Source organism: Acanthopleuribacter pedis (assembly GCF_017377855.1).
In the GTDB taxonomy this organism is placed as follows: Bacteria; Acidobacteriota; Holophagae; order Acanthopleuribacterales; family Acanthopleuribacteraceae; genus Acanthopleuribacter; species Acanthopleuribacter pedis.
The window spans coordinates 1-57,671 of sequence record NZ_JAFREP010000024.1; the positions used below are offsets into that span (position 1 = coordinate 1).

Here is a 57,671-nt window from a genome sequence, read left to right on the forward strand (position 1 = left end):
ACGAATGAAACCCGGCGATTTCTGTTTTGGCTCGATTCTTAGCTTTCCCAAAGCAACCTCCTGAACCTTTTCCAGGAAGTGTAGCCGTCTCGACGCTTTGCGTCTGAACCCTCGTTGGTAGGCTTACCTTTTACCAAACCATTTCGCTCCAGATCTTAAGCCAAAATCCCTCGCCCTTATCACGCTGCTTAGGTTTTAGCCAAACCTCCGGGGCACCAACGGCCGGGAGAAGTGCGCACCGCATCCAACAGGTGCAGTGGTGCGCGATCCCGGCCCGCTTTTTCCAAACCATTTCACGCCCGATTTTTGCCAAAAAATCCCGCGCTTCCGCACGACCTAGGTTTAACCCATTTCGTAGAATAGGAGGGTGCCCCGATCAAGGGGCACGCGCGCCAAGGGGTCAACCGCGGCGCCTTCATACATCAACTTGGAATGACGCGAGTCTGCATGGACCAAGGTGTTCCAGTTACTCGCGATCCCATCTTCAAAGGTCGAGGTGTAGGCGGAGAGGAGCAGATGAATATCAGGTGGTGTCCCAAAACGCATTCTGTTGGCCAGATGGGTCACCCCATGTTCCGAACAAATCTCGAGGCCAAAGGTCATGTCGCTATGCTGAAAAAGCGGCCATTCCTTGCCCGGCAAAAAGAGGGTCGATTGCCGTTGATCGTGTCTGCCAACATCTGCTAAACCGTTCGCAAAAGATGGAATTTGTTTGCTGTACTTATGGATTAAGGCGCCGCGTTTGAGTACATAAGCCGTATTTCTCGCAAAACGCAGGTCCTGCACATTCGGGGTTTGTTGTTGGACATAGGCTAACTCACTGTCTCGATCACCTAAATATTCCTCTAAATCTGGACGACTGGTTCCCAAGGGATCCGGCATATTCATCGCCGCCATCTCCGGGGTGTAGGCCGGCAGCACCCTTACCGGGGTTTCCCAGGCACGGTCGACATAGCCCTGAGGATTTCGTGGTGACGCGCTTCGTTCTTCTTCCTCCCGGCGCGCCGCACGCCTGGGCATGCGTACCCTGGTTTTAAACCAACCAACGGTTCCCGGTACCATCAACCAGCGTTTGTATTTGACACTGAGTGCCGTTAAGCGCTGTAGCACATCTTCTTTGGCATCCTCGTCCATAAAGTGTTCATCCCGAGATTTGGTGAACAGAAATTCCGGCGCGGCGAACAGGCAGGTCGCATCCATTTGGGTACCTTGCTCCTCGGCTTTGGCAAGCGCCGCCTCAAGCGCGGCCAAGGAGGCCGGGACATCATCGAAGCCATAAGTATCGACTTCCCACAAAGCGATATAAAAGGTCATACACGCTCCTTATTCTTTTTTTCCTTTTTTTCCAATGGGTCCCTATACAAAATCATCGTCATTGAAGGACTCGCCGCCGTCCCCGGCTTCTGAACCCGACAGCGAACCCACCAAGCCGAGATCGTCGTCGCCTGCTTCTCGCCGGGCCCTTTGGTAGGTGGTCAACGCCTCGTAATAGTCGAACAAGGCCGCTGTTTGTAGTTCCTGGGTGAAGCGGCGCTTGGCAACCAAAAATTCCGCGGCATCCGGCGATTGAGGGACATCGGCGCGCCATTCGTGCAGCGTATTCTTCACCTTGTGGCGGCCAAAGGCTTTTAGGTTTTCACCACGCATCTGTTTGGCCAGGCAATCGGGTCCGTTGGTTAAAGAAATCGCGTCGATGCCATGGGAATTCATGCGGCCGAGTTCACTTCGTTCCGCCAAAGCCAAGGTTTTCACGGTGCGTTGGGGGTATTGCTGTTTGATCAAATTCCCAATGGTTGCCAAACCGGAACCCGAGTAGGTATAGTCCAGCACCAAAAGGTTGTGACCACCTGTTTTCTGGATTTTCTGTTGTAGGTAGCGAACAAAATCAGAGGTGGCAACACGATCTCTTTGCACGCCGCTCACATTAAGCGCAACCATATTGGTTAAACCCCGAGATTTAAAGTACCACTTAACGACCTTCATGCTGTGACCCACCATCACGTAAAACCAAGCGGCGGGCGGGTAATCGCGGGTCACCCTTGAAAGCAAATCGTTTAATTGACTTTCAACCCCTTGGAAGCTTTTGCGGTGAAAGCCGGCCACGGCCGCATTGCGCACACCATCCTCGTCATACGGATGGTAAGCGTAAATCGGCAAGACTTCGCGTGAGCCCGGACGTTGAAACATAACCAGCCCGTCGTGATCGGTCGGCGGGACCGGATGTACCTCGGTTGACAAAACGCCCTGGCGGAAAACAGCATAAGTTCCTGTCATAACAATCTCCTGTTGGTTGGTGCCAACCCACGCGGGTAGGACCTGAAACAACAGGCCTTGGGTCGGGAATGGGCGCCCCCTAAGGCCGCCGATACCAACCCCAAATAGCAGGAGTTGTGCCGAGTTTGGCGAGGCGTTCGACCTCGTCGCCGAATAAACACAAACCCCTACAAAGCAACCACTTGAACATAAAGAACATCGTTTCAACAAGGACACCAAGCCCGCCCGTGCACGGTTCACGACGGTCTTGTGCAACCTGTCGAGTTTCAGGTAGTACCCGCGAGAGTGACACCCCGCGGTCGGCTTTGAACGCACCTGCTCGCGCGAACCAGCCGCCCCATGCCGCACCCGGAAGCGGAAGGATGCGCTACGGCTTCAGCGGGCAATCAGCTCAATCACCACCCGGTTCGATTCGGTATCGCCCCAATACGCGTAAACCTCGTACCTTGCAGCCTCGGCCGGAAGCGCCACCAAATTGGCCAAGTTCGGATTAAAGTAACCACCCACGGCCTGCCCCGGCTGAATACGCGCGGCAAAATCGTGATCGCTCGGCGGCTTCGCCAAGGATCCGGCGCTCACCGGCCGCATCGCGCCCTCGACAACCCGACCCGTGGCGAGGTTTTTCGCGGCGAAGGTGGTCGCGGTGCCGATCCTGAGAAGCGGTTTCATGTGCTTCAAGGGGAATTAGGTGAACCGTAACAAATTCAGGCCAAATTTATGTGAGGAAACCAGAATTTGATCGTCGCGCATCCGGCGAAAATACACCCAGCACAGCAAGTCCGATCCGCAACCAAATTAGCCTAAGGTCATGGCGTCACCAAGGTTCATCATTCACTTACCGCCTCAGCCTCGGAAATCACGGGGAAACGCAGGGTCACCAAGGTCCCTTTGCCGATCCCTTCGCTTTTTACATCGATCTTTCCCGCCATCTCGTTCACGACATTGGCGCAGTAGTGCAGGCCGAACCCGGATCGCCCGGCTTTGGTACTCACCCCATAGGCAAAAATACGCACCAAGTTGCCCGCTTCAATACCAATCCCGTTGTCTTCTACGGTAATTTTGACCTCGCCGCCGACCCTGGCCGAGGAAACGGTGATGCGACCCGGCCCCTTCTGTTCATCGGTGGTCACCGCCTCTTCCGCGTTGCGCAACAAGCACAGCAGCACCCGCATGAAGCGCGCCTTATTGAGTTCGACCAGCGGCAAATCCGCCTCCTGGTTGGTGATCACCTGAATGTTGCGCGCCTCGAAGGAAACCAACCCGATCTGGAGCGCTTCGCTAATCAGCACATTGGCATCGCTGGGCCGGCTGTGCCCGCGCAACTCCGCGTATTTGCTTTGTTCCTTGAGAATGGCGCGGGTTTCGTTGACGTGGTTCAACACCTGGGTGCCGTCGTCCAGCAGGGCTTGATCCCGCTGCGCCAGCTTGGCGGCAATTTTATCGAGCGCTTCGATGAGGTTGGCCGCGCGCGGGTCCTCCGCGAAGAACGCGGGCAAATCGTGTTGGTGTTCCGCCATCAAGGCATTCACTTTTTTCAGCAGCTCGAGCCCTTTGTTGTTTTGCACGATTTCGCCAATCAGGTGCACGGCGGTCGTGATGCTGTTCATGCGGTTGCCCACGTTGTGCAACACGTCGGTCGCCATTTCCGACATGCCGGCCAGGTGGGCGGCTTCCAACAATTCCTCCTGGGCCGCAACCAAACCCCGGGTGCGCTGCGCGACCTTGCTCTCCAAATCGCGATGGGCTTCCAACAGTGCCAAGTGGGTTTTGACGCGCGCCAGCAGCTCGTTTTTGGCGACCGGTTTTACCAGGAAATCGTTGGCGCCGGTTGCGTAACCGTCGATCAGATCGTCCTCGCGGCTTTTGGCGGTGAGGAACAAAATCGGCAGATCGTCCAGCGAGTAACGGGTCCGCAACTCGCGGCAGACCTGGTAACCGGTCAGACGGGGCATCATCACGTCGAGCAGCACCATATCAAAAGGTTCCTCCTCATCGATAATCGCCAGTGCCTCGTAACCGTCGGCGGCCTCGCGCAGCGTGTAGCCGGTTATGAGCAAATGGTTGGCCAACACGCGGCGGTTAACCGGGTCGTCGTCGACGATCAACAGGCGATAACCGTTGGCTTCGACGGCGGGTCCGGGTTCGCCGTCGCCCGCATCCTTGTCGCCGGCCTCGGGCTGTTCCATCAAAGCGGAAACAGGGATGATTTCGGTAACCGCGTCTTCCGCCTTGGGCAGGATCACGTAAAAGGTGGTGCCTTTACCCAGCTCGGACTCAAGCCAAATTTCCCCATTCTGGAGCTTCAACAACTCGCGGGTGACCGCCAACCCCAAACCGGTACCGCCGTACTCACGGGTGGTGGAGCCGTCGGCCTGCTGGAACATTTGAAACACGGCGCCCTGTAGATCCGGCGCAATGCCGATCCCCGTATCGGTGACGGCGATCAAAATACGTTCGTCTTGTTCTTCCGCGCGCACTTCAATACGACCCTGGTGGGTAAATTTCACCGCATTGCCCACCAAGTTATGCAGCACTTGCTCCAACCGGTTTTCGTCGGCCAGGACCGCGGGTAAATCGCGTGGGACCCGGTTGGTAAGGGTCACCTTTTTGCTGCCGAGCTGAGGACGGGACAAGGCCAGCACCACCGTGGTCAGCGCGTGTAAATCCACGGCGGCGGGGTGCATCACCATCTGTCCATTTTTGAGCAAGCTGAAGTTGAGGATGTCGTTAATCAGGTGGGAGAGGCGTTTGCCGGAAGACACGATCAGGTTGAGATCGGTATTGGCCGCTTGGGGTAAGGGGCCGTGGAATCCGTCTTTGAGGCTTTCCGCCAAACCAATCATCCCATTCAGCGGGGTGCGCAGTTCATGGGATGTATTGGCCAAAAACTCGTCTTTCATCCGGTCGACCTGGCGCAGGCGGTTGGCGACGTTGCGTTCGTTTTCCGCCATGGCCTCGGCCTGACTCGCGAGTTGGCGTTGCTGGCGCGCGATTTGTTGTTCCCGCGCCAAACGCTGCGATTGCACCCTTAAATAAATCCCAACCACGGCGAGGATCAGCAAGGTATAGATCGATTTGGCCCACCAACTCAGCCAAGGTGGGGGTTTGACGATCAGGTTCAGCGCGGCCCCGCGCTCACTCCAGGTCCCGTCGACGTTGGTGGCCTGCACCCGCAAGGTATAGTCGCCCGCCGGGAGGTTGGTATAGGTGGCGCGACGGTTGGCCGCATCCGTTTCCAGCCAGTTGGGGCTGTAGCCTTCGAGCCGGTAACGGTAACGAATGTTTTCCGGGATGGTGAAATCCAGCGCCGAAAACGCCAGGGTCACCATGTTGCGCGTGTGATCCAGTGTGACCGCCTCGGCACCCTGCAGCGCCGCACCCGGCGGCGACACAAAGGATTCGTGCTGGAGTTGCACCGGTTGGTTGGCGATGAGCATTTCGGTAAAAACGGCTTGCGGTTGGAAATGGCTGTCGACAATCGCCTCGGAACGGAAGCGGGTGATGCCGTTGACCCCGCCAAAATAAAGGAACCCTTTGCTGTCGCGCAGATAACTGCCCACGTTGAATTCATCTTCCTGGAGGCCGTCCTGGACGTAGTAATTGCGGAAGCTAAGCTGTTGCGTATCCACCCGGCAAAGTCCCTTGTTGGTGGAAAGCCAAAGGACATCCGGCTCACCTGGCAAAACGCCGTAAACGGTTTCGTTGGGCAAACCTTCCTTGGTGCCCCAGCTGCGCCAGGAATCGGTATCGGGGTTGTAACGGCTCAGGCCGGCATCGAGCGTTCCCACCCACAAGGTACCGCCGGGTTCCTGGTAAAGGCTAATCACGGCCGCGCCGCGTAGGGCGTCGCGCCGTTTGGGATCGGGCTCGAAACGCCGCACATGCCCGGTGTCAATGTTGAGCAGGTTCACACCCGCGCCAATGGTACCGACCCAAAGGTAGCCGGGCGTCATTTCCGCGAGGGAGGCGACCCGATCGATGCCCAGGCTGTTGGGGTTAGCCGCTTCGTGTTTGTAAATCTGGAAATTGTTGGTCTCGGGCAGGAAGCGCGAGAGGCCGCCGTCGAAGGAAGTCACCCAATTCGTACCGCGCGAATCGCGCAACAGCTTCACCAACATGCTCCCGGCGAGGGCGGTGGGATCGTCGGGGTCAGGTTCGTAATTTTCAATCACCTTCTCCGTTTGCAGATCTATCACCTGAACGCCGCCACCCCCCGTGGCCAGCCAGGCCGTGCCCTTGGAAAACATCACGTAGGAATTGCGGAACGGGTTCAGCCCGTGGGGATTCCCCAGTTCCCCACTGAGGTGGCGAACTTTGCCGGTTTCCGGGTTGTAAATATCGACGCCGCCGTTTTCCAGGCCGATCCATATTTCACCGTTGGGCGCCTCGGCCATCCCCCAGCAGGTTGGGTCCGACAAACTGTCGGGCACGGTCAGAATGTGGCGGATGTGGCCGAAGCGTTCTAGATGGGGGATATAGCGGTTGAGCCCGCCGCCCATGGTGCCCACCCAAATGTTGCCGGCATCATCCTGTTCCAAGCCCCAAACGTTGTCGCTGCTGAGCCCGCCGGGGTCGGCCACATTGTGACGAAACTGGGTAAAGCGATCCGTTTCAGGATGGTAGAGGTTGAGCCCCTGGCTGCTGCCCACCCAAAACCGTTGCTGATCGTCTAAAAGAAAGGCGCGCACCACGTCGAAACTTAAGGAATGGGGATCGTTCGGGTCGTTGCGATACCGGGTAAAAGTTTCGCCGTCGTCGTTTAATCGGTTGAGGCCGTCCTCGGTGCCGATCCAGAGTCGGCCGCGTGCGTCGAGGCCGAGGGCCCACACGGTGTCATCGGATAAGCCGCCGGGTAATTCGGGTTGGGCGCGGAATAAATGGAACTGAAGGGTCTCGGGATGAAAGCGCACCAAACCCCTGCCGCCCCCGATCCAAATCGAACCGCTTGGATCCTGCACAAAACGGTTGCCGGCCATAGGTTTTTGCTCGGGCGCATTTTGGTAAACCACGGGAACCGGGGCAAAAGTTTCCTGATCGCGGTCCATCAGGAACATGCCGCCCTCGCGCGTCATCACCCAAAAGCGGCCGGTCGCGTCTTCGAACACCCCGGTCACCCAGTTCGACAGCAACGCCTTTCCCTTTTCCGAGTCCCGGCTGTAAACGGTAAACGAATCGGTGGCGGGATGGTAGCGGTTGAGGCCGGCGCGGGCGGCGGTAATCCACAAGGTACCGCGGCGGTCCTCGTAAAGGCTGCCAATATAGGAGCCGGAGATCGAACCTGCTTGATCGGAATCGTGGCGATAAATGGTGAACTGGTTGCCGTCGTAGCGATTCAGGCCGTCCTCGGTGCCAACCCAAAGATATCCTTGGTGGTCTTGGAGCACGCAGGAAACCCCGCCCTGGGACAAGCCGCTGTCGCGAGGAAGGGGTCGAAAGCGCAGGCTGTCGCCAAGCACCGGGGCGATGCAAAAAACCAGGGCGGGCAAGAAGGCCGCGCCGAAGCGACGCCAAACCGAAACCGTCAAGATAACTCCTCGTGTATCTTCATTTTCGGCTGTTTCCAGGTGAACTTAAGTTCCCGCGGCGCCCCAGTTTAGCCCGCGACGCACGGGGAAAAAGTGAGCATTCCACGAGGACGGCGCCGGGAGGGTTAACGGGGAAACTGGGGTGGCGGTTGCTGCACCGGCGGCCCGCCCTGGTGGGCATGGTCGACATAACCCGCCGCGGGTTTGGGTACCTTTTGAATGCAAGCCGCGGAACAGGCAAAAACCAAAAGCGGCAACACATCGGTGGCGATCCTCAGCGAGAGCCATCGCTGCAGCGGGCCTTCCGCGGCAAAAGGGCCGCGGCAAACACTGCACACGGGTGGGTACAAGGCTGGGATATCGCAAGGAAGGCGGGGAAACATCGGCCGGTATTTGGCGTTCCCAAACAGGGCGCGGGTACTCACCGTGCCGCGGCGTAAGTTCGCGCAACGGGTGATTTCGTAGGGGAACCAATGGAGCCGGTAAGAAGTGTAGGGCGTGAATGTTTCCAACGCGGTCATATCGCCGATTTCCGGCGGAATGCAAACCAGACTGCTCCCGTAAACGACGAACTCTTTCACCCGTTTCAAGCCGGCGATGCTTTTGGGCAGGGTGACGATTTGGCTGCGATCCGCCTCGCTCAATTCACGAAAGGGCGCAAAACATTCGCGACCGTCCGCGACGGCTTCGTCAACCAATTTGCACAAGGTTCGCCAGGCCGGGGATTGGGTGTCTTGTTGGGGCTCGTGCAGGCGGAGGTTACGGGGAAACCGCCTGCCGTTAATGGGTGCTACACAGGTGCAGGGTTTTGGGTCCACTCAGCTTCCTTCGTCTTCGTCGCGCTCCGGTAGTTTTTGTTCCTTTGCATATTTAGATAGGAAGCCGCGTACGGCTTTTCGGTCAAAGGCCGTGGGATCGAAGTCTTCACCCAAACACCATTCAACTTGCTCGTAATCCTCATGGTCGGGTTGGTCCAGCAAAGGCAACAGATCACAGTACCGGTAAATGCCACCGCTGTCCTCGGGCGGGCAGGCCCCCTTCCCCGCGAGTAACTTGGGTGCTTGCAGCGCACCGGTAATCTTGCGGGAGGCTGTTACCTCGATCAAGTGGATCCACGAATCACCGAAATCATATTCGTAAACGGCCTTGCACCCCTTGCGCGGCAACAGATCAAAAATGGAGAAGTAATCCTCATCGATGGCGTTCAGCTCGATCAGCAAATCGCCATAGGGCATATACAGGTCTTTGTTTTTCTTAAATAAGTGAAGGTGGCAATTTTCCCAACCCATCGCGATTTGAATCAGTTCATGAAAACAAGAAAGCCGAATGCGGCCGTCAACCTCGAGCTCGCGCCAAATTTCAGGGTAACTGTGTTCGAGGGTAATTTTCAAAGTCAATAAACGGCTCACGGCCACCTCCCAGCGTTTCACGGAAAAGCCTAAGCGATGGTGGGCCGTTTTAACAGAACAAATGAGGCCATGGCTACAACAACCCTGTCGCCAACGCGTACACAGGTGAAACCGGACCAGATACAACGAACGGGACCCTTGGTTCCGCCATTGCAACCGAACCAAAAGACAACCTTCTTTCTTTCTGCACTTTACATAAAATTAGCCGCACCGAGACGCAACCCCGCCTATTTTGGGGACCACAACGGCCCAAACACCTCAAATCTATTATTAACAGCTATTTAAGAAATAAAATGGGTCACCTAATTAAAACGCACCTTTGGCACGAATGTTGGTATTAGTTTAAGTAGGAATCATGCATGCTCGCTCATTTTCTTGAGAAAAAGACCCACGGGCTCATGATCGCGACCGATTCCCCGAACCACCAACCAGGAGAAAACCATGCCTAGCCGAATCCTTGCTATCCCATCAGCGAACCCAGGTTCCTTCGTCCCGCAAATCGACCGAAGCTCCCCCTTTTGCTGGGCCGCGACCAGTACGGCGGTGCGCGCCTATTACCACGTCATGGAACCCGTCAGCAATCCCGAACAATGGGGCCGCAACCTTTGGGCCGCGGATCCAACCTCATTCCAAACCACTTCTGACGGCGTCCGGGTCGGAAACATGACCAAAGCGCTGGGCAACGCCTTCGCCAGGGAGCTTAAAAGAAGAGTGGGTGATTTCAACGAGCACACCTTCAAGGGTCTGATCACCCAAGAACTGGCGGCGGGTAAACCGGTCATTGCCGGATTGAAGAAGCATGGAACCAGAACCGGCCACGCCATTCTTCTCTATGGTTTCAACGATGATACCGTTTATTATTCCTGCTCCGCGCAAGGAAACAAAACCGCCACGTTCAATGAACTGTATAACAACCTTGCGGGAAAATTCTATTTGACCTACCTGTACTTGACCAAACAACCGCCCTTTGAATGCTTCACACCGCCCTCCTCGCCCTCCTCCGTTTGTTCAAACGACTCTTTGTTCTCCTGTTTCCCGGAGGATGAGAACGGGCCGACCGCAAACGAAATTCCCTGGTATGGCAACTGCGCCATCATGTGATGCCACCGAGGCACACCTTTAGCGTGCTTGCCAAACAGAAGGCAGATCGCAGGTTGCCGAAACCGAACCCACGCGGTTTCGGCCGGAAATGGTAACGTCCGCTAGTCCCTGGGCAGAGCGCGAGTTGAGAGAATCGACGCCGCGAGCGTTACGCTCAGAATGTGATAAATCGATTGGGCCGCCTTCCACGGAAACGGCAGGTACCACCACACCACATCGCCCATGTCGATCAGCACCGTACCGGCGAGGCCCACGACCACCAGCAGCAAAAAACCACGGCGAACCCTGTCTGGTTGCGCCAAGAACAGCACCAGCCAAAGAAGTGCCGCCACGGTAAGTTTCAAGACCAATCCTTTAACCAAAACCCAGGGCTCATGGAGGGCGCGCCCATCGCGAGCGGTAACGTGAATCATGGCGACCGGCCCTTTTTCGTAAAGTTCCGCTTTGGTTGCCGCGTCGTGGTGTTCGCCGGGAAGGTAGTAGGTCCCGGAAACCGGAAAATAACGGGCCATGGCTTCACCCGCGGCGACATCATCCGTCGTCTGTTGCCAGGCATAGTAGGGCAAGGGACTCACACCCCAGTAAAGCATACCGAAGAGGTACATGGCCAAACCGGCCGAGATAATGCTAACAAGGGCACGTTTCATGGATACCTCACTTTGTTCTTGCGATCCGTTCGGAACGCCGCTTTACAAGAGATGGTTACGGGGCCTATTGTAGAATCGGCACGCAGAACAAGACAATAGGTACAAATTGAGACAATGCGTAACACAAATGGGACAATCATTCGCTTAGAAGACATGCGGCTTTTTGCCACGGTCGCGCGGGCCGGCGGGTTTTCCGCCGCCGGCCGCCTGCTCGACATGCCGAAACAAACCGTGAGCCGTCGCATCGCCGCCTTGGAACAAGCGCTGGGGGTAACCCTTTTGCACCGCACCACGCGATCGCTGCAACTGACCCAGGTCGGGCAAACCTATGCCAAGCAATGCGAGCAAATCGCCGCCATCGCCGAGGAGGCCAACAGGCAGGTGCGCGATGCCGTCGCGGAACCGCGCGGTTGTTTGCGGGTGTCCTGTGACCAAATTGTGGGCGAATTCCTGCTGGCAGATTTGGCCGCCGTGTATTTAGGCGCTTTCCCCGAGGTGAGCCTAACCGCAAGGGTCACCCGCGAAAAAATCGACCTGCGCGAGGCGGGCGTGGATCTGGCAATTCGTGTCGGCCGCATGGCGGTCGAGGCACCCGACTTGACGGTCCGTAAACTGGGACCGGCGGCGATCCAGTTCCTGGCCGCGCCCCACTACCTGGCCCAACGGGGCGAACCCCAAACCCCGCAAGCGTTGGCCGAACACGACTGCATCGTCCCCGGCGACAGCGCGCGCTGGCCATTCGCCGGCCCGGACGGCCCTTTTTACCAAGAAGTCACCGGCCGCTTCCAGGTCAACGACAGCCACACGGCCTACCGCGCGGCCCTGGCCGGACTCGGCATTTGCGTCGCCCCCGCCTTCGTCTGCGAGGCCGATCTCGCCGCGGGCAAACTCAAGGCCCTCCTCACATCCTGGCACGACGCCCCCGCCGACCTCTACCTGGTCTACGCGGAAGGCGCCAACCCCCCGGCGCGCCTGCGCGCCTTTATCGACCTCGTCGTCCGCCGCTACCGCGACCTGGTCCCCTGGGAAAGAAAACCAACCAAAAAAGAAGGTTAACCGACAGTATGGGTTCTGAGAGCCCCCGTAAGGTTTCCCTCTCAGCCAACCGGGAAGACCCATTGTTTGAGTTGGAGCAGGGGGCGCCGGCGCTTGGGGTCGACTGTTGAATAGAAGCTGAAATCAAAGGTCCATTCGCCGCCGTTTTGGATTGGGTTGTTTTCTTTTTGCCATTTTTTTAATGCCGCCACCACCGCGTCCACGGTTTGGTCGTCTGCCGTGGTGCGCGGGCGCAGCGCGACCGGTAAAAAGGTTTTGAGCGGGGGGTCGGCCTCGGCGAGGGTGTAGGCGTAACGTACCGCGAAGCCGATGTCGCGTCCCGTGATGCGATCCCGCGTCAAGGTGCCGAGCAGGTGTGCCGGTGGGTTCTGGTTCTGGATTTCCGACCAGGGTTTCATCACCATCGGCTCGGAAACCACGATCAACGGCACCAAGGGTTGCGGGAAGGCCGATTCCGGGGTGCGGTAGATCAGGCTCGAACAGGTGCGTGGGCCGTCGTGGCCCAGCAGGCGCAGGTTGCGCTGGACCGACACCGCGGTGGTGATGTTCTGGATTTCGGCGATGTGCAGCTTGGGGAAGGTCAGTTCCAAGCGGCGCGCGGCGGTGATCGGGGCCGGCGCTTTTTTGGGCAGGACGTAATCGCGGGTTGATCGCAGTGGGTCGGTGCCGGTGAGGGGGATGTGGATGTCGCCCTCCAAAACCAAGCTGATGTCCGGCCAGCCCAAGGTGTTGTCCTTATCAAGTTGGGTCAGCGACACGGCCCGGATCAAGCCGTTGTCACCGAGGGAAAACGACGCCGCGTAACTGTTGATGATGTGTTGGACGGTTTTGCTTTGGTCCTGCTTGGGGTTACGGCGGCGAGGGTGGATTTGGCCCACATCGGCAAGGCGCGGTTCGACGCCGTGAATGTTCCAGTGGGCCGACCAGGCCGCGGTGACCTTTTCGGCTAAATCGGCGTAGGTGGTCAGCGCGGCGGCGAGGGTTGTGGGATCCCCGTCGCTCCCGGATGGTGTGAGGCTGTCGAGAGTGGCCCAGAGTGCGTCTTCAATCGCCGCGTACTGCGCCAAGGCCGCAAACAGGTCGTCGTTGTTTTGGCCGGGCTCTTGGCCCACGCCGGCGCCGCGGTTGCATTCCACCGCGATGACCAACTGGTCGCCCGCGGCGGCCTCGTGGGCGACGGCGACGCGGTAAGCCCAATAACAGGCCTCATCCGGTGTGGCCGCCGCGGGATTGGTCAGCGCTTCCTGGAAGGCGAGCGCCGGCTGGGCCGGGTACGAACGCAAGGGCACGGGGATGAGGGGGGTTCCCAGCTCGGCCGTGTAGGCGGGGGGCGGGTTTTTGGCAAAACTGCCGGTGAATTGCAGCCACTCGGAACGGGCGTAACCAGCCACCACCGGTTCGATGTGGTACTCGATTTCTTTGACGGCGTAGGTCGGATTTAGCGTGATCGCGGTGTCGGTGCCCGGTCGGCTCAGGTTGAATGGGAAGGTCAAGGTGCCTTCCTTGGTGTTGGCCAGATCCAGTTTGGCATTCCCGAGGCGGGCGCGGTCGCCGTCGTCGCCGTCGTCGGCCAAAGAACCCGCGCCGGAGAGGCGCGCGTTGGCGACATCCGGGAGCGCGCCCACGGCGACCTGCCACTGAATCATCGCGGTCCCGTCGTAGGCGCGCACCAAATCACCGAGCAAGCGTTGGCGCAATACCTCGCGCGCGGCCTTCCATGGCACGGATCCCACGGATGCACCCGCGGCGTTCTGGTCGGCGAGCACGGCCGACAAACCATCGGCGACGGCGTCGGCCAATCCTTGTTTCGCGGCGAGCAAACGGCCCATGGCGGCGGGGTTGATCGGGTAGGCGGCGGTGACGTAGGGACCGGTGCACAGCAAGTCGAGGCCGGCCAGCCAAGCGTGCGCCCAATCTTCGACATTCACCCCCTGGTAATCGTGCTGTTGCGGGGTGCCCAAGCCGCCGCTGTCGGGATCGTAGGGCGCGACGGCGACGGCGTCGGCGCTTTGAACGCTGTTGAACAAAGGACGTAGCGCGAAGCTGTAGGGTTGCGGCCCCTGATCACCCACGGCGGGCGCGGGCGGCGTAATCGCAACCATCCAGATCCCCTGGCCGGCCAGAAAGGACACCCCAAACAGATCGCTGGGCCCGTCGTTCTCGCGCGCCTTGACCACCTGACCGGTGGCGGGAACGAGGCCGGGCAGGGCTTTGGCCAGGGCGGCGATAAAAGCGTCCAGGGTTTCCGCGTCGTCCTCCGCGCCGGCGGGGTTGCTCTCGCGCTGGATCGCGATAGGACTGGTGATCGCGGCCACATCCGTGCCCTTGAAATCCGCCTCGACGAGGTCGGCGTTGCGCGACAAGGTCACCCAGGTGCGCAGCGGGAAGATGCTACCGGGAAAACGCCAACCTCTGACCCCTATCGGCACACGCAGCACGGTTTCGGCAGGCGGCAACAACAAGGCCGCGCCGGGAGCCAGAAAGGCGTTGTTCAGGTTGGCCTGAACGAGATCGGCGACGGTGACGGCGACGCCGGCCGCGTTAAAGCGCGCGAGGATGCTGTTGATACTGTCGGCGGCGGCGGTGGTGAGCGTCGGTTGGCTGAGCAACGGCGTCGGCTTGAGCACGGCCCCGGCGAGGATCAAGTTGGGGGTGGCCTGGTTGGCGGAAAGCATCGACGTTGGGTCGCGCTCGGTCAGCGTGCCCAATTGGGCCGGGCTGTAACCGCTTCCCTCGGACGGCAGCCGCGCGGGCGGGTTCTCGTCCCAAGCGGCGGGCAAAGCGCACATGCCGGGAATGGGGAAACCGGTCGCCGCCAAACCCTCACCACCGCCCGCGGCGCGCACTGCCACACCGGCGTTGTGGCGCAACAGATCGCCGGCTTCGATGCCGTTGGCGCGCGCCAGGGCGCCGAGCGGTTCCTTGGCGACCTGGTCGGCGCCGCGTTGCACCATCTTAAGCAGCAAGGGCGTTCCCGGCGGGTAAAGGTCGACGGTGCCGGCGTTGGCGCTTGCCAGTTCGGCACTGGAAGCCTCGCAGCCATTGTTGTTCAGGGTCCAGCCGTCTTTGATGATCCGCCGGTCGACGACCAACTTAACCCTGTCTGCAAACATCCCCGGCTGTTCGGCGTTGGCGCCGGCGACCATCACGGCGTCGTAGGGCACGCCGTTGGCGGCAAAGGTGGCGGCGATGTCGTCGAGGCTGGGTGGCGGGCCGGGTGCATTGCCGCCGTCCGCCGGATCGGGCACTGCCACGGCCACGCCTTGGGCGGTAAACACAAAACCCGGTCGCAGCAAACCGGTGCTCGCCTGGTTGGCGCGCACCAAACTCGCCACACTCAGTCCATAGCGTTCGGCAAGCAGGTTTAGCGGCAAACCGTCGTCAGGCTGGGGTCGCACCACGGCGGGCACGACCAGTTCGGTACCGACCTGGAGCGGGAGGTCGGCATTGTCCGCGTCCAGCATCAGGTCGGGCACACTGGAAACGCCGACAAAAAGATCGTTCGGGCTCGCGCCGTCGTAGGCCACGGTGTAACAGGGAATGGAAAAAGGCGTTTCCTTCAGGTCAATCAGGTTGCCGACAAAACGGTCGCCGGCGGCGAGGCCGAGCGCCTGCCAGTTCACCCCGTAATGGCTGACCACGTCGGCCAAGGTCGCGGTCACGGCGGGGTCGGCGCAGGCCGCGCGCACCGCGGCGGCGTCGCGGGCGAATTGGTAGGCACCGGTCATAAAAGCGCGCGCCTGATCCATTTTGATGGCCAGCACATCGGGCGTATCACCGCTTTGCTGCAACGAGGTCGACAGGCTCATGGTTACGTCTGGTTGTTGGATTTGGTACCAAACCGCGGCAAAACGGGCGGCGGTCTCGCGCGCGCCTGAAACGGCGGCGTCGCCCGCGGCCTCGGCAGCCGGAGTCAGCCCGCCCGGCTGCAAGGCGAGGTGCACGTCCAAATCAGCACCCTGCCCTTGGCGCGGCGTCAGCGTCCACGCCACGGTGGTCAGCGGCCACGCGGTTAACGGCACCAGTGCGTCGGTATACCCCACGCTGAGGGTCAAATGGCTGAGATCCTTGTTGCTCATGATTCGGTTTCCTTGTAGGTACGGTTGCCAAACACGTCTTGGAATGACAATGCCACGGTGACCCGCGCCGGCTTGGACGTACCTTGCGCGGCGATGCCCGCGTAGGGATCTTCCTCGGCGGGCGGGTTCCCGGCACCCGTGGGAACCAACGATTTCTCGGCAAAGCGGTGGATCGGAATCACCTGGGACAGGGTCTGTTTTTCATCGTCCGGGTTATCGGCTTGGCCGCCGACGGGCAGGCCCGGCTCACTGCCATGAAACCCTTTCGCCGCGAGGAGTTGGTAGCCGGCGAGGTTGTAGAGCCGCCGCGTTTTTTTCAACGAATCGTTTTCATCTTCCCAGGGGAATGTCACGCCCATGGTGAACCCGACCCGGCCGGGTGCCAAGGTCGCAATCGCCACCCTGTCGCACCCATCCGCGGCGGCGACGTACAGGTCGGTGTTGTGCCCGTCCACGGGCCCATCCACATAAGCCGCGGTGGTGAAAGGATGCAGCGCGCGGTTGGGTTTGGCGCCGGTTTGGCTTTTGAGCACGGCGACAAGGGTCACGATCCCACCACCCTCGTCGCCAAACACATCGGGTGGGAACCCGTTTCCAAGGGTATCGGTGAGGTGCCACCAATAACCGCCGCCGCCCACCACACTCGCCTCCCACAACAAGGTGAGGAAGGAACAGGCATCGGCAAGCGGGGCGTAGAACAACGCCGACTTTGTCTCTTGCTCTCCCTCCGCGCCGACAGAAACATCCGTCGGCCCGGCGTGGGTTTCCGTCGACAGGTTGGTACGCACGATAAAAGATGCGTGGCCGTCCACCGCGGGCGAGGACAGCCCGGTCGCCAAGCCGGCGGCGGGCGAACGGGAGAAACCGAGCCACAGGTCGGCGGTATCCTTCCCTTGCTTGAGAAATTGCCACAGCTGAAACAACACCTCGCGATCCACGGGATCGGCACCGACAACGTCAACAAGGTGCGGCGAACCCGGCACACGATTGACGCGAATATCAAGCCGGGTGGCCCAGGTGAACCCCGCCACGGCCGCCGCCGGTGCGTCCGGCCCCAGGCCGGGATCAGCCGCGTACAACTGCCAGGCGCCACCCTTGGCCGCGGCTTTTGATTGGGTTGTGGCATGGGGCAAGGCCCAGAGCGAGGGCATACCAACGACGGGCGCCTTCCCCACACCCAGGTCGGGTCGCCGCGCGGTATGCCACATCAAGCCACGCGCCAAGCCGTGACGAATCGGAACGGTTTGGGACAGCGCCATCGGGGCGGGGTTTTGGAAGAGTTTCACCGCCAAGGTTCGCGCGGGGTAGGAAGTGTTCAACATCCCTTTGGTAATGACCAGGGTCAATTCCTGATCCTGCCGCGCACCCATGTCCAACACAAGCCCGGTCCGCAAACCACCGGCGTTGGCGGCAGGGTTGTGGCGGGCGAAGTCGGGAACACGCCGTCGGTAGGCGGCAAGGTCGGCGGCAGGATCATCACCAACCACCGCCGTTTCGGTTTGAACCAATTGAAGCCAGTTCACGGCGACGCTGGGCGCCACGGTCAGCGTGACAACTTTGCCGAAACCGGGACTGGGCGCGGGTCCGACGACTTGCTGGCCGATCAGTTCGTACAAGCCGGCGCGTTTGGTGGTGTCCGCGGGCACGGGCAGACGCTGACCATGCAACATAAAACGCGAGACCTGGCCGGCGACATCGCGCACGGGTGTGTCGGCCAAAAGGTTGGGCATCAAAGCCGACAGGGTGACGGCGGCCAGATGGGTCACGTTTAGGGGTTGATGTCCCGGCACAAACCAACCCTTGACGGCGGCACCGAGGCTGCCGACGAATTCGAGCGGCAGGTCGTAGCGGGTCGCAAAGGCGCGCACGGTGTCGCCGTCAAGGGTCTGAAGCGTGCACGGGGTAACCACGACCGGGGCCAGGGGCTTTAGCACGACCGCGTTTTCCACCAATCGATCAAACTTCGCGCTGGGCACGGCTTCCGAATCAGGGCCGGTGTAATTTTGCTTCCGAACCCGCAAGGTGCGCGTGGCGAGATTGCGCAAGGTTTCGTCGGGAAGGACGACCAGGTCGGCAGCGGGGATGATGACGTCGATGAATTCACGATCCTTGTTGGCCGCTTCCAGCTCGGCCAGCCACGCCGCGAAGGCGGGGTCGGCGTCCGGGTTTTGCCACAGCGCGGTCACCGCCGCCAAACGGCCGAGGCTGTCCCCGACCAAACGGGTCCAGAGAACGGGCTCGACGCCGAGTTGGTTGTAACCCGCCGGTACCTTGACCCTGTCCGGCAAAGCCCCCTCGGCGCCGATGTCACTGCCGTTCAGCGCCGTGATCGCCTCGGCGTACCAGTTAACCCGCGGCGCCTGTAACACCACCTGGGTGCCGGCGTGGAACCGCACGTAAAATAAAGCGGCGACCTGGGTCAGGGTGAGTCCGGTGGGGTTGTAAAAAGTGTCGCTGGGTACGGTCAAGGCCGCGCCGGCCAGGGTGATCGGCGCATCCAAGGCCGCGGCCCGCACCAGCCAATCGCCTGTCTGAGCACCGAGCCGCGAACACAACGTGTTCGGCGTATCACCTTGGTGGATCTGGGTTTGCAAGGCCAGATTGAAAAACGCTTGGGGGTAGGCCAAGCCCTGTTCGGGATTGGCCGCCGCGATGCTTTCCGGGGTAACCCCAAGCTGCACCGAAATCTTGGTGCCGGGCGGCTCGCTCGCCAGGATTTGACCCAGGTCGGGGTTGAGCACGATCAAGGCGGCCTCGTCGACCCCGAAGTGGGCGGCAACCTGCTCGGTGGTGTCGCCGCGGTGCACGATGTACCCCATCGCCACGGTTGGAAAGGAAGCGGCAACCTCGTCCAAGGTACTGTCGGCGGCAAGATCGACGGGAAAGGCATCAAACAGGTTACGCGCGGCCTGCACCATCGATTTGGTCACCAGCAACAGGTACTCGCGGAAGACCACCGAGGCCAGCGATTCGTTTTTCTCAATCCCGCCGGAATCGGGGTCCCCGTCGACACCCGCGGGCGACAGGCCGGCGAATTCGGCGGCGACCAGCTTGGCGTATTCGTTGTCAACCGGTTGGTACGCGGCGAAATTGCGTTTGTTGTCCTGCTTTTTGAGATCCTCGGTTTCCCACTTGAGCACCGGCGGCATGGGGAAGGCCACGCCGCTCAGGTCGTCGGGCGGGTTGCCCTTCGGCTGACCGGAAACGCGCAGCGAGAGGTTGTTGCCGAGAAAACCGGAGAGGTTGTCGAAGGAAAAACCCCGCGCAAAGGTTTGTGGGTCGTCAAGTTGTGCGGCGAGCAGGTCGAGTTTGCCGGCATCCAGTTGATCGCCGGCGAGGTCGACCCCGGCGGCGGTCAAGGCCCAGCGGAACAAAGCGTCGCCCAACACGGCGAAAGGGGTTTCGGACGGGTCTCGTGCACGCGCGGTTGGCGTGAAGGCGCCGGCACGGGTTTGGTCCAAACCAACAGCGTCCACCGGCAGCGGTCCGTCGATGGTTAACAGGAACACAATGCGGTAGTGGGTTTTCCTACCGGACGGGTAACCTTGGCCCGGCCAGATGAGATCGGCGTCGGCAACGGTGTAGGCGGGTAACAGACGAATGTCGAGCGATTGCACGGCGTCGAACACCTGCACATCGGGCGAGAAGTTGAGGACGTAGGGCTCCTCCGGCGTGCGCGCATTGGCGCACATGGGCGAAACACCCAACGCCTGTAGCCGCAAGCGACGCGCCACATCGGCCCGGCGCCACCGCAAGCGCGAACGGCGCAAGCGCGAGGCGTTGGCCGCCGGCAGCGCGCCACCATGGACGGCGGCGGGTTCCAGCTGACCACGACCGGGGCCGGTCCCGTCGTCGCCGGCCAAAACCCAGGGCGTGGTGGCGTCAGCGCCGACCACAAAGGAGGCGTCGAGGCGGATCTTAAAGGAAAAGGAGACCTTCACAAACCCAACGCGCACCTTGGCGTGGGCCTGCACGTTGATGACCATCTCGATCAAAGTACGGCGGTAGGCCTCCATTTGCAGGGTGACCGAGGCGACGGCGTCGACGCTGATATCAATCGCGATCACCTTAAAGTTGACCTTCCCACACAATTTGCCGACCAGCTTCGCCATGCCGACGGCGCTGTAATAGGTCGCCTCCGAAACGGAGGCATCGTCGGGATTAAACCAGGCCAAAACGCCCTCGAACAACACCTCAAGTTGGACGTACAGCGAGGCCGCCAACGGACCTTCTTTAATAGAACGCCCGGTGCGCACCGCCAAACCCACACCCAGTTCCAACACCGGCGAGAAGTTGCCGTTGCTGATCGCGGGCACCTTGCTTGAAGTGGCCCCGCTTAACTTGCCGAAGTACATCCCGCCCACGCCGGTGAAGGCGCCGTAGGTCAGTCCGAAACTGTTTTTGAAATCGCGGTTGTGCGGAAATCCGAGGTCCACTTTAAAGTCGCCGTTGGTGTAGATGTCGACAGCGATCACACCCAGGGTCAGGGCGACGGCGCCGAGGTTGAGGTGACGGAAGGCGGTGGGCACCTGCAAGCGCCCGTGGAACACGCCCACGTCCTCGCTGATCTTTTTGTAAAGCAGTTCGAAACGGAACCCGGCGAGCACGCCGGCCCGCGTACCCGAAAGCGCAATCAACACGCCATAGAGGTCGGGATCGTGCATCACCAGTTGGATGGTGGCGGTGTTAAGCACGGTCAAATCAGCGCCAACCAACCACTGACTGCCCTCATCAAACGTCATCTTCTCCCCGCCCGGCTGATCCAGCGGGTTGCGCGAGGCGACGGCGGGTTTCATCTGCTCCTGCATCAAGGCGAGCACGTCGGCAACAGAGTCGGGTTTGGTCAAACCGGCCAGAGCCAAATGTTGACCCAGACCGAGATAACGCAGATTGACGAGCAGGTCGCCCTCGCCGGGTACCTCCGGCGGGCTGTCGTTGAGCGCATCCCAGCTCAGCGGTTGATCGTCGGGACCCGAGCCGTATGTTTTGCCGAGGAAGGAACCGGTAATTTCGATGAACACGCGCGGCGCGCCGCTGTCGCGGTCGTACCGCACGCCGACGCCTTCCACGGTGATAAAACCCAGGTGGATCTTGGTTTGGTAATCAAAGGAAACCCGTTGTTTGACCGGATCCACCAAAAGGGTGAAGTCGCCCATGTGGATGTGGTCGAGGAAGGTCCAGGGCTCGGGGAGTTGGTAATTGGCGTTGGGGTTGGCGAGCGCGGCAAGGCTGGAAACCATGGTGCCGAAGGAAACGCCGTGCATGACCACGCGGATCACCTGGTGGCGGTCGTCGCCGGTGCCGATGTAGGCCGAGGTACCCTCCAGGAGAAACTGATCGAGCTGCACGCGGAACAGCCAGGTCTGTTCGTCGTCCTGAAGGGAAACACCCGCGGTGATCACCAAGTTGTTGACGGTAAAGGCGCCTTTGACCGTAGCCTCGTAAACCATGTCGGGTCCCGCGCCGTCCTCGTCGGCGGGTGCCGCGGCCGGCAAAAGCGCGTCGTGCTGATCATCCTTAATGCGTTTGCGGTAAACAATGTCGGTTTCGGCGGCCATGCCGAGGGTGATGTTAAACAGCGTGGGTTGCCAAAGGGTCGCCAACCCAGCGGACACGGCATAAGGGTTGCCTTCCGCGGTGGCATATTTTACCCACAGCTTGGTGAGCGACACATCCAAGCTAGGATCCTCGGTAAGCCAAGCCGGCGCGGCTTCACCCAGAAAAACGGTAACCCATTCGACCAAGCTTAAGGGCTTGCCCATCAAACCGCCCTGGAACGTCCAAACGCCGTCGCCGGGATAATAGGCCCCGACGGAAAGCCTCGCCAAAGGTTCCACCGGTTCCTCACCAGAGCCATCGCCGGTTTCGCCCGTGTTTGCGGCAAAAACAGCGGCGATCCCCTGCAACCCGCCCCACTTTGAAGAAGCATTGAGGGTCACGTTGAAGGACAGGTCTTCAAGGGTAAAAGCGATGTTGCCGGCCTTAATCAACCAATCACCATGAACGCGTAACGCCGCCCCAAAAGTATGCTGGTAGAGGTTCGCGTCCATCGTGATGAAATCAACAACCAACCCCTTGCCGACCACCGGCTGGGTTCCGGGGAAAAATTCAGCCATGGCCTTGGCTAGATCGAGTTTAAACGGATAGCGCGCCCGTGCTGCCACCGACAGGTTGGTCAAATCGGCGGTCACGTCAAGGAGCGCATAGGCTTTTAGGTCCCGCTCGGGCCGCTCGGATAAAGCCGAATGGGTACCGGGGTCATCGTCCCCCGGGTCACCAAAAATCATGGTGCCGAAAAGGCTGCCTTCCCAATAAGCTTGTTCGGCTCCATCCCAACGAACGAACCAACTTGCACCCACATCCTGAATGGCCATGTAGGGTGTTGGTAGATCCCAACGGGTGTTCGAGCGGACCCCTACCGAGGTAAAAGCCAAACCAATAGGAACAGGCGCGGAGAAGGAATCAAAATCCTTCTCCTCGGTTTCTATCCCAACGCGTAAGAAGGCCAACTCAAATTCATGAAGCGGTGCAACACCTGAAGGCAAGGCAAAAGTATCTAATGGAGCGCCTGGAAATAACTTCATCAACGCGGAGAGGCCGTCCCCAAGGGTAAAAGGCGGGTTGGCCTGGCCGGATACATCGAGAAGATGGCTGCTTAAGCCCGGTGGAACACTGATTTCAACGACATGGCGGGTGGGGCTCTGTACCACGACCTGAAGAACCAATAAGGCCACACAACAACGCGGCGGCGGCACCTGCCAACTAAAAATATCGCCATAATTGGTGGTCAGCCGCAACAGAACGGCATCTATATTCAGTTTTCCGGCCCAATCACGATTGGAGAAAGGCAAGACAGCATCCAAATTCACCTTATCGACGACTTTGGCGTCCTTGCGGGGATCAATCGTACCCGACACACTCAACCTTAATGAATCCGTCCATCCCCATACCTTTTCCATCGCTTCATGGTTGCCCGCCAACCAACCGCTAAGCGTCGGCAACGGCGGAGACGGATGGGGTTCATCAACGACCGTTAGGGTCACTTCAGTCTGGTTTAAACCCAATTTTTCAAAGATAGACGGCCCTTTGGTAATGCCGCCACCCACATTGGGGTCGGGCATGGGCGAATGGGGCACATCGGCAACGAGGCCGGAAATCGAAACAAAACCGCCTTCTGTTTGCGCCTGTAACGTCAATGCGAGTTGGTCCCGACCCAGATCGTCAAGGGTCCCGATTAAGCGCAGCGTCCATTCGGGATCACGAACCTTCTTCTCCCCGGGATGCTCCGGCCAAATCGTCGTGGCAACCAAGCGCGCGGCAGTAGGTAGCTGCTCGGCTTGTCCGCCGCTCAATGCCAGAAATCGCACGCCTAGCGCGGTGGTTAGCTGCCCCATAAGCGGAAGAACATCGGGTCCGATGTGCCTTTCTCGGACCGCTTTGGCAAAGGCTTGGTACAAGGATTCAATCGACATTGGCGGCAACTCCTGTAGGAATCAGGAAGGTTTTGGAAGTGCGCGGTGGGACAAAGGCACCCGATGAACAGGTGGCGCAACAGGCAGGGTTTGCAGGTCTCGTGAACGGTTCGCACCCATTGGATTCAAGGTCTCAGGTGCAACAAGGGTTTGGGCGGGTGGAAAAACGCCCACCACGTCTTGCGGCGCTTCTTCGCCGGAATGAAGCGAGCCGACAGGCTGGGAGGCGGCGTCAGTCATCGTCACATTCTCCCCTTGAGTTTCAAAATCCCAAGTGCATGGTTCGATGTTTTGTACTTTCGTTACGAGTGATGTTACTTGATCGGCCAAATAGGGCTTCCATGTTTGCTTAGCGCCATTTTGGTCAATCATAAAATAGAAATCAGAGACGTTGACGGTCTTATCCTCCCCTTCAATTTTCAAATTGGCGCTCTCACTGGTTGTCAACCGAGTGGTAAAAACATTAGCAGCGTTATTTTGATTAAACGAATAGACAGACCACCCCTTTGTGACCTTTGACGCATCTGCAACAACAATGGTGTGATCGCCGATGTGATCATCGACCACAACGCCCGCACTATAACCGCCATGCTTTGTGTATTTCCCTAAAATTTGTAAAACTTGGGCACTCGGATGACCCGCGGTTGTCGTACCATGATCAGCCGAAGCGACAATTGCCGCGGGTTGCGTCAATGCTGTAAACTTACCCAACGCATGAAAATGCTCGGTCGTTACTTTCTTTTTCTTTGAGTTTCTCGTAAGACCGCCACTTCTACTTCGCTTTCTTTTTGAAACAATGCTTGCTTGATAGCCATCAATTACACTTTGATCAACGCCCTTAACCTCACCCTCTTGTAACATGGTGGACCGTGCCCCATGATGAGGAACAGACATCATCAGTACGGGTTTTAAAGGACTCTTTCCTTTCCACTTATCCAATAACTTGTTCACCTCAATCAAGGTGGATTGCGTCGCGTCTCCGGGGAGAATCATTCGCTTACCTTTAAAATCGATGACAACAACCAAAGAACAGGTATTGATACCGTGGGCGTCCATCTTCCCTGTAGAAACATTGGCAATAAGTGTACGAATCTTTACACCATCAATGTCCTTTATAAAAGGCAGGGCATTTTCATCAACCCCTTCTGTATAACGGTAATTCGTCAAATTCGATTCAAGCGTTGCAACATTCATTTCGTCAATAAATTTGATATCCTCAACTCGCGCCTCTACTTCTTCCAGTGCAGATTTGGAACCCTCCATATCATCAAAACCCCATGAATTCTGGAGACCGCCTTTAACGAACTGTTTAATAACATATTCTGCATCTTTATCTTTTTTATCTTTATACCCTTCTTTCAGCAATTCAATTAAAGATGGATAGAGAAACCAATGATCGGCATCTGCATGAGAAGATATGGCTAGATCGATTATCGGGTCATCTTTTTTCTTCGCTTCCCGTGCAACAAACTCGATTGCCTTTTGCGCTCTCTGATAATGAATACCCCCTTTCTTGGGTGCAGCGCTCGCCTCAATACCAAAATCGATTAATACCATACTTTCGGGTTTTCGATCCTCCGGTTTCTTCTGCCACTCCGCCTCGGTAAAGGTTTCCAGAACATGGGCCATGCCTTGGCCACACCACAAGGCCGATAATTGAATCCCCGCCGCCTCCGCCATTACTCCGCCTCCCCTGTTCCCTGTTGGATCCGCGCCGGTCGTGACGCACGGACCAACCGGGTTTCCTGCCGTTTTTTGGTTTTGCCTTTTTCTTTGACCTTGATGTCCTCGAAGGCCGCGTACCAGCCCAGCTTGGTGTCCGCGCTTTGATCCGGGTTCCCGAACAAGATGATGTCGTTGTGACCCGGCGGGAATGACCAGCCCAACACACGCACCGCGAAATCGCGCAGGCGCAGCAGGTACTGCACGCCCTTGTCGTCGCGATAACATTCGAATTGCGCGGTGCGGAACCCCAAATCCAACATGCCCTGCAGCGGCAGGTTCATGCCGACCGCCTCCGAAACCCCCGGCAACGCCAAACCCAAGAACACCGCCGGCGCATTTTCAAAAGCACCCGGTGACCAGGCCGCGATCATGCGTAAGGTGATCCCCATCGAACCGGCCAAGGCGCCCAAGGTCCCCACATCCAGCTCATACACCAACCCAAACCACGGTGCGCTCAAGCGCCCCTGGCGCAGCGGCGCGGCGATGGAAACATAACCCGCGCTTTCCGGGCTGAAGCGGAGCGGTTCCGGCAGGCGTGGATCGCTGTCGCGGTTGGTGGTAGGAGGAATGCCCTCGGTAATCCAGGGATCGGGGCTGCTGATCAGGTCGACCAAGCGCAGCGGGAAACGAGCGAACAGGGCATCCTCGCGCGCGGGGCTGTGGGCGGTGTCCAAGCTGAGGTTGTCGTCGACGATGCCGAAGCTCAGGTCGCGCGGGTCGGCCAAGGGAAAGGCCATGCTAATGGCGTAGTTGGCGAACAGCAAACCCCGTGAACCTTCCGGTACCTCGGCCTTGGGATTCACGCCCTCCGGTTTGGTTTTGTCGCGCGCGTCGCCGTCCAAAGCAAGGGCGTCTTTCTCGGCGCCTCGGACGGTGCCGTCCACCGGCCCCCAACAAAAGGGATCAAAGAAACCGCCCGGTTCCTTGAAGCGCAGGCGGCCGTCCATTTGGAACAAGGTCTGCACGGTGGTCACATCGGCCTCGGGATCGCAGGCGCGCACCACGGCCATACGCACGCTATCGACAGCCACCTCACTCAGTTGCCCCATCGACAGCCGCATCACACCAGGATCGCGCATGCGGAACAGGTAGGTGCCGCGCGGCGTGCCGCCGTCCAGGCTTTGCTCCTGGTAGACGCCGTCCAGCATCAGATTGTTGCCGTGGGCGGTCGGGGTCAGTTCGGTTTGGGTGCCGAACAGGCGGTTGACCAGCAGTTGCGCGGTGGCGGTGAAGTCGGTGGTCAGGCCGTTGGCGAAAGCGACGGTCAGTTCTTGAACTTTAAAGGCGAAGTTGACCGTGTCGCTGTCGAAGGTTTGGTCGATGGGATCCTGGTAATCAATCAGCCCGAACGAAGCGCTGACATCAAAGGTCAGGCCGCCTTTGCCGTCGGGCTTGAACCCGGTGGTGGCGAAACCGAGGTGGTGGCCCTGGAACAGGGCCGGGTCGATGCCGGCGGCCAGCGGTTGCAGCGGTTCGGGCAGGCTGGTGAGCGGCACCTCGCCGTTGAGCGCGAGCACGCCGGTCCAGGCCGGGTCGTGGACCACGTCGACGAAGTTGGCGTAGGGTGAATGGTCGCCCCGCGCCTCGGCCAAACGGACGGCGCCTTCGGCGTCGGTGATTTGTCGCAGGATTTGGTTGCGCACGGTGTTTTGGTGGGCGCCCGCCGCCTCCGGCCACAGCCAAGCGCTGGTGTCGTCGACCAGGGCGCGCAGGCCGCGGTCGGTGACGAATTTGAAAATCAGCCGGGTATCGCGGTTGACGCCGGTCCAGTTGCGCGGGCTGAGGCGGAAGGTCCAGTCGCCGACCACCGCGGTGAGCAGACCGCCGTAACGACGGAACAGGTCCTGCTGGGCAGGATTCGGTTTGGGTTGGACGCCGTCGAGCATGGCGTTGAATTCGCTTTCGGTTTTGTAGGGTTTGGGATGGGCGGCGACGGCGGCGGCGACCGCGTTCACCACCGCGTTCCAATTGGGATCTTGGTCCGGCAAGTCGGCCATCAAGGCCAAGGTGTTTTGGCTGAGTTGGTAGGCGACCGAGGCCGAACGCATCAGGGTGTCCGCGTCACCGAGCACCATAAACAGGTTGTTGCTCATCAGCGCATCGCGGAAGGGTCCCTGGACGGCGGTGAAAAAGAGGTCGGGGGCACCGTCGTCGTTGGATCCGGTGTTGCCGATCCCGAGCCAATCCCAGGGCGCGTCGTCCTTGCCGTATCCGATGGTTAGGCCGGAAGGCGAAACCACGGCTTGGTTGTCGCCCGGCGGCGTGACTTGGCGCCTGACTTGGCGCGTAGCAGCCTGGTCGGCGGCTGCAGGCTGGGTGCCGCCGCCGGCGGGCTGGGCGTTACCATTCGGGGTCAGCGCGGTGATCCTTTGCAGCCGCGCCGGGGCAATCGCCTCGTTTTCCAAAACTTGCGCCAAGGGGATGCGCGCCGCGGGCAGCCCGGCGTAACCCAGCATGGGGAAGGCGACGTCGGGGTTGTAGGAATGAAGCAGCGCGGTCGGCATTTCGAAAAAAGACAAAAAGGCGTCTGAGGCGGCGGCGTAAAACAGCGCGGCTTCACTTTGCGCATAATAATGAATGTTTTTGTCGGGACCCGTGAACCACAGCCAGGCCGTGGTTCCCAGTTCGGTGAGCCATGGCGCCGCGGGCGCGGGCTCGGCGTCGGTCCCCGCGCCTTCCCCCACCCCGAATTGCAGGCGCGCGGCGGCGACCGCGGTGGTCGGGGCCGCGCCCGCGTCGGGTGCATAGGCGGCGTGGCCGGCGCGAAACCACAGCACCAGGTTCTCGTCGGGAAAACCGACATATTCGGCACCGTTCATGCCGCAGAGCAGGCGTTGGTTCGGCGTCCGACGTGCCGCCGAGCCGGCGCTTGGTTGGGCCGCCGGAACGGCGCTTGGTTGGGCCGCCGGGACGCCGCTTGGTTCGGCAGCGCGTGGGTCTTCCTGCGACGGCCGAACCTCGGGACGGGGGCTTTTCAGCGCGGTGAGATGGAAGTCACCGTCCGGGGTGAAATAGTGGGTGACGGGTACGCTGCCCGGATCGCCGCACACTAGCGGTTGTACCGCCAACACAAAACCGGGCGCCTCGTTCACCCCAAGCTTGGGGACCCGCGCGGTGAGGTGAATCCCCTGCCCCGTTTGCTGGGCGAAACCGGTCTCGAAAACCACGTGGTTCCGGGTGTGGTTGTGGGTGAGGTACAGTGACAGCCGCGAACTGAAGCGGTCCAGCGGCCGGAAGGGATCCATCGAGGCGTAGAGGGTAATCGGATCGCCGCCCACGGGTTGGATCAAGGGTTCGGTGCGCAGCACCGTGACGGTGCCGTCACGTGCCTCGCGGTCCGGCGCAAAAAACCGTTGGCTCACGCCGAGTTTTTGCATGGGCGAGGCTGTCCCCGCGACGGCCGCGGCGAGGGTGGTGTTCCACACCAAACAACCGCCGCGGTAGGGGCTGTAACTCACCCCGGCCAAACCCTCGCTCGCGATGAACACACCGTCCTCGGTTTGCAACCGAAGGGCATTTTTCCCTTCAAAGGTCAGCGTCAACCCGTAGAGTTCGTTCTTCTCTGCCGTAGCCAGTTTGCAACCGGCCGAGACCGTGGTTTTGACCCCGTTCCAATCAAAAAGGGCACCGGACCACACCGACAGGCCGCCGTGGGGCCCGACCGCGGTGGCGACCAGGGTGGTGCGCCAACGGGTTGGGTCGGCGTCGGCGTCTTGGATCCACACCAACCGTTGCGCCGCCGGCGGTTGGCGTTCCAGCCAGGTCTCTAGCGATTGGCCAAAGGCGGCGCCGTCGGTGATGTCCGTGTCGCACCAAAACCAGACCGCGCCGTGATCGGCGAGGGACGCAGTTAAGCTGACCTGGGACCCCGCCGAAAAACCGGGCGAACGGCGGTAACCGCCTCTTTTTGAGCCGTCCCAAAAGTAAAGCGCCGAATCGCCGTCTTGGGCGAATACGGGTGAGGGCTTGCTCACCGCGAACCGCCGCGGCCAAGGTCGAGCAGGTCGCCGGCGAGCAGCGGCAGGCTGCTGTAAGCCGCGTGGGTCGCCGGCACCCAATCCAGCCGCACCGGATTGGCGGCGCCGACATCGTAGCGATCCGGGTAGTTCAGCAAGGCGCTCTGAACGCCGCGTTCCATGCGCAAACCCGTGAGCGGCAGCGCCAGATCAGGCGGGTTCATGGCGCGGGTGGCCAGCAGACCGGCCACGGTGGTGCCGAGCGAAACCGTCATGGGCGCACCGCCCAGGGTCACGCGGATCGCCGGGGTGAGGGTGGCACGGCCGCGGAAGTACAGGGCCCCGACCCCGTCGGGGATGTCGCCGCCGCCGCGAATGGTTTTGGTGGCCGAATCCAGCAGCGAAAGTTTGGCGGCGGCCAGAATCAAGGTATTGTCGCCGGGGCGTGGGCTGCCGGAATTGGCGGCCTCGTCGCCGGGGAAGTTTTGCGGGAAAAGCAGCCGCAGGAAGGGTTGCCGCATGGCGAGCGCCCCGCTGTCGATCAGGCCGCCCGCGCCGGCTTGGCGACCGTCGTTCAAAGGTGGCGCGGTGACGGCGGTCCCGCCTTGCGAAACCAACCAACCGATGAAGGCGTCCAGCGCGGTAAAGCCGCCTGGGGCGGCATTGATGTGGCTGATCGCGTATTCGGCGACGGCGCTGGGCACAAACCCGTTGAGGTATTCCTGGTTGGGCGTGGCGCGGCCCAGCGTTTGGTAGGCGGCCTGTTCGGCGCGCAACACCAGGCCCGGCGTCAGGTCGACACAGCCGTCATCGCCACTGAACCCGTGGGTGTACAGCAAGGTTTCGGCAAAGGTTTGCGGCATGGCGCGGGCAACGGCGGCGCGTACGGTCTGCACCCCGAACGGGGTCGCCCCGGCGGTTTCCAGGGCGGTCAAAAAGTCTTTGAAAGTCCCGAACAAATCGGCGCGAATCGCCTCACCGGTGAAGGTCCAGGGATTGGGCGTGCCGTCGCAGGCAAGGGTGAGGCTGTAGCTGTAGCGCGGGTGGCGTTGCGAATCCACCGCCGCCAGGGTGAAGGGCCCGTTTTGTGGGAGTGGGTTGGCGGGCGCTTGGGCAAACAGATTGGGCAAACCGAGGGTGATGGTGTGGGCGCTTTGGTCCGCGGCAACCGCCGGATTCAGCCAGGGGATGGACACATTGTTGTCCGTCGCCATACCGGGGTACCAACCCGCGCGGAACACGGCCTGCGCCCGCGCGGGCCCCAAGCCCCCTGGCAAAACCGCTTGAACGACAAGGGTTGTGTCCGCGACCTTGGGCGAAGTGGTGATGGCAAAAGGTTCCGAACGGTACCAGGGTTCGCCTTGCTCCGCGCCGTTTTTGACCAGCACCATGCGGTAACCGGTCGCGGTCGGCACCGGGGCGAAGCGCACCGCCAGGGTACGGCCGTCGTAGTGAACCGACAAGGCGCCGGGTGTGCCGATCGGGATCGGCGTCGGTGTATTCCAAGGTCCGGTCAAGGTGACGTCGGAGCCACCGGTAGCGCGCACGCGGAAATGAAGATCGCCACCCGCATTTAAGATCCCGTCGGGTACGGTATAACGCGCGTCGGTCGTGTCGGCTTGGTGCAACAGCGCACGCCCCTGGCTGATCTCAACGGCATAACCGAGGTTGGTCACGCCGGTAAGCGCCTCCCAGCTCAAGGTGCAGCCGGCGCCGGTCGCCGTCCAGGTCGCCTTGGCCCGCGCGGGGGCGGCGGTGATCGGCGCCACGACGGCGGCGGGACCACGGGTTTCGTGGCCAACCGCTTGAAGCGCCAGGGAAACCGAGCCCAGTTCATCCCAGGATCGCCCGGCCGGGGCAAGCAAAAAACCCGCGGTGCCGGGCGACTCGCCGTCAATCGGAGCGAACCCTTCACCCGCGGCGGTCAGGCGGTAACCTTCGGCGCCGGTATCGGCCACCGCGTCCCAGCTTGCCGTCAAACGCGGGCCCTCGACGGACACCGCGGTCGCCGTGGGCACGCTCGAAAGGATCGCGCGCGGATCGCCCGGCGGACCTATGTCGGCCCCGCGCGCCGAGGCCGCGCACAAGGTATACGCCGTGCCGGCCGCGGCGTCCGCCAACACCGTTGTTTGGTAAAACCCGCTGCCGCCGCTTTCCGTGTCGGTAAGCGGGTTCCCATCGGCGTCGTTGAGGCGAATCACCGCGCCGGTGCTCGGCCAAGGCCCCGCCGGCGGGGTCACCCGCGCGAACACATGCAGGTCAGTGGCCACCCAAGCCGTTTCAATCGATACCCGGCCGGGCGAACCCAGCAACAGTTCCATCGGCAGACCCGGCACGCCGATGGCTTGGTCGTCGCCGGTCCCGGTCGATTCGGCCAAAGCCAGACGGTACCGCCGCGCGGGGTCGAAGCTGCCGTTAAGCACAAAAGGCACGCGCCGCTGATCGTGCACCAAGGGTTGACTGCCAATCATCACCGGATCGGAAACAGCAACCTTAAATCCTTCACACAACACCACGGCCACGTATTCGGTCGTGCCGTCCCCACCCTGCAGCTCCGGGGTGCGCGCTGTCACCGAAAGTTGGCTTTCACTGCAGGCCGTCACCTCCAGGCCGCTGAGGACCGGACCTTGCGGAGAAATGGGTTGGCCGGGCTGACCCGGTTGACCCGGCCCTGTCTTGGACCCGGTCCCCACCAGGTTGGAGACCGAAAAAGCCTCACTCCAGACCCCGGTACAATCCTCACTCAGCCCAACCGCTTTAATCGTATATTGGGTGTCACTGAGCATGTTGTCGTTCACGGAAAACGTAAAGGTACCGGTATCACCCGTCTCGGGCCACTGACTGTTCCCCACCGCATTCTCCAACTGAAACTTGGTCGAAGATGGCGCCGGCGCGGAACAAGGCGGGGTCCAGGAAACCGTCACATTGGTGCCGTCAAAAAGCGCACTGACGATACTCGGCGGGTTGTAAATGACATTGACGTGGTTGCTGTCTACCCCGCCGCCGCCGTTCGCTTGTTGCAGGCGCATGATGTAGGTCGTCGAAGGGTCCAGCTTCGTCCCGGATGCCGTGTTCCACGGCAAGGTGACATCAGAATTCGTCAAGCAGCTTTCGGATCCCCCGGAACCGGGAACGGCAACCCCGGCCGACGTAAAAAGGGCGGGTTCAGACGAATTCGAGATATCGTTGTAATAAGACACGTTAAAGCTGGGGGTAACCCCACCCTTGGTGCATTTCACGGTAATGGTCGTCATGGGTAAGGGACCTCCGTCGACCCGCCCTGGTAAGGCGTGGTGGTGGGATTCGGTTCAAAACGTCGCCGTTTTCAAATAGGACGAAGCACCACAAGAATCAGGATGTCATAGGCTAATGAACCCAGCATAACGGCGAGAAAACAGCAAAACAAGAAATTTCAGCCGACAACCGCCGATACAAAAATTCCCGGCGCCACAAAAATAATCATCTCATCGCGGCATTGGGTAAACCGCGTGGTCAACCAAACACCGGCGCCATAGCCGACCCGAGCCGCTCCAAAAAGCGTTTTCTCCTTTATTCTTCAGGCAGATGCAGCCCGTGACCTGTCACCGAAAAACACACAGGTGCAACCGCCACAGATACAGCGTGCCTGCCGCCACGCGTCAATTCAGCCAAAGGATGGCTTGCGTATTTTTTTATGGCCGCGTAAAACGCTCAATTTAAATATTTTATAAATTAATATTGCGCAAAGGATTTTCGCGCTTACTTGGCACAAATAATGGTAACAGGACCTTGCCCCCCTCATGCGTCCGCCCTCCTTGGCCATGGCTTTTCAGGCACATCCCAGCCCTAGCCCGCATTTTTCACAAAGATTCGCCGCGAGAAGCTGAAAGCTTACTTCCACTTCGTTTTCTCGGTCTGTCCCCCCTTCGCCGGTGCGCCGCGACGCCCGTCTCCGGCTTCCCTCATAAGCCTTGTGCCACCAGACTTTAGACAGGCTCGTCACCAACGCCGGAAAAAATGCGGGCGCGAAACCGTCCCACCCCAATCCAGGAGAACCGCCCCATGATCAGCCGTATCTTATTTGTTCCCGCCGTGCATGCAACCGCCGTCGTACCTTATATCCCGCCCGGCTCGCCCTTTGGCTGGGCCGCGGTGAGCGCCGCGGTCCTTGCCTATTACCGCGTGATTCCCCCTGTTTCCGATGTGGAACACTGGGGTCACCACCTGCTCAACAAAAACCCCGAGGTCAGCCAGTGGACCCACGACGAGCAGCCCATCGGGCGCATCGACAAAGCCCTGGCCGGCACCTATGCGGGCCAAGTCCTCAAACGCCGCGACAACATCACCCAAACCAAATTCAAACACCTCGTCATCCACAGTCTGAGCGCCGACAAACCGGTCATCGCCGGTATGAGCGTCCCCCCGTTCAACACCGGTCACGCGCTTTTGATCTACGGCTACTACAACAAATCCATTCTCTATTCATGCCCCCGCAAAGGAAACCAGGCGGCGTCCTTCGAGGCCTTCTACAACAACCTCACCAGCAAACGCATGTCCTTCAATTACCTGTACTTCACCAAACAACCACCACGCCGGGAAACCTGCGCCGCCACACCGAGTGGTTCTCCCGACCAACGCGCCGCCAAGGTCCCCTTCCCGCGAAACCCGATGTTGCGCCGTTCGGCAAGCGCGGCCACCGAGGCCCACCCGGCTTTGGCATGTGCCGGCAGTAAGTAACCAGGCACCATCCTGAAACCCCGCGAAGAAAACGAAAACAACCGCTATTCAACCTAAGGAGGCGCTGAAGCGAGAGATTCTGGCTAAAGACCTAAAACGAAATGTTTGGAAAAGTGGGCCGGGGTCGCGCACGACCCCACCCACGGGATGCGATGAGCATGTTCACAAGCCGTTGTGGCCCAGGTTTAGCGAAAGTCACCGCGAGCTATCGCGCTTCTTAGGTTGAATGCCAATCCTTGCGTCTGATATGATGCCTCACCTCTTTTTTTCAGAAAAACCCAAAGGAACCCTCATGAAGAATTTATTCAAACTTCTTTCATGTGTTTTTCTGTTTTTTATCGTCACAAGCTCTAGTTCCGGTCAACTGCTTTGGTTCTTGAACCAATACGCCGAAAATAAAACCTATCGTTGTGAATGTCATTGCGCCATCGTTTACATCCAATGCAAAACCTTTTACTGCCTTCCTGAGCTTATTCCCAAAGCGACCTGCACAACGATGTTTCAGGACGAATGTAGCGACAGTGGATTTGGTGACCCCTGTTGGGACTCAAGGGACCTTTGCGAGGGGTCATGCGGACCCAACTAACAAGTGGCACCTTTTGGCCGTACCTTCTCCTGCTGACCTTTTCCTGTTATTCCCTTGGCGGGGCGCCGCGTTCGCCAACAACCACGCCCAAACCACCTAACGCTGCCACCTTCAAAGATGCGCGTTTTATCACCGACATTTTCCCGTTTCAGGTTGCTTTTTCCTTAGAACAGAACAACGAGATTCTGTTCGAAAATCCTAAAGTGGCGTTGATGACGGAAACCGGCTACTTTGTGAGCAATGATAAGGGTGACCGCTTGGTGCGATACCACTTAGACGGCAGCTATGATCGCACCGTAGCCGTGGCGGGCGAAGGTCCGGGCGAATTGGGTCGGCTAAGCTTTGCAACCAAAATCTTCGACGGTCACGTCGGCTTCTACGATATTGGCCGGAGCCAAATACTCGCTTACTCGGAAAAGGGTGACTATCTTTGGTCCTTGAATTTGAGATCCCTCCAACTCGAAAACCAAACCGTTCTCGCGGTGGGCAGTGCATTTGCCTGGCCAAAACGGGACGCGCTCCTTCTCACCAATGTTCATCATCCAAACAAACCGGAAACCCAAGGCGTAAAATGCCGGGTTTCATGGCGCTCACCCAACCAAATTTCCGAACTGACCCCACTTGCTTGGATCAATAACAGACCCATCGAATTTGAGAAGAAGTTCGGCTATGGGGTCGTCGATCAACTCGCCGTGTTAGGCAACGTTTACTGGGTGGGTTGTAACTTTTTACCCGAATTCGCCATGATTGATGATCAAAACGAACCGCGCCTTTTGCGGACACAAAAAATCACCACCCCGCGTGCGTTAACCAAAGAACATTACAGCGATTTGGACGCATCAGATCGTCGCGCGTTAATGCGCTTGCGCAATCTCAACGGAACCATCCACAAAATGTTGGTCTTCGATCAAACGGTCTGGATCAAAGTGGGCGCAATTGGCTGGGTCCCCTTCGATCACCAAGGAAACCAGCTTTCAAAAAATCGCATCAAATCGCGAATCGGCAGATTCATGGATGCACGGGGGGATACCGCGATGGTGATTGCGTTGCGGCGCCATGTGGAACAGTGGGCGTCGTTCTTCGACGAATCTTTTTCAACCGCTTCAGACCATGATGATGCCGACCCCGACCAACCCATGATCCTGCTGATGCGCCTCAAAACGCCCTACCGTTAACCCATCGAATCAGAAAAACCAAAAACCCGCTGAGCGTGAGAAGTGCTCAGCGGGTCTTTCGTCTAAAAGCGACACCCGGATTTTATCCGAATGCCGCTTCTTTCATTGCAGCGGCGCCACTTGGATTAGGGTTGGCCCGCCGGTTGGCGGATTGCCGCCACCATGGCTTCTGCGACCGCACCCGCCGAGGCCGGGTTTTGGCCGGTGACGACGCGCTCGGCGACCGCCACGTTTTCCGCCCAATTTTCGGCGCGAATGAACCGGGCCGCTTTGGCCAGGAGCGCGTCCTCCAGGACGTAGGGAATTTTGTCGAGCGTGTTGAAGGCCACTTCCTCCGCGCGGGTGAAGGAGGTCACGGTGCGACCTTCCAACAGCGAACGGCCGTCGGATAAGGTCACCGGCAACAGGCCGGCCGGACCGTGGCACACCGCGCCGACCACGCCGCCCGCCTCGTAAATGCGCGCGGTGATCGCCGCGGCGCCCTCGTGTTTGGCCAGGTCAAACAGCACCCCGTAACCACCGGGATAAAACACGGCGCTGTAGTCCTCGGCCTTCAGCTCGGCCGCGGGTTTGGTGTTTTGGATCGCCTTTTGGAACACGGGATCGGCATGCACCGCCGTATCCACCTTGTCCTCCGCGTTTTGGCCGTACACCGGCGCGGCGCCGCCTTGGATCGAAGCCAGTTGGTAAGCGAAACCGGCTTCTTCAAACACATGTAACGCGTGGGTCAGTTCCGTGGAAAAGGTGCCGTTGGGTTCACCGGCAAGCTCGGCGTGGTTGGTCAAAAAAATCAAAATCATGGGTTGGGTCCTTCCTTCGTGTTTTTGGGCCACGGCGTGAACGCCGGCCCCCAGTATAAAAAGCGTGATTAGTAGTAGATGTTTCATGCAGATTCCCCCGCATCGTTGTGATGAACCCATTGTGCTGCATTGCCAAAAATCAAAGAACCCCCTAAAATGGCAAAACATTATTGCAGTTTTGCAACAATTGAGGTGTTCGATGAACCAACCTTTTGACGGCATCGCGGAACTGGTGGCGGTCGCGGAAAGCGGCGGTTTCTCCGCGGCGGCGCGGCGGCTGGGCGTCTCCACCTCCCATGTCAGCCGCAAGGTGGCCGCCTTGGAAGACCGGCTCGGCTTAAGCCTCGTGATCCGCACCACCCGCCACGTGCGCCTTACCGAGGCGGGTGGCCGCTACGCGCAACGGGGCCAAGAAATGTTGCAGGCTTTGGACGCGGCCAACCACGAGGTGACCGGACGCGAGCCGGCCCTCAAGGGAACCCTGCACATCACGGCGGCGGGTGAATTCGCCGAAAACTACCTGGCCGCGGCGCTGATCGCCTTCGCGGGCACCCATCCGGGGCTCAACTTCCGGCTGAACTACACCTCCCGCTACGTGAACCTAATCGAGGAAGGTTTTGATTTGGGCATCCGCTACGGCCCGCTGCCAGGAGCCGATTTAATGGCGCGCAAGTTGGTGAACCGCGACATGATCGCCGCCGCGGCGCCCGCCTACCTGGCCGAAATGGGCGAACCCGATCACCCCAATGCGCTGGTCGACCACCGCTGCCTGCTCACCAACAGCGATCAGTGGCGGTTTCAGGAAAACGGGCGCGAAATCAAGGTGCGGGTTGGTGGTCGCTGGCGCTCCAACAGCGGGCGCAACATCGTCGCCGCCTGCCGCGCCGGTTTGGGGATCGCCTACATGTCGAAGTCCAGTTTCGGCGACGCCCTCCACGACGGCAGCCTGGTCCCCCTCCTGCGCGATTTCGGTGCCGCGGCTAACACGACCTGGCTGGTCTACCCGGCCCAAAAACACCCGCCCGCACGGGTCCGCCTCGCCGTCGCGTTCCTGGTCGATTGGTTCAAAGATTGGCACGAGGACCACGGCGATCCCCACCGCCCCGCCGGTCGCCCTTATATATAATGATAGGAACCCGGACGCGGACAACCTCACGGCTTAACGCGGTCGGTCGCTTCGCCCCGGTCCCAACCAAGCCCAATCACCACGGGAAACACCGCTCGCAAGCGGGTAGCGTCACCCAGCCACCACCCTCTTTGCGCGCCCTCGAGCAACAGGCGCACGCGCGCCGGGTTTGGCACGCCCAGCCCCAAACCTCGCACCATTCCATTCACCCGAATCGCGCCTTTTTGGTGTGCATAGCTTAATTTTTTCGCGAACCGACCAAAACCATGTCACTTTTTCTCTTTAGTTTGCGTCTTTAATGTTCGTTGAGCGGCGACCATGCGTTATTTCCACCTCGGCGCCGCGCTGATTTCGGTATTCACTTATTACATCCAAGCCTCCACGGTTCACCCGATCTCGATCCGCCTTGGGATCTGTTGTCTCAACGCGTCGGTGGCGCCGTGTGGGCACACGAAGGGATTTATGACTTTGTCCATGCGTTTGCTTTTCATCATCAGTGCCCTACATACCCTCTGCCTCTTTGCCCAGGTCCCTCCCCATGAGCCCATCGCGCTCCTCGATATCCAGTTCGATTCGAGCGGCAACATATTGGCCGAATCAGGCGAACAATTCGTGCACGGCCGCGACGCAAGCGGTTGTTACAAAGACGTTTACCAGGACGGCATTTTTCTGGAACGGCGTGACAATCAGCCCTGCCTGCAAACCGGCGCCTTTTTGCGAACCAAACTCTCCCGCGCAGGTTTCGGTCTCAGCCTTTCGGGGCCCACGCCCACCTTGTCCCGCGCCGGGTTCGGCAGCAACATCGGCGCCGCGGCCTTAACCCCTTTTCGCCAGACCCGCGACAACCGCGCTTTGTTCCTCGCCTCCGCCGCCTCAACCGCCTTTGGCGATACCGACATGCTGTACCTGTTCAGCCCAACCGGCAGTAACGGCCAAATGGAGCAGGTCTGGTCATTCAACCCCAACCCCGGCGCGGCGCCGCCCATTCGCGACCTGGCCGTGGTCGATGCCGACGACGACGGGACCGATGAAGTGGTCACCGCCCACACCAACGGCACCGTCTCCCTAACCCACGCCTTCACCACCGAACCGGCATGGACCCTGGCTTTTTCCGCCGAAGGCCTGATTAACATTCAAGTTGCCGATTTCGGCTGGGGTGAGCCCACCCTGCTGGTGCGCTTGGAAAATGAAGTGCGCTTCTTTGGGGTGCTCGACCCCGCCGTGCAAGCCAATCCGCTAACACTCGCCGGGCGCGGTCCTATCACCGTCGCCAACTTCGACGCCGACGCGGACCTTGAGTTCCTGGTGGCCGACGAAACCAATCCCCGTATCCACGATCTGAATGGTGATTTGGTGGCCATCTTGCCCCACCCGCTCGGTCGCTTTTACGGCTTGGCCGATGTCACCGGTGACGACCGTCCCGAGTTGGTGGTCGCGACGGACACGCTTGGTTATTACGACCTGACCACCCATGCCTTCCAAACGCTGGACATCGCCATCAGCGAAGCCGTCGGCGCCATGACCCTCGCCGACCTGAACGACGACGGCAAGGCCGAAATCATCCTTGGCTCAAGCCATTGGGACGGTATCCGCGCCTACGACGTGACGACCTTGTCGCAAATCAGCCGCCTCAACAGCCGCGGTTACGGCGTCGATCAATTGCTGGTCGCGGGTGACGAACTGTTTTGGTCGACCGGGGGCGGCTCCACCGCGACCGACAGTTTGTTCAGCGTCCCAAGCGCGGACCTCGTCCAAAACGCTCCGGCGGTTACCCCGGTTGTCAGCCCGGCCCTTGCCGGCCCTTTCACCGCGCGCGCCACGGTTCATGGCGAAAACAGCACCGACCTTTTGGTCGCCACCCAACAAGGTGACACTGAAGGGGCGACGGTGATGCTTCTGGATCCGATCACCAACACCCGCCGCGTGCTTTGGACCGCCCGCACCCCGAACCAACGCGGTTTAACCGTGGCCGACGCGCTCACCGCGAACTTGGACGAAGACCCGGCGCTGGAATTGGCGCTGCTGGTGGTGCAGGTCGACCGCACCGGTTTGATCGTGATCGACCGCGACAGCGGCCTGGTAGAGTTCGAGCATTACGATGTGTTGCCCGCATCCTTCTTCGAGAACCCCGCCGGTTTGCGGCTGCACCGCGCCAATGTCTCGCGCTTTGACGGCACCGAACTCATCGTGGCCACCAACCACGGCATTCGCGTGTACTCGTGGAACAGCTTCCTAACCCTGCTCCAGCTCGACCCGACCCCGGGCGATCACTTTACCGAGGTGGCCACCATCGATCCCGGTGACGGCGGCCATGAACTGCTGGCGTTCACCGAGGGCCGCCGTGATGTGGTCTTGGTTGATGTCGACAGCCCGCAACGGGAACCGGTGCGACTGTCGGTGGATTACCCGCGCGCGCTGCACACGGTCGCCGCCACCGACAGCTTCCCGGCCCAAATCGCGGTCGGCACCCGCGACGGGGAAGCGATGGTGTTCAGCGGTCCCGATTTCGCGCGCACCGCCTACCAACAGTTCCAAACGCGCGGCGGCATCACGGCGATCACGGCCATGGAAGAGCCCGCGGGTCCCCATGCTTGGGTGATCGCGGGTCCCTATCTGACCGAAAGCCGGTCAAACGACCTCTCGGCTGAGAACTGGCGCCTCACGGGCATCGACGAATCCGCGGCCAAACGCCTGCTCACCGTCGACACCAACAGCAACGGCGCGGCCGAGCTGGTGCTCGCGAGCCGCCACGGCCTGACCGCCTGGGAATTCGCCGCCTGCAATCGGCAAACCCCCTGGGTGGAATGGAACGCGGGCGTGACCTTGTTGGACCTGGTCAACCGCATCAACTGCGCGGCGAGTGACAACCTCCAGTAATTCATGAAGTACACAGGGCTCCCCGCCAAGCCTTTCTGGTTTGATTCGTTTTAGATCGGGTCACCATCAAGCCAAACCCGAATCGGGGGCCCTGGTATTTCATCGAAATGCTTCGACCCTTGCGGCATCTGTCCGTCGTCAATTATTGAGAAGAGGGACCGCCGGATTTCCAACCGCCGGCGCGGTTGTTCCGTGGAATAATGGGCCGAATACCCCGCCTCGCGCCGCCCGCGCGAAAGAGGTTGCATGAGCACCCCGTTTCAGTTTGGCGAACGGACCTTTGATCCCGAATCCCACCTGCTGACCGGCCCGGACGCACCGCAAAAGCTGCGTTACAAGCTGGGCGCCCTGCTGACCCTGTTGCTCGAAAACCGCGAACGGGTGGTGACCCAGGACGAGATCCGCAACACCCTTTGGCACCATGAACACGTGGTCGACCACGCCTTGCGCCAAACCGTCAGCGAACTGCGCAAACTGCTGGGCGATGCCCCCAAACAACCGCGTTTCATCAAAACCGTTCCCGGACAGGGCTACCGCTGGATTCATCCAACACGGGTGGCCACGCCGGAACCCGAACAACCCGAACGGGGCGCACCCAAACAAACCCCGGCGGCGCAACCCGGCCCGGTCACCAAGAAACCGGCCCATCGTCGCTTGCTGCTTGCCGCCGGCGCGGCACTGCCGGCACTCGCACTATTGCTCGCGGTCTTTTTCGGGCGCGCCGAATATCTGGCCGTGGAACCGCGCGACGCCGTCCGCGCCGCCGACAGCTCGGCCATGATTCACGGTAACGGCAGCGACCATTTCGCGCTGACCCGCCCCGGCGAAGTCGCCTTCCACAACCTGGCCACCCAAACCCGCTTCCGTTTTCTAACCCCCGACCAAACCATGGTTGCCGCCATCTACCAACCGCAACACAAGCGTTACCTGCTCGCCGACGGCACCCGGCTCACCGTGCTCGCCGAGGACGGCCGCGTCCTGCAACGCAAAAGCGCCCGCATCATCCGCTTCCATCCCGGCGGCGGACAACCCTTGGTCAACCTGCGCACCGTCAACGGCGGCATCGCGCTGCACGCCTTCGACGCCGAGAACCTGGAACCCATCGCCCCCGCCCTCACGGTGCAAAGCGCGCCGATTTGGGCGACGACCGTCGGTGAAACGGTTTATTTCACCACGGAACAGGGCGACACCCTGTGGCGCATTCGCGACGGCAACACCGAGGCCTGGCTGGATCTGACCCGCGCACGTCCCAACCAAGGCGCGCGCAAGACCGGGCTTTACGCCCACGGTGAAACCCTAATTCTGGCAGTGCAGGGTCCCCATTCCGAGGTGGGTTCGCTGCTGCAAATCCACCTCATCGACAGCCGCACCGGCCGCCTTCACGCCAACCGATTTGTGGCCGCCGATCAACTTTTTGCCGGTGTGCGCCCCGGTGAAATCATCACCTTCCAAACCCAGCACATCGAAAATCAGGTGCTGTACCGCCTCAAAGCAAGCGCGCTCACCCCGCTTCAGCCAACCCGATAACCTCAATAAAGCCAGCTGTCAGCCCTGTCAATTTTCGTCAAATGACATCTTGTGACCTGCCCCCGCGAGCCGCGCCGGTTTAGCATCGAGCCACGGGGAGGTACCTGCATGATATTTACCGCTTTGGGCATATGGATGCTCGGATGGGCGAACCTTCAGCCGCAACACGAGGGCATCCAGCGGTTGATCACCGAAATTCGCGCCGGGCAACACGGCGAGGTCCACGGCTTGTTGGTCAGCCGCGCGGGCCGCTTGATCACGGAAACCTATTTTGACAAAAACCCCGCGCTGCCGGCCCTGATCGGCACGCCTGGTGGTTTGCATATGATCCAATCGTCCACCAAAAGCGTGAACAGCTTGTTGGTATGCATCGCCATGGACCGGGGTTTGTTCACGCCGGACACCACGCTGGCAGAAATTTTTGCCGACCACTACGCCATCCACGACGACTTGAAAGCCATTCCGATTCGGCACCTGCTCAGCATGCGCGACGGCATCGATTGGAAACAATGGGCTGATTTGCCGCGCGACCAACTGGACCACGTCATTCAGCAGGAACAGCCCGATTACATCGCCTACGCGCTGCGCAAGCCGGCCGCCCATGCGCCGGGAACCCGGTTCAACTACAGCGATACCGCCGCGCTGCTCACCGCGGCGGCGATTCGCCTGCGCGCGGATCAAAGCGTGAAGGAATTCGCACGCATCCATTTGTTTGAGCCGTTGGGCATCAACGAGGTGCATTGGTTGATCAAGGATCAGACCGGGTTGGCCCACACCGGCGCGGGCCTGCGTTTGTACGCCCGTGATTTCCTGAAAATCGGCGAGCTGGTGCTGGGCAAAGGCAGCTACCGCGGCAACCGCATCATCCAAGAAGCGACGCTGAACCAAGCGTTGCAGCCCCACAGCGAAAACGTATTTAAGAAACCCAACGCGCTGATGCAAGGCATGGGGTACGGCTGGTTTTGGTGGTTGCGGCCCCACGAGGGCGAGAACCTGGTGCTGGCGATGGGCCGCGGCGAGCAATCGCTGCTGGTGTCCTACAAACACCGCACCGTGGTGGTGACCACGGGCTGGAATGAGGCGAGGGAACACCGCGCGCAAATCATCCGTTTCTTCCGTGATCACATCGTGGCGAAGGAGGCCCAAGATGACTAAAATCCTGCTGATGTTGCTCGTTTTGGGAGGTAGCCAGGCGGTGTTGCGCGCGGCGGAACCACCGGCGTGGCAACAACTTGGCGAAGCATGGGCCGCCGATACGGTCGCGGCCGCCCCGAGGGCGGGCCAATACCACTGGGAAGCAAGCCTGTTGCTTCGGGATCAATGGGTGCGCGGCAAAAAACAGATCGCGGCGGTCCTGGCCAAAGCCAGGCTCGACCCGGCCGCCTACCGGTTCCAGGGCGCGGTGGAACAGGACGCCGACCGCCACACCACCACCGCCCTGTTCCAATCCGAGGCGGGTGCCATGGTGCACGTGACGGTGTGGGTCCAGATGCTCAAGCGCCGCATGCGCGTGCTGGACCTGATCCTGCCCCACGGGGCGCAAGCCGCGGTCGCGGCTGGTCGCATGGACGCGGCGCGGGCGCGCTGGACGGCCTTGGTGAACGGCGGCGAGGGCGACAGGTTCGTGGCCGGGGTATTCACCACGGACGCGCGCCAGATTTACGGGTTCGACGTCACGACGGGGAACGAGGCGCTGCGCGCGTACTACAGCTTCCTCAACGGGGAGAACCACGGGATCGCGCTGAAGGCACGGCACCTGTTCGCGGTCAAAAACGACGAGACGGTGGAAATCGGCAGCTACAGGGACAAGTTCGCGCGGACCGGGTATTACCTGCTGCTATGGCGGGGCCGGGGGGAAAAGGCGCGGGTCGCGTTGGACTTCAACTTTTAGCAAAACGATACCCAGCCGACCGCGGCGGCTGGGTATCGTTTTGGGCAAGGCGCGCGGCGGCGGGGATAGGGTTTTTGCGAAGGTTTTTGCGGATGAGACAGCGCAAAAATGGACTAAAATCAAAAAGAAGAGAAACCCACCCCAGAATAAAGGAACGGCAAAAAGACGACAAACCAGAGTCACTCAACTCAATCAAAATGATCGACCCATAAATCAGACAAAGTGCCGAAATCCCAACAAGCGACTGTTTAACAACCACTTACAAGAATCTGCTGGTAAAACCGTATTTTGCCAAAATCGACCCATTTCGTCTCCAGAGAACGGGACACAAAGAACAATCCACAAAACCCTATTTTCAAACAATTTAACAACCCACCAACAAGTCAATACCAATCACATGAAATACCTAAGCAAAATCGGTACATTTTTTCAAAACTTCCAAATCACCAAACTATCGTGTAAATTTGCTTAGTCTGTTCCCCGCACGCCCGGGGATGAACCGTGGTGCTGGCATTACTGGTTACCTCCGTCGGTCTGTTCCCCGCACGTCCGGGGATGAACCGCAAATGCAGGAGCCCATCTATTGCCCGCGTTGCTGTTCCCCGCACGCCCGGGGATGAACCGGCCGAAAGCGGATCGCCGCCGCCTATCAGCAACTGTTCCCCGCACGCCCGGGGATGAACCGGATTGGCGCGCAATGCATAAGGGTCACTTTATCTGTTCCCCGCACGCCCGGGGATGAACCGAGGTGGACGTATGAATGATGGCAAACGAAACACTGTTCCCCGCACGCCCGGGGATGAACCGAAATTGAAAGGGGACTCCTATGAAGCCATACACTGTTCCCCGCACGCCCGGGGATGAACCGTCATTTTCATTACCGCCCACGTTGATATTGAGCTGTTCCCCGCACGCCCGGGGATGAACCGATGATGGCATGCGTGGTTTTTTGGACAGTCAACTGTTCCCCGCACGCCCGGGGATGAACCGAAAATTGACCGCACCATCGCGGAAATCATTGACTGTTCCCCGCACGCCCGGGGATGAACCGGGCACAACTCCACCAAAGGATGCCGAGTGTATCTGTTCCCCGCACGCCCGGGGATGAACCGGAGCATGTGACCCGACCAACTCCCGAATCCCTCCTGTTCCCCGCACGCCCGGGGATGAACCGTAGCGGCTACGATTGATGCCATGGAAGTGTTTGCTGTTCCCCGCACGCCCGGGGATGAACCGATAACCCGCAAGCACGACCTTAGCGTGAATCCCTGTTCCCCGCACGCCCGGGGATGAACCGGAACAAAAATTATCCGATGAGGAGCGATTAAACTGTTCCCCGCACGCCCGGGGATGAACCGAGTTCGCGTCGCCACGCATCAAGGGCCGCGGACTGTTCCCCGCACGCCCGGGGATGAACCGTGTGCGTAACAGGGGCGCGCTATGGTGGGCGGCTGTTCCCCGCACGCCCGGGGATGAACCGCCGGGGGGTGCTGGGTCAGCCTGATCATTGGCCTGTTCCCCGCACGCCCGGGGATGAACCCGTTATGAGCTGATCCACCAGCGCGGCCGACGCCTGTTCCCCGCACGCCCGGGGATGAACCGCGCCGCCAGCTTGGCAGCCAAGGGATTGTTGGCTGTTCCCCGCACGCCCAGGGATGAACCGGCTTTTTTCAAGGGCTTCCTTGCTGCAAACCTCTGTTCCCCGCACGCCCGGGGATGAACCGCTCCCCGTCCACCACGCGGACTTCTTCTTTTTCTGTTCCCCGCACGCCCGGGGATGAACCGGTATCTGCTCGGAGTTCTTTAGCTTTAACTGGCTGTTCCCCGCACGCCCGGGGATGAACCGGGTCGGGCTGGATGTGCGCGCCCTTCTCAAGCCTGTTCCCCGCACGCCCGGGGATGAACCGGCGCGCTAACGCATAAAATCCCGGCGAAAGCTCTGTTCCCCGCACGCCCGGGGATGAACCTCCAGGTCGGCGTGTATTTCCCGTTCACGGTGTCTGTTCCCCGCACGCCCGGGGATGAACCACGAACGACCGAAGGCGCCCACCATGCATGGGCCTGTTCCCCGCACGCCCGGGGATGAACCGGATTGCCGCCCAACCATCCGTTGTTCCAGCGACTGTTCCCCGCACGCCCGGGGATGAACCGCTTGGAATGGGTGGACGTTTCGGTAGTGGTCGCTGTTCCCCGCACGCCCGGGGATGAACCGCCATTCGAGTTTATAGCTCGGCCGCTTCATACCTGTTCCCCGCACGCCCGGGGATGAACCGGGAACTGAGTGATCCTGTCGGTTTTGCGCGGGCTGTTCCCCGCACGCCCGGGGATGAACCGCTGATTCAACCAGGTTGCGGCGACCTCCTGATCTGTTCCCCGCACGCCCGGGGATGAACCGTTCGAACAACCCGTTTGTGACAGCTTATCTTGCTGTTCCCCGCACGCCCGGGGATGAACCGTCAACACCTTCGCCCAAGAGGTACTGCGCAAGCTGTTCCCCGCACGCCCGGGGATGAACCGGCTGTATTGCAGCTCCCCTTTGGCATCCCGGTCTGTTCCCCGCACGCCCGGGGATGAACCGCGCCTCCAAAAACAACGTTTCAATGTGTTTGTCTGTTCCCCGCACGCCCGGGGATGAACCGTAATACCATCGAATCCCTTCGGACCACCCTCACTGTTCCCCGCACGCCCGGGGATGAACCGGCGGTTTGCCTGGCCAACCGTGTCGATGTAGTCTGTTCCCCGCACGCCCGGGGCGAAGCGCTTGCGCCGCCACCGTGCCTTTTTCCTCGCCGTCGCGCCAAAAAAAGCCGGTCATCGCAAGCCAGTTGACCCCGCGTCGGTTGCCGCCGCCGCGCGGGGCGTTATCCCATGTGTTGACTGGCTAATTGGAGCAGCGGGGTCGCCGTCACCTTGGTTTTGCCGCCCAAGCTCTCGCGGTAGGCCGCCGAATGCAGGAACACCTGCTTCAAAAATGCGCGGGTGGCCGGGTCCTCGCTAAGCCCCTCGAGATGGGGCAACACATCCGCAACCACAAAATCGTAGGGAGCATAGAGCGGCACGTCCATCTGCTGACCCGATTCGTAATCATCCATCAACACCAACGCGAAATCCGCGCACATCGCCGTCGGTAACCCCGGCAAGGTATCGCGCGCGATCCGCGTCAGCGCCAACGCCGTCGCGCCGTGGATCATCATGTTTTGCATTTCGCGCTGATCATCGCCGAGATCCACGTCGTACCGTTCTTCAAGCGCTTCCCAATCGAACAATCCGCTCCCGCATAACTGGAGCAGGTCGTCGCGTCGGGTTTGACGCGGATGGGCAAGACGGTCCAACAACGCCGCCGGCGCCAAACGGCCCTCATCCGCATCCGGTTCCGGGTCGATGGCGGTTACCTCCCCGCAATGGATGGTGCCGTCGCCGTCACGCCATTCCCAGTCCGCGTACCAATGGGTTTGTTCAAACCCCAACCGCAAACACACCAGTTCGGCGTCGGCGGGCACCCCGTAACACGCGGCCAAATCGGCGGTAAAAAGCAATTTAAGCCCTTCATCCAAATAAGCGGTTAACTCGGCAACCAAATCGTCGAATTTGTTCATCCCTGTTCCTCCCCCGTGGCGTTGGCCGTGGATCGACCCCGCCGACCCAGGCCTCTATCTTAGGAACGCGCAATTTCCGGCCGTTTGTAACAAAACGGGCTCGCGAACGCTGCCGGCCGGAAATTCGCCCGCCCGGCTTCCGCCACGGGGTGGGTTCCGGGGAGGCGACCGAAAGTAAGAGGCTGGGGAGGCCGCGGGGACAGACATGGGTAACGTTTGCGGGGACAGACACCCGTAAGATATTGATTCATTTTGACTTGCTCCGGTGCGCTTCCAGCGCACTTCCCTTTTCTTGACCCTTACCCATGGTTGGGCGCCGGTTGCTTCGCTCCCGCCACCCAACCATGGGCTGAAATCCGGCAAGGCTTCACCTTGCCAACGGTTTGCGTGCTTGCGTCCCCTTGGTTCTTCGCGGTTTACGCAAGAATCGCGGGCTTTACAACGTTTGCGGGGACAGACACCCGTAAGATATTGATTCATTTTGACTTGCTCCGATGCGCTTTCAGCGCACTTCCCTTTTCTTGACCCTTACCCATGGTTGGGCGCCGGTTGCTTCGCTCCCGCCACCCAACCATGGGCTGAAATCCGGCAAGGCTTCACCTTGCCAACGGTTTGCGTGCTTGCGTCCCCTTGGTTCTTCGCGGTTTACGCAAGGATCGCGGGCTTTACAACGTTTGCGGGGACAGACACCCGTAAGATATTGATTCATTTCGACTTGCTCCGATGCGCTTCCAGCGCACTTCCCTTTTCTTGACCCTTACCCATGGTTGGGCGCCGGTTGCTTCGCGCCCGCCACCCAACCATGGGCTGAAATCCGGCAAGGCTCCACCTTGCCAACGGTTTGCGAGCTTGCGTCCCCTTGGTTCTTCGCGGTTTACGCAAGAATCGCGGGCTTTACAACGTTTGCGGGGACAGACACCCGTAAGAACGTTTGCGGGGACAGACACCCGTAAGATATTGATTCATTTTGACTTGCTCCGATGCGCCACCAGCGCACTTCCCTTTTCTTGACCCTTACCCATGGTTGGGCGCCGGTTGCTTCGCGCCCGCCACCCAACCATGGGCTGAAATCCGGCAAGGCTCCACCTTGCCAACGGTTTGCGTGCTTGCGTCCCCTTGGTTCTTCGCGGTTTACGCAAGGATCACCGGCTGTTCCCCGGACGCCCGGGGATGAACCGCGGCGGTAAGCCGGCGCAGCCAGACCGGCGCGCTGATCCCCGCACGCCCGGGGATGAACCCCCACCAAATTTGCCCATCGCCATTTGGGATGCCTGATCCCCGCACGCCCGGGGATGGACCCTTTTTTGCATCCCTTCATGTCTGGAACGCCCACTTCGGTTAGTTCCCTTCTCTTGCCCAAGCGAAGGCGCCCTTGCGGCCAATCCTGGCAGCTCTTTCCGTGTGAGTACCTTCGTTTCGTGTTTTCCAATACGGGTTTCCTAGCCGCGTTCACCAAGTAATTCTTGGCCTTAACCCTTTTTTCCACAGCGATAGGATAATATGTTGCCCTGATGCCCTTGCTAAAAAGCACCAAAAGGACGCTTCAAAAGACCTCGCGGATCTCGTCAAACACCGCAACAAAAAACCGATGCTTCCCTTTATCAAAAAGCCAAATATAAGCCCTCCCAGTCACGAAAGGATCTTTCCATGAGTAATCTAAAGTTGTTTTCCCTCCAAAGCGGTTCCGCGGTGGAACTGATCGGCGGATCCGCGCGCCTTGAAAAAGACCTTCAAGCCTGTGTCGAGCGCAATATGAAAACCTTGCTCGGCGTCCATTTCCTGGCTTCCGAGTATCAAACCACCCATGGTGGCAAAATGGATTCTTTGGGGCTGGATGAAAACAACTGCCCCGTCATCATCGAATACAAAAAGAACCAGAACCAAAACGTGATCAATCAAGGCCTCTTTTACCTCGACTGGCTGGTCGACCACAAAGCGGCGTTTCAACTACTCGTGTCCGAAAAACTCGGTGCTGAGGCCGCAAGTTTAATTGACTGGACCGGCGTTCGTCTCATCTTGATTGCACAGGACTACAACAGATACGACCGGCACGCGGTCAACCAAATTGACCGGTCCATCGACCTCTTCCGCTACAGTTTCCACCAGGCAGACGGACAGGGCGGCCCCTTCCTGCTTCTGGATCTGATCGGTTCGCAGCCGAGTACCGCCAGAAGAAGTCCAGCCAGGACGGCGGCGGAAATGGAGCCTGTAGTTCGCAATGATTCACACCAGGCCCAACTCGGCAAAGCAAGCCCCGAACTGAAAGCGCTTTACGACGACGTATGCGAATTCGCGAACAGTCTCGGGGATGTTCAGCAAAAGGAGCTCAAATATCATATAGCCTTCAAAAACATTACGAACTTCGCCTGCGTCGTGGTAAAGGCCACCCAGGATCCAAGGGTCCGGTTGTTCTTGAAGTTGGACCCGAACGAAGTCGAGCTGGAAGAAGGCTTCACGGAAGACATGACCGGCATCGGCCACTGGGGCACCGGCGATCTTTCGGTGACGCTTCGCAACAAGGATGATTTCAAGAAAGCAAAGCAGCTAATCGAGGCTAGTTTCCAGGCGAACTGAAACCTAGGCGCCCAGCCACCCGGTTACACGCGATTCGAGTACCGATAACTCTGTTCCCCGGACGACCGGGGATGAACCGGCCACTGACATGCATTACGGACTGGTTAAAACCTGTTCCCCGCACGCCCGGGGATGCCCCTCCTCCAAGGTGTGTTTTTCCCTACAAATTTAGCATCGTCTGTTCCCCGCTCGCCCGAGGACCCACCGGCCGCGTCCCCTGAACCCATGCCGGCCAGTCGACTCAGGCGGCTCATCCTATTCTTGAAACAGTTTGAGCCTGTCGCGCTTACAATAAGGGTTTGTGTTCTTCCCAGCGCGCCGCCTTCCCGAGGGCGCGCTGGACTCTCGACCACGGATCCCCCTTTATGTATGCCCAGCTTCCCCTTAATGGGTTGCGCGTCTTTGAAGCCGCCGCCCGGCATCTTAGTTTTCAATGCGCGGCCGACGAACTCCATGTTTCGCCAACCGCCGTCTCCCACCAAATCCGACAACTGGAAACCCATCTCGGCCGCGCCTTGTTCACCCGCCGTCCCCTGGCCCTCACCGAGGCGGGCGCCGCCCTGTACCCCCAGGTCCACCAAGCACTTGACCTCTTGGCCGACGCCCACAACCGCGCGCAAACCACCGCCCAACCCGCGCAATTACGGGTCAGCATGACCCACGCTTTTGCCGGCTTTTGGCTGCTCCCCCGCTTGACCCGGTTCCACGCGCGCTTCCCCGAAATCACCATTAAGGTCGACGCCTCCGAACGCTGCGCCGACCTGGCACGGGGCGAAGCCGATTGCTCCATCCGCTACAGCCATGCCGTTCCCGAGGATTGGGTCGGTTATCCCCTCTTCCGGGACCGCTTTTTTCCCGTTTGCGCGCCCAGCCGTCTGCCCGATTTCGCGGACGGGATCGGCAACCAACGCCTGCTCCACTTCTCTTGGAAAGTCCCCCACCCGCACAATCCCGATTGGGCCCGGTGGTTCCAACGCTTCCCCTGCCGGCGACGACGGGTACCCGCCCATAACCAACAGGCCGACCTGTTCTTAAGCGAAGAAACCCACGCCATTCAAGCCGCGCGCGACGGGCACGGCCTGGCCCTATGCAGTTCGTTGATGACCGCCTCGCTAATTCAAGAAAACCAGTTGGCCGTCCCCTTCGAGGGTTCGTTGCCAGGGCTTCACAGCACACTGATCTTTTTGCCGAACCATCCGAAGAAACGCCTGATCCATCGCTTTCGCGATTGGCTGCGCGCCGAAACCCAATGTTTCCGAACCGCGTATCCCGCCGATTTTTTCGACGATCCCGAATAACCGGCGCCGCGCCCATCGACTCACCCCGCAACGCCCCGTCGCGTCGCCGAGATGAAAAAAACACATCTCAAGCTGAAATCCCATCATTTTTCTTCACCTTCCGCCGCGGCTAAAGTCTAGCCCATAGGAGAACAGCACTCCTCCATCAGGCTATTACCACCCAGGGAGGTCACCATGATTTGGTTTCACAAGGGGTTCACCGCCCCCGTGTTCGCATCACAGGAAACAAGGGGGACGGTCGCATGAACCCCCATCCGGTTTTAACCCCCTTCCAACTCGGGCCGCACGCGCTGCGCAATCGCGCGGTGGTAGCGCCGCTAAGCCGCGTCAGCGCGCCCGCCGGCGGGATTCCCACCGCGGCCATGGCCCGGTATTACGAAGAATATGCCCGCGGCGGCTTTGGTTTAATCATCACCGAGGGAACTTACACCGACGCCCACTTCGCCCAGGCCTACACCCATCAACCCGGCATCATCCATGAGGCGCAGGTCGCCGGTTGGCGCGCCGTGGTTGAACGCATCCATGCCGCCGGCGCCAAGGTGTTTTGCCAGCTCATGCACGCCGGCGCCCTGTCGCAATGTCTGTCGCAAACCGCCGCGCCCTCCGCGGTTCAGCCCTTGCGCACCAAGTTGGCAGGCTACGGCGGCGAGGGTCCTTGGCCCGTCCCCAAGGCGATGACCCAGGCAGAGATCCAACAGGCGGTGCAGGGTTTTGCGGCCTCGGCCCGGCGCGCGGCGGCGGCGGGATTTGACGGCGTCGAAATCCACGGCGCCAACGGCTACTTGATCGATCAGTTCCTCAGCGACACCACCAACCGGCGCCGCGACCGCTACGGCGATTCGGTTGCGGCACGCGCCACCTTGGCCCTGGAGGTCATCGCCGCGGTGAAAGCGGCCGTGCCCCCCGGGTTTACGGTTGGCTTGCGCCTGTCGCAAGGCAAGGTGAATGATTTCGATTACCGATGGCCGGGAGGTCGGCACACCGCCCGCACCTGGTTTTCCCTTTTGGCGCAAACCCAGGTCGACTACCTCCACTTCGCCTCGGAAGGAACGGGTTACCAGCACAGTTGCGTGCTGGAAGACGGCACGGTACTCCCCCAACTGGCCCGCGCCATGGTCGGGGTTCCGGTGATGGTCAACGGCGGCATGCACGCGCCGGACCTGGCCGCTCAGGTTCTCCAGGCCGGCCACGGCGATTTGGCGGCACTGGGCACGGGCGCGATCGCCAACCCGGACTGGCCGAACAAATTGGCGGCAGGCGAACCGATCCAACCCTTCCAACCCGCCATGCTCCAACCGGAAGTCACCATCGAAGCAACCTGGGCCCACCGCCGACGCCAAGCATCGCTGCTGCCGGTCTAAGTCAGCGCACCAAGCATCGTTGCCGGCGCCCAAGCCACCCAGACGCCGCGTAACGGCCGCGTGCGCCAAGGGCGCCGGCCGCTCTTTGCCACTTGGCGAAACCCGCCCAGCGAGTGGGCAACACGCACGGCGGGCTAGGATTACCTGACGGCGATGGTATCCGGTGTTTCGGCCAGCCAGGGCCCCCACTGATCGTCCTGCCAATAACGAAACCGGGTTGCCGCGTACTCCGCGGCGTAATCCAGGCGTGGAGAGAACTGGTGCTCATCCACGTATTTATCGCGCCAGCCCAAACGCGGGCCAAAAACACAATAGACCCGCTCGCCGGGCACAACGCTACTCTGAAAAAGCACTTCCCCGCGGATGATTTGAAAGCGCGGGACCCGCAAGCGATGCCTGTCAAAAGCCAGGTATCGTGTCGCCTTCACCCGGGCCACATCGGCCAAGGTGTAGGTGGCACGACGCGACGGGGTGGGAATGCTGCGCGCGGAGAACGGTGTGAGCTGGACTTTTTTGTCCAAAAACGTCGTGATCGGCCCTCGCTTTTGCCCTGCAGGGGCTTGGCAAGCCCTGCGTGGTCACCGGCGCCCAACTCCCTTTTTCCTATCCGGCCTCCGACGCGCCCAACAACATCGTCAACAGTGTCCGCGTGGCGGCGTTGCGTGCGCCGGGCCGCGCCGAACGCCCGCGCATCCAAGAAGTCGTGGTGGTGTTCGGGTCCAAAATCATTCGAGCGACCCGTTGCCGTAAGGTCTCCGAAAACCAACTCGAAGCCTTTGATTCGGTTAACTATCCCGTTTTGGGCCGAATCGGCATTCACATCACGGTGCAGGACCACCTCCTGCTTCCCAACCGTCAGCCCCGGCAACCCCAGACCCGGTTTGATCCCAACGTGGCGCTGGTCCATGTGTACCCCGGGCTAACCCGCAATTCTCACAAGGAATTCTGCTACGAAGCCGAAAGCCATGCGATTACTTCGTTTACTCGGTCGAGCCGGCTTCGCCGTAGCGCTGCTACGCCTGTGCCGTCCCTCGGTCGTAATCTTCGTACTCACAAGGCTTTCTGCTTCTCGCGACGAATCCTTGTGAGAATTGCGGGCTAAAACCGGCAATCCTGCAGCACATCGGCGAGCAAAGCAGCGGCCTGGTCATCGCGGCCTATGGCGCGGGGAATATCCCCACCAAACAAGGCCCGGGTTTTTATTCTTTGGTTTCCGTTATCGCCCATCTGCACCAAGGCGGCATCCCGGTTGTCCTGACGACCCAATGCGTGACCGGCCAGGCCGAACCGCACCTCTACCAGACTGGCTATTACGCCCATTGCGCGGGCGCGCTCGCGGGCGGCGACATGTTACCCAAAACGGCCATGGTCAAACTGTCTTGGCTGCTCGGCCTGGCGGAGAGTGGTTGGTCCCAATCGGAACGTGCGGACCATACCTTGGCCTTGATGGGCGCGTCCCTGTGTGGGGAGCGCCAAGTGACCGCGGTTGAGGAGGTCCATCCCAAGATACCGAGCGAGACGAGGCTGCAGGATTCCCACTTGGCGACGGTGCCACCGGGGATTTGAAAGGACGCGTCGCAGCGAACCAACCGAGGGTCTTGTGAAATAGGTGCCGGTTTATGCTTGGGTGGGCGATTTTTGGTTTAACCGCGGCGATTTCACCAGCCAACCCCAGAAATGGACGGCAACATGATACCCATCGGCGGCGTCGGCCTGAGTTATTTCACCACGGAATTTTGCGGACGCGCCCTTGACCACCTATGGCCGGCCCTTTGGCTAAAACCGTTCGGCGATCAAGCCAAAGGGCCGAGGTCACTTGGTGTTTGCTTAAGACAATTCGTAAGCCTCGCGCAACCATGCAATGAGGGCTTCGTCTACCTGGTCGGGCGCGGTGAGCCGCACCCGGTGCGTCACCATCTGATTAAAGGAGCCGGACGCTTCCAAACGCCCTTCCGGCGCCTTTCCTTTGAGGTTGATGCCGAGATCGACCCGCGTTTTGGTCGACGGCTGAATCAATGCGAACTGTTTCTCGCGGCGCAGGCTGACATAGGTTTTTTTTGGGGAAACGACGACATCGTCACCGAAGGCTTCAACCCCCGCGATCAGCGCGTCGTAAATAGGGCGCAATCCGGCCTTGGCGCCGGCATACTGCGCGGTCAGCGGATCCTCGGCGGGTGGGGCTCCCTGTTTCAAGGTTTCGTGGGCCACCAGATTGGCGAAACCATGGGTCATGCCGTGTTCGCTTTTGAGTAACTTCACGATTTGTCCGTGTTTGGCGAGACCGGCCGCGCTCGTGACTGCCAACCATTCATCCAAACTTTTGCCGGTTTTCTCGCGCATATTGGCCACCATGGCAGCCGCCATTTCTTCCGGGGACTTGGCCATCCGCCCACCTCCTCTGATTACCACAAAGTCGCACTGCCCCCAATGAAGGCGGTCCGGGAACCCGCGGCACGCATGGCGCAGCCACGATTTCACCGGGAACAATAGGACTAAAAATTAAAGCATGCCGAAGCATAACACCCCGTTTCCGTCGACGCACGGGAATTAACCGAACGACGAACACCAACCCGTTTCGTCCTAACCCCGGCCCCGCAACCGCGAGGATGAACCGGGTGCCGGCCGTAGTTTTCGATTCCCGACAGGCGCGAAGCAGCGGCTTGGGTCAGGAGAAGGACCCGTTCTTGCCGTCAACACTTCTGTCAGGCTATTCTAGGGGCTTACGGGCGGCATTTTTCGGTTTGGCCGCGGCGATTTCCCGCGCCTGCCTCACCAAAGGAAGAAACCCATGGAACGCGGCGATTGGGTGGCACGTTATCTCCGACGCATTGGTTTTGAAGGCGAACCCAAGCCTGACGAAGCCACCTTGGCTCGTTTGCATCGCGCCCACATGCTCAGCGTCCCCTTTGAGAATTTGAACATCCCCCTCGGTTTCCCCGTGGAAACCACGCTCGAAACCCTTTTTGACAAAGTGGTGGTGGGACGGCGCGGCGGCTTCTGCTATGAGCTCAACCATCTTTTTGGCCACCTGCTCAAAACACTCGGCTTTAAGGTCGACCTTCTTTCCGCGGGTGTTTGGAGCCAAGGCCGCTTTGGACCACCCTTTGATCATCTGCTCCTCGCGGTGCATCTGGCCGACCAACGCTTTATCGCCGATGTGGGTTTTGGTGATTCCTTCCGCGAACCCTTTCCGATCCTCGGCGAAGCCAGGGACTCACTCGGCGTCGCGTACCGGGTCAACCGGCGCGGTGAAACCCTGGTGCTGCAACAACAGAAACCCGACGCCCCCTGGGTCGACCAGTACCGCTTCACTTTGGAACCCCAGACCATCGACGCTTTCCAGCCCATGTGCCGCTACCACCAGAGCAGCCCCGAATCCAGCTTCACCCGCCGGTGCATCTGCACGATGGCAACGGCGGACGGGCGCACCACCCTCGCCAACGGCCGCTTGATTCGCACCACGGCGGGAACACGCACGGAAACGCCCATCGTGAGCGAGGCCGATTTCCGCGCGGTTTTGGCCGAACATTTTTGCGTGGAACTGCCGGCCGAGGTTTCGCTCACCCCCTTACGCTCTATAAACGAACCCTCCCCGAAAGCGTAAAGCCTGACGCCCACCAACACCCGTTCTCATCGATCCTTCTGATTTTGAGGCCGACTCATACTTCTGAACGCAATCAGTTCGGTCAGGAAACAACACGGCTCGTCGCCTTGCGGCGTAGCCGCGCCCCGGCGACATTCCGTCACGCCGATATCCTCTAGGCGACTCGCCCCAGGGTATCGCGCTTCCTCTGCACGCACCATCCTCACAAAAAAGAGAAACCTCGCAAAAATACAAGACCCCACAACAAATTGCAGCCAAAAATTCTAGCAAACAGCGAACATCAACGGCCTTAAACCTAAGAAGCGCGATAACTCGCGGTGGTTTTGGCTAAACCTCTGGGCTACAACGGCCTGTAAAAATGCTCACCGCACCTAGTGGGTGCGCCTCCGCTTTTTCCAAACCATTTCGCTCCAGATCTTTAACCAAACCCCCTCACGATTATCGCGCCTCTTAGGTTAAAAGCATTTCAACAAGCCAACTTACAACACTATCATCTTGTCAATATATTCACACCCCTTGTGTTATCAAAATGACAATGTCAACATATCGTCATCGCATTGCCTAATCCCTACCGTCAAAAAGCGACTTAAACACAATAAAAACAACAACTTATATAAATATAAAAAAGCCGGCACACGATCTGCAACACACATAAGCCAAGACAGACATCCTATCTGTCTCACTATCCTCCCCACTTTAGGAGCTATGTTATGAAGAACGTATTATTCATGAGTTTACTCGCGCTTTTCGGCACCTTCGCCACCGCCGCCGAACCCATCCATTCCGACGCAAAAAGTGTCGGCGCCTGGGAATTATTTGAACTGGACTGGAACGTCTCCAACGGCACCCAAGGTCTGGTTGGTTTGATTACCTCCGGCGACTGTTATGTCACCGCGGTGGGTGGGGGCGGTCGTACTTGCGACGTCGTCCACACCAACCGTCAAACCCATCACGGCAGCGCCGCATGGGAACACTTTAAACTGATTCAAATCCAGGGTAATGAATACATCTTGCTGACCTACGACGATTATTTGGTGACCGTCGTCGGCGGCGGCGGCCGTAACCACGACGTGATTCACACCGACCTCAAATACGACACCAACAAACCAGCCGCGGAACAGGGCGGCTCATGGGAGCGCATCAAGGTCATCCACTGGAGCACCGGCCCAGGCGGCGTTCCTCAGTACGCCCTCGAAACAGCGAATGGGAACTACCTGACGGCCGTCAACGGCGGTGGCAAAGGCTGGTATCCCTGCCGCAGATAAGGTGTTTTTTTTCAGCGATCTTTTGATCAAT

At 60.0% G+C, this 57,671-nt stretch carries 31 protein-coding genes, 1 pseudogene and 1 CRISPR repeat array; of the genes and pseudogenes, 16 read left to right on the forward strand and 16 right to left on the reverse strand.

Annotated elements, in window-relative coordinates:
- Positions 1–342: 342 nt before the first annotated feature.
- The 6 genes from J3U88_RS23005 to J3U88_RS23030 form a co-directional block, all read right to left on the reverse strand.
- Positions 343–1,314 carry a carbon-nitrogen hydrolase family protein gene (locus tag J3U88_RS23005; protein WP_207861341.1) on the reverse strand — a complete coding sequence of 324 codons (972 nt, stop codon included), beginning with the start codon at positions 1,312–1,314 and terminating at the stop codon, positions 343–345.
- Between the two features lie 42 nt (positions 1,315–1,356).
- A complete protein-coding gene (locus J3U88_RS23010; RefSeq protein WP_207861342.1) occupies positions 1,357–2,274 on the reverse strand; it encodes a hypothetical protein in 918 nt (305 codons plus the stop codon).
- 375 nt (positions 2,275–2,649) lie between these two features.
- Positions 2,650–2,943, reverse strand: a complete 294-nt coding sequence (locus J3U88_RS23015; protein ID WP_207861343.1) for a hypothetical protein — start codon at positions 2,941–2,943, stop codon at positions 2,650–2,652.
- A gap of 158 nt (positions 2,944–3,101) precedes the next feature.
- Positions 3,102–7,799 carry an ATP-binding protein gene (locus J3U88_RS23020; RefSeq protein WP_207861344.1) on the reverse strand — a complete coding sequence of 1,566 codons (4,698 nt, stop codon included), beginning with the start codon at positions 7,797–7,799 and terminating at the stop codon, positions 3,102–3,104.
- 125 nt (positions 7,800–7,924) lie between these two features.
- Complete coding sequence (locus J3U88_RS23025; RefSeq protein ID WP_207861345.1) at positions 7,925–8,617, reverse strand: hypothetical protein; 693 nt, start codon at positions 8,615–8,617, stop codon at positions 7,925–7,927.
- Positions 8,618–9,208, reverse strand: a complete 591-nt coding sequence (locus tag J3U88_RS23030; RefSeq protein ID WP_207861346.1) for a plasmid pRiA4b ORF-3 family protein — start codon at positions 9,206–9,208, stop codon at positions 8,618–8,620.
- Between the two features lie 441 nt (positions 9,209–9,649).
- Here J3U88_RS23030 and J3U88_RS23035 point away from each other — a divergent pair, with 441 nt between their 5' ends.
- On the forward strand, positions 9,650–10,309 hold the full coding sequence (locus tag J3U88_RS23035; RefSeq protein ID WP_207861347.1) for a C39 family peptidase: 660 nt from the start codon (positions 9,650–9,652) through the stop codon (positions 10,307–10,309).
- A gap of 101 nt (positions 10,310–10,410) precedes the next feature.
- Here J3U88_RS23035 and J3U88_RS23040 read toward each other — a convergent pair whose 3' ends face one another.
- Positions 10,411–10,956 carry a hypothetical protein gene (locus J3U88_RS23040; protein ID WP_207861348.1) on the reverse strand — a complete coding sequence of 182 codons (546 nt, stop codon included), beginning with the start codon at positions 10,954–10,956 and terminating at the stop codon, positions 10,411–10,413.
- Positions 10,957–11,070: 114 nt separating this feature from the next.
- Here J3U88_RS23040 and J3U88_RS23045 point away from each other — a divergent pair, with 114 nt between their 5' ends.
- Positions 11,071–12,012, forward strand: coding sequence for a LysR family transcriptional regulator (locus tag J3U88_RS23045; RefSeq protein ID WP_207861349.1), 942 nt, complete (start codon positions 11,071–11,073; stop codon positions 12,010–12,012).
- A gap of 41 nt (positions 12,013–12,053) precedes the next feature.
- On the opposite strand, the gene J3U88_RS23050 is transcribed toward J3U88_RS23045, so the two are convergent.
- From J3U88_RS23050 to J3U88_RS23070, 5 genes are read right to left on the reverse strand one after another with little or no spacing between them, the layout of a single operon-like run.
- Positions 12,054–16,091 carry a hypothetical protein gene (locus J3U88_RS23050; protein ID WP_207861350.1) on the reverse strand — a complete coding sequence of 1,346 codons (4,038 nt, stop codon included), beginning with the start codon at positions 16,089–16,091 and terminating at the stop codon, positions 12,054–12,056.
- Positions 16,088–23,563, reverse strand: coding sequence for a hypothetical protein (locus tag J3U88_RS23055; protein WP_207861351.1), 7,476 nt, complete (start codon positions 23,561–23,563; stop codon positions 16,088–16,090). Before J3U88_RS23055 ends, J3U88_RS23050 begins: the two co-directional genes overlap by 4 nt.
- Positions 23,564–23,584: 21 nt before the next feature.
- Positions 23,585–25,243 (reverse strand): ComEC/Rec2 family competence protein, encoded by a 1,659-nt coding sequence (locus J3U88_RS23060; RefSeq protein ID WP_207861352.1) that lies wholly within the window; start codon positions 25,241–25,243, stop codon positions 23,585–23,587.
- Positions 25,243–29,262 carry a hypothetical protein gene (locus J3U88_RS23065; RefSeq protein WP_207861353.1) on the reverse strand — a complete coding sequence of 1,340 codons (4,020 nt, stop codon included), beginning with the start codon at positions 29,260–29,262 and terminating at the stop codon, positions 25,243–25,245. The genes J3U88_RS23060 and J3U88_RS23065 overlap by 1 nt, the downstream gene beginning before the upstream one ends.
- A complete protein-coding gene (locus J3U88_RS23070; RefSeq protein ID WP_207861354.1) occupies positions 29,259–32,498 on the reverse strand; it encodes a hypothetical protein in 3,240 nt (1,079 codons plus the stop codon). Before J3U88_RS23070 ends, J3U88_RS23065 begins: the two co-directional genes overlap by 4 nt.
- 787 nt (positions 32,499–33,285) lie before the next feature.
- Between J3U88_RS23070 and J3U88_RS23075 the strand changes: the two genes are divergently transcribed.
- On the forward strand, positions 33,286–33,960 hold the full coding sequence (locus tag J3U88_RS23075) for a papain-like cysteine protease family protein (protein ID WP_207861355.1): 675 nt from the start codon (positions 33,286–33,288) through the stop codon (positions 33,958–33,960).
- Between the two features lie 570 nt (positions 33,961–34,530).
- The gene (locus J3U88_RS23080; RefSeq protein WP_207861356.1) at positions 34,531–35,721 is read left to right on the forward strand and encodes an NHL repeat-containing protein; all 1,191 of its coding nucleotides are present in this window, start codon (positions 34,531–34,533) and stop codon (positions 35,719–35,721) included.
- 125 nt (positions 35,722–35,846) lie between these two features.
- Here the strand turns inward: J3U88_RS23080 and J3U88_RS23085 are convergent, their stop codons facing one another.
- The gene (locus tag J3U88_RS23085) at positions 35,847–36,521 is read right to left on the reverse strand and encodes a type 1 glutamine amidotransferase domain-containing protein (protein WP_207861357.1); all 675 of its coding nucleotides are present in this window, start codon (positions 36,519–36,521) and stop codon (positions 35,847–35,849) included.
- Positions 36,522–36,720: 199 nt separating this feature from the next.
- Between J3U88_RS23085 and J3U88_RS23090 the strand changes: the two genes are divergently transcribed.
- From J3U88_RS23090 to J3U88_RS23110, 5 genes are all read left to right on the forward strand, one after another.
- Positions 36,721–37,647, forward strand: a complete 927-nt coding sequence (locus J3U88_RS23090) for a LysR family transcriptional regulator (protein ID WP_207861358.1) — start codon at positions 36,721–36,723, stop codon at positions 37,645–37,647.
- A gap of 318 nt (positions 37,648–37,965) precedes the next feature.
- Positions 37,966–40,524: a hypothetical protein gene (locus J3U88_RS23095; RefSeq protein WP_207861359.1), complete on the forward strand. Its 2,559-nt coding sequence runs from the start codon at positions 37,966–37,968 to the stop codon at positions 40,522–40,524.
- A gap of 246 nt (positions 40,525–40,770) precedes the next feature.
- Positions 40,771–42,051 carry a winged helix-turn-helix domain-containing protein gene (locus J3U88_RS23100; protein ID WP_207861360.1) on the forward strand — a complete coding sequence of 427 codons (1,281 nt, stop codon included), beginning with the start codon at positions 40,771–40,773 and terminating at the stop codon, positions 42,049–42,051.
- Positions 42,052–42,159: 108 nt separating this feature from the next.
- The gene (locus J3U88_RS23105; RefSeq protein ID WP_207861361.1) at positions 42,160–43,206 is read left to right on the forward strand and encodes a serine hydrolase domain-containing protein; all 1,047 of its coding nucleotides are present in this window, start codon (positions 42,160–42,162) and stop codon (positions 43,204–43,206) included.
- Positions 43,199–43,942 carry a hypothetical protein gene (locus J3U88_RS23110; RefSeq protein ID WP_207861362.1) on the forward strand — a complete coding sequence of 248 codons (744 nt, stop codon included), beginning with the start codon at positions 43,199–43,201 and terminating at the stop codon, positions 43,940–43,942. The genes J3U88_RS23105 and J3U88_RS23110 overlap by 8 nt, the downstream gene beginning before the upstream one ends.
- Positions 43,943–44,415: 473 nt before the next feature.
- Positions 44,416–46,642: direct repeats of the CRISPR family, unit length 29 nt; unit sequence CTGTTCCCCGCACGCCCGGGGATGAACCG.
- A 161-nt stretch (positions 46,643–46,803) separates the two neighbouring features.
- On the opposite strand, the gene J3U88_RS23115 is transcribed toward J3U88_RS23110, so the two are convergent.
- Positions 46,804–47,538 (reverse strand): hypothetical protein, encoded by a 735-nt coding sequence (locus tag J3U88_RS23115; protein WP_207861363.1) that lies wholly within the window; start codon positions 47,536–47,538, stop codon positions 46,804–46,806.
- Between the two features lie 1,647 nt (positions 47,539–49,185).
- Between J3U88_RS23115 and J3U88_RS23120 the strand changes: the two genes are divergently transcribed.
- The 3 genes from J3U88_RS23120 (at position 49,186) to J3U88_RS23130 (ending at position 52,771) form a co-directional block, all read left to right on the forward strand.
- Positions 49,186–50,112, forward strand: a complete 927-nt coding sequence (locus tag J3U88_RS23120; protein ID WP_207861364.1) for an endonuclease NucS domain-containing protein — start codon at positions 49,186–49,188, stop codon at positions 50,110–50,112.
- Between the two features lie 365 nt (positions 50,113–50,477).
- Positions 50,478–51,410 (forward strand): LysR substrate-binding domain-containing protein, encoded by a 933-nt coding sequence (locus tag J3U88_RS23125; RefSeq protein WP_207861365.1) that lies wholly within the window; start codon positions 50,478–50,480, stop codon positions 51,408–51,410.
- A gap of 242 nt (positions 51,411–51,652) precedes the next feature.
- Positions 51,653–52,771 carry an oxidoreductase gene (locus tag J3U88_RS23130; protein WP_207861366.1) on the forward strand — a complete coding sequence of 373 codons (1,119 nt, stop codon included), beginning with the start codon at positions 51,653–51,655 and terminating at the stop codon, positions 52,769–52,771.
- Between the two features lie 140 nt (positions 52,772–52,911).
- Here the strand turns inward: J3U88_RS23130 and J3U88_RS23135 are convergent, their stop codons facing one another.
- Entirely contained in the window at positions 52,912–53,292 is a 381-nt protein-coding gene (locus tag J3U88_RS23135) for a hypothetical protein (protein ID WP_207861367.1), read from the reverse strand.
- 23 nt (positions 53,293–53,315) lie between these two features.
- Between J3U88_RS23135 and J3U88_RS23140 the strand changes: the two are divergent.
- Together J3U88_RS23140 and J3U88_RS23145 are read left to right on the forward strand one after the other, a co-directional pair.
- Positions 53,316–53,873: pseudogene (locus tag J3U88_RS23140) on the forward strand (asparaginase domain-containing protein); the annotation flags it as partial.
- 47 nt (positions 53,874–53,920) lie between these two features.
- Positions 53,921–54,337 carry a hypothetical protein gene (locus J3U88_RS23145; RefSeq protein ID WP_341535194.1) on the forward strand — a complete coding sequence of 139 codons (417 nt, stop codon included), beginning with the start codon at positions 53,921–53,923 and terminating at the stop codon, positions 54,335–54,337.
- Positions 54,338–54,598: 261 nt separating this feature from the next.
- On the opposite strand, the gene J3U88_RS23150 is transcribed toward J3U88_RS23145, so the two are convergent.
- Positions 54,599–55,156 carry a DUF4287 domain-containing protein gene (locus J3U88_RS23150; protein ID WP_207861369.1) on the reverse strand — a complete coding sequence of 186 codons (558 nt, stop codon included), beginning with the start codon at positions 55,154–55,156 and terminating at the stop codon, positions 54,599–54,601.
- A 403-nt stretch (positions 55,157–55,559) separates the two neighbouring features.
- Here J3U88_RS23150 and J3U88_RS23155 point away from each other — a divergent pair, with 403 nt between their 5' ends.
- A complete protein-coding gene (locus J3U88_RS23155; RefSeq protein WP_207861370.1) occupies positions 55,560–56,375 on the forward strand; it encodes an arylamine N-acetyltransferase family protein in 816 nt (271 codons plus the stop codon).
- 710 nt (positions 56,376–57,085) lie between these two features.
- Entirely contained in the window at positions 57,086–57,640 is a 555-nt protein-coding gene (locus J3U88_RS23160; protein ID WP_207861371.1) for a fascin domain-containing protein, read from the forward strand.
- Positions 57,641–57,671 lie beyond the last annotated feature (31 nt).

What these genes read in the sequence shown, in the direction of transcription:
- J3U88_RS23105 (WP_207861361.1), top strand. Translation starts at nt 42,160, where the DNA reads ATGATATTTACCGCTTTGGGCATATGGATGCTCGGATGGGCGAACCTT.
- J3U88_RS23160 (WP_207861371.1), top strand. Translation starts at nt 57,086, where the DNA reads ATGAAGAACGTATTATTCATGAGTTTACTCGCGCTTTTCGGCACCTTC.
- J3U88_RS23130 (WP_207861366.1), top strand. Translation starts at nt 51,653, where the DNA reads ATGAACCCCCATCCGGTTTTAACCCCCTTCCAACTCGGGCCGCACGCG.
- J3U88_RS23010 (WP_207861342.1), bottom strand. Translation starts at nt 2,274, where the DNA reads ATGACAGGAACTTATGCTGTTTTCCGCCAGGGCGTTTTGTCAACCGAG.
- J3U88_RS23050 (WP_207861350.1), bottom strand. Translation starts at nt 16,091, where the DNA reads ATGAGCAACAAGGATCTCAGCCATTTGACCCTCAGCGTGGGGTATACC.
- J3U88_RS23005 (WP_207861341.1), bottom strand. Translation starts at nt 1,314, where the DNA reads ATGACCTTTTATATCGCTTTGTGGGAAGTCGATACTTATGGCTTCGAT.
- J3U88_RS23095 (WP_207861359.1), top strand. Translation starts at nt 37,966, where the DNA reads ATGCGTTATTTCCACCTCGGCGCCGCGCTGATTTCGGTATTCACTTAT.
- J3U88_RS23085 (WP_207861357.1), bottom strand. Translation starts at nt 36,521, where the DNA reads ATGATTTTGATTTTTTTGACCAACCACGCCGAGCTTGCCGGTGAACCC.
- J3U88_RS23075 (WP_207861355.1), top strand. Translation starts at nt 33,286, where the DNA reads ATGATCAGCCGTATCTTATTTGTTCCCGCCGTGCATGCAACCGCCGTC.
- J3U88_RS23120 (WP_207861364.1), top strand. Translation starts at nt 49,186, where the DNA reads ATGAGTAATCTAAAGTTGTTTTCCCTCCAAAGCGGTTCCGCGGTGGAA.
- J3U88_RS23150 (WP_207861369.1), bottom strand. Translation starts at nt 55,156, where the DNA reads ATGGCCAAGTCCCCGGAAGAAATGGCGGCTGCCATGGTGGCCAATATG.
- J3U88_RS23125 (WP_207861365.1), top strand. Translation starts at nt 50,478, where the DNA reads ATGTATGCCCAGCTTCCCCTTAATGGGTTGCGCGTCTTTGAAGCCGCC.
- J3U88_RS23100 (WP_207861360.1), top strand. Translation starts at nt 40,771, where the DNA reads ATGAGCACCCCGTTTCAGTTTGGCGAACGGACCTTTGATCCCGAATCC.
- J3U88_RS23015 (WP_207861343.1), bottom strand. Translation starts at nt 2,943, where the DNA reads ATGAAACCGCTTCTCAGGATCGGCACCGCGACCACCTTCGCCGCGAAA.
- J3U88_RS23045 (WP_207861349.1), top strand. Translation starts at nt 11,071, where the DNA reads ATGCGTAACACAAATGGGACAATCATTCGCTTAGAAGACATGCGGCTT.
- J3U88_RS23080 (WP_207861356.1), top strand. Translation starts at nt 34,531, where the DNA reads ATGCGGACCCAACTAACAAGTGGCACCTTTTGGCCGTACCTTCTCCTG.
- J3U88_RS23040 (WP_207861348.1), bottom strand. Translation starts at nt 10,956, where the DNA reads ATGAAACGTGCCCTTGTTAGCATTATCTCGGCCGGTTTGGCCATGTAC.
- J3U88_RS23035 (WP_207861347.1), top strand. Translation starts at nt 9,650, where the DNA reads ATGCCTAGCCGAATCCTTGCTATCCCATCAGCGAACCCAGGTTCCTTC.
- J3U88_RS23070 (WP_207861354.1), bottom strand. Translation starts at nt 32,498, where the DNA reads ATGACGACCATTACCGTGAAATGCACCAAGGGTGGGGTTACCCCCAGC.
- J3U88_RS23155 (WP_207861370.1), top strand. Translation starts at nt 55,560, where the DNA reads ATGGAACGCGGCGATTGGGTGGCACGTTATCTCCGACGCATTGGTTTT.
- J3U88_RS23060 (WP_207861352.1), bottom strand. Translation starts at nt 25,243, where the DNA reads ATGGCGGAGGCGGCGGGGATTCAATTATCGGCCTTGTGGTGTGGCCAA.
- J3U88_RS23090 (WP_207861358.1), top strand. Translation starts at nt 36,721, where the DNA reads ATGAACCAACCTTTTGACGGCATCGCGGAACTGGTGGCGGTCGCGGAA.
- J3U88_RS23115 (WP_207861363.1), bottom strand. Translation starts at nt 47,538, where the DNA reads ATGAACAAATTCGACGATTTGGTTGCCGAGTTAACCGCTTATTTGGAT.
- J3U88_RS23055 (WP_207861351.1), bottom strand. Translation starts at nt 23,563, where the DNA reads ATGTCGATTGAATCCTTGTACCAAGCCTTTGCCAAAGCGGTCCGAGAA.
- J3U88_RS23110 (WP_207861362.1), top strand. Translation starts at nt 43,199, where the DNA reads ATGACTAAAATCCTGCTGATGTTGCTCGTTTTGGGAGGTAGCCAGGCG.